56 protein-coding genes and 2 pseudogenes (2 of these 58 only partly in view) are annotated in these 56431 nt (G+C 62.4%); 25 read left to right on the top strand and 33 right to left on the bottom strand.

The window, feature by feature from the left end; translation table 11 throughout:
* The 4 genes in view from B5M41_RS21910 to B5M41_RS21895 are tightly spaced (at most 58 nt apart) and all read right to left on the bottom strand, a layout consistent with a single transcriptional unit that may run on beyond the window.
* Positions 1-1162, bottom strand: partial view of an acetolactate synthase catalytic subunit gene (locus B5M41_RS21910; RefSeq protein WP_134650591.1) — the 5' portion only. 536 nt of this gene lie to the left of the window's left edge; the window shows 1162 of its 1698 coding nt (coding positions 1-1162); its start codon is at positions 1160-1162; the stop codon falls past the left edge of the window.
* 58 nt (positions 1163-1220) lie between these two features.
* On the bottom strand, positions 1221-2432 hold the full coding sequence (locus B5M41_RS21905) for a CaiB/BaiF CoA transferase family protein (RefSeq protein WP_134650577.1): 1212 nt from the start codon (positions 2430-2432) through the stop codon (positions 1221-1223).
* 2 nt (positions 2433-2434) lie between these two features.
* Positions 2435-3235 (bottom strand): CoA-transferase subunit beta, encoded by an 801-nt coding sequence (locus tag B5M41_RS21900; RefSeq protein ID WP_134650576.1) that lies wholly within the window; start codon positions 3233-3235, stop codon positions 2435-2437.
* 3 nt (positions 3236-3238) lie between these two features.
* Positions 3239-4132, bottom strand: a complete 894-nt coding sequence (locus B5M41_RS21895; protein WP_167719268.1) for a CoA transferase subunit A — start codon at positions 4130-4132, stop codon at positions 3239-3241.
* A 128-nt stretch (positions 4133-4260) separates the two neighbouring features.
* Here B5M41_RS21895 and B5M41_RS21890 point away from each other — a divergent pair, with 128 nt between their 5' ends.
* Positions 4261-5052, top strand: a complete 792-nt coding sequence (locus B5M41_RS21890) for a shikimate dehydrogenase family protein (RefSeq protein ID WP_167719265.1) — start codon at positions 4261-4263, stop codon at positions 5050-5052.
* Between the two features lie 14 nt (positions 5053-5066).
* On the opposite strand, the gene B5M41_RS21885 is transcribed toward B5M41_RS21890, so the two are convergent.
* From B5M41_RS21885 to B5M41_RS21870, 4 genes are read right to left on the bottom strand one after another with little or no spacing between them, the layout of a single operon-like run.
* Positions 5067-5816, bottom strand: coding sequence for an ATP-binding cassette domain-containing protein (locus B5M41_RS21885; RefSeq protein ID WP_134650573.1), 750 nt, complete (start codon positions 5814-5816; stop codon positions 5067-5069).
* Between the two features lie 50 nt (positions 5817-5866).
* Positions 5867-6784: a substrate-binding domain-containing protein gene (locus tag B5M41_RS21880; RefSeq protein ID WP_167719259.1), complete on the bottom strand. Its 918-nt coding sequence runs from the start codon at positions 6782-6784 to the stop codon at positions 5867-5869.
* Between the two features lie 58 nt (positions 6785-6842).
* The gene (locus tag B5M41_RS21875; protein WP_134650571.1) at positions 6843-7850 is read right to left on the bottom strand and encodes an ABC transporter permease; all 1008 of its coding nucleotides are present in this window, start codon (positions 7848-7850) and stop codon (positions 6843-6845) included.
* Between the two features lie 10 nt (positions 7851-7860).
* Positions 7861-8784: a MaoC/PaaZ C-terminal domain-containing protein gene (locus B5M41_RS21870; RefSeq protein WP_167719257.1), complete on the bottom strand. Its 924-nt coding sequence runs from the start codon at positions 8782-8784 to the stop codon at positions 7861-7863.
* 249 nt (positions 8785-9033) lie between these two features.
* Between B5M41_RS21870 and B5M41_RS21865 the strand changes: the two genes are divergently transcribed.
* A complete protein-coding gene (locus tag B5M41_RS21865) occupies positions 9034-10131 on the top strand; it encodes a LacI family DNA-binding transcriptional regulator (RefSeq protein WP_167719254.1) in 1098 nt (365 codons plus the stop codon).
* Between the two features lie 12 nt (positions 10132-10143).
* The gene (locus B5M41_RS21860) at positions 10144-11322 is read left to right on the top strand and encodes a CaiB/BaiF CoA transferase family protein (RefSeq protein WP_134650568.1); all 1179 of its coding nucleotides are present in this window, start codon (positions 10144-10146) and stop codon (positions 11320-11322) included.
* An 8-nt stretch (positions 11323-11330) separates the two neighbouring features.
* On the opposite strand, the gene B5M41_RS21855 is transcribed toward B5M41_RS21860, so the two are convergent.
* Positions 11331-12386, bottom strand: a complete 1056-nt coding sequence (locus B5M41_RS21855; protein WP_167719251.1) for a LacI family DNA-binding transcriptional regulator — start codon at positions 12384-12386, stop codon at positions 11331-11333.
* Positions 12387-12576: 190 nt separating this feature from the next.
* Between B5M41_RS21855 and B5M41_RS21850 the strand changes: the two genes are divergently transcribed.
* The 6 genes from B5M41_RS21850 (at position 12577) to B5M41_RS21825 (ending at position 18554) form a co-directional block, all read left to right on the top strand.
* Positions 12577-13476, top strand: coding sequence for a CoA transferase subunit A (locus B5M41_RS21850; RefSeq protein ID WP_167719248.1), 900 nt, complete (start codon positions 12577-12579; stop codon positions 13474-13476).
* On the top strand, positions 13473-14297 hold the full coding sequence (locus B5M41_RS21845; protein ID WP_134650565.1) for a CoA-transferase: 825 nt from the start codon (positions 13473-13475) through the stop codon (positions 14295-14297). The genes B5M41_RS21850 and B5M41_RS21845 overlap by 4 nt, the downstream gene beginning before the upstream one ends.
* 26 nt (positions 14298-14323) lie before the next feature.
* Positions 14324-15316, top strand: a complete 993-nt coding sequence (locus tag B5M41_RS21840) for an ABC transporter permease (protein WP_134650564.1) — start codon at positions 14324-14326, stop codon at positions 15314-15316.
* A gap of 43 nt (positions 15317-15359) precedes the next feature.
* The gene (locus B5M41_RS21835) at positions 15360-16397 is read left to right on the top strand and encodes a substrate-binding domain-containing protein (RefSeq protein ID WP_134650563.1); all 1038 of its coding nucleotides are present in this window, start codon (positions 15360-15362) and stop codon (positions 16395-16397) included.
* A 69-nt stretch (positions 16398-16466) separates the two neighbouring features.
* Positions 16467-17285 (top strand): ATP-binding cassette domain-containing protein, encoded by an 819-nt coding sequence (locus B5M41_RS21830; RefSeq protein ID WP_167719245.1) that lies wholly within the window; start codon positions 16467-16469, stop codon positions 17283-17285.
* Between the two features lie 78 nt (positions 17286-17363).
* Entirely contained in the window at positions 17364-18554 is a 1191-nt protein-coding gene (locus B5M41_RS21825; RefSeq protein WP_134650561.1) for a CaiB/BaiF CoA transferase family protein, read from the top strand.
* Positions 18555-18656: 102 nt separating this feature from the next.
* Here the strand turns inward: B5M41_RS21825 and B5M41_RS21820 are convergent, their stop codons facing one another.
* Both B5M41_RS21820 and B5M41_RS21815 read right to left on the bottom strand, forming a co-directional pair.
* Complete coding sequence (locus tag B5M41_RS21820) at positions 18657-19958, bottom strand: MFS transporter (RefSeq protein WP_134650560.1); 1302 nt, start codon at positions 19956-19958, stop codon at positions 18657-18659.
* 16 nt (positions 19959-19974) lie between these two features.
* The gene (locus B5M41_RS21815) at positions 19975-20262 is read right to left on the bottom strand and encodes a metal-sensing transcriptional repressor (RefSeq protein WP_134650559.1); all 288 of its coding nucleotides are present in this window, start codon (positions 20260-20262) and stop codon (positions 19975-19977) included.
* Between the two features lie 152 nt (positions 20263-20414).
* Here B5M41_RS21815 and B5M41_RS21810 point away from each other — a divergent pair, with 152 nt between their 5' ends.
* From B5M41_RS21810 to argE, 12 genes are all read left to right on the top strand, one after another.
* The gene (locus B5M41_RS21810) at positions 20415-21329 is read left to right on the top strand and encodes a LysR family transcriptional regulator (protein ID WP_134650558.1); all 915 of its coding nucleotides are present in this window, start codon (positions 20415-20417) and stop codon (positions 21327-21329) included.
* 320 nt (positions 21330-21649) lie between these two features.
* Positions 21650-22549, top strand: coding sequence for a TRAP transporter substrate-binding protein (locus B5M41_RS21805; protein WP_160872488.1), 900 nt, complete (start codon positions 21650-21652; stop codon positions 22547-22549).
* Positions 22546-23352 carry a maleate cis-trans isomerase family protein gene (locus tag B5M41_RS21800; RefSeq protein WP_134650556.1) on the top strand — a complete coding sequence of 269 codons (807 nt, stop codon included), beginning with the start codon at positions 22546-22548 and terminating at the stop codon, positions 23350-23352. Before B5M41_RS21805 ends, B5M41_RS21800 begins: the two co-directional genes overlap by 4 nt.
* Entirely contained in the window at positions 23349-23867 is a 519-nt protein-coding gene (locus B5M41_RS21795) for a TRAP transporter small permease (protein WP_134650555.1), read from the top strand. The genes B5M41_RS21800 and B5M41_RS21795 overlap by 4 nt, the downstream gene beginning before the upstream one ends.
* Positions 23867-25147: a TRAP transporter large permease gene (locus tag B5M41_RS21790; RefSeq protein WP_134650554.1), complete on the top strand. Its 1281-nt coding sequence runs from the start codon at positions 23867-23869 to the stop codon at positions 25145-25147. The genes B5M41_RS21795 and B5M41_RS21790 overlap by 1 nt, the downstream gene beginning before the upstream one ends.
* A gap of 169 nt (positions 25148-25316) precedes the next feature.
* On the top strand, positions 25317-26567 hold the full coding sequence (locus B5M41_RS21785) for a flavin-containing monooxygenase (protein WP_134650553.1): 1251 nt from the start codon (positions 25317-25319) through the stop codon (positions 26565-26567).
* 62 nt (positions 26568-26629) lie between these two features.
* Complete coding sequence (locus B5M41_RS21780; protein WP_134650552.1) at positions 26630-27076, top strand: type II 3-dehydroquinate dehydratase; 447 nt, start codon at positions 26630-26632, stop codon at positions 27074-27076.
* A 68-nt stretch (positions 27077-27144) separates the two neighbouring features.
* Positions 27145-28164 (top strand): NAD(P)H-quinone oxidoreductase, encoded by a 1020-nt coding sequence (locus B5M41_RS21775; RefSeq protein WP_209020885.1) that lies wholly within the window; start codon positions 27145-27147, stop codon positions 28162-28164.
* Between the two features lie 11 nt (positions 28165-28175).
* Entirely contained in the window at positions 28176-28802 is a 627-nt protein-coding gene (locus B5M41_RS21770; protein WP_134650589.1) for a glutathione S-transferase, read from the top strand.
* A gap of 61 nt (positions 28803-28863) precedes the next feature.
* Complete coding sequence (locus tag B5M41_RS21765) at positions 28864-29277, top strand: RidA family protein (RefSeq protein ID WP_134650551.1); 414 nt, start codon at positions 28864-28866, stop codon at positions 29275-29277.
* A gap of 35 nt (positions 29278-29312) precedes the next feature.
* Positions 29313-29987 carry a DUF1028 domain-containing protein gene (locus B5M41_RS21760; RefSeq protein ID WP_134650550.1) on the top strand — a complete coding sequence of 225 codons (675 nt, stop codon included), beginning with the start codon at positions 29313-29315 and terminating at the stop codon, positions 29985-29987.
* A gap of 3 nt (positions 29988-29990) precedes the next feature.
* Positions 29991-31169: an acetylornithine deacetylase gene (gene argE / locus B5M41_RS21755; protein ID WP_134650549.1), complete on the top strand. Its 1179-nt coding sequence runs from the start codon at positions 29991-29993 to the stop codon at positions 31167-31169.
* Between the two features lie 47 nt (positions 31170-31216).
* Here the strand turns inward: argE and B5M41_RS21750 are convergent, their stop codons facing one another.
* Entirely contained in the window at positions 31217-32110 is an 894-nt protein-coding gene (locus tag B5M41_RS21750; protein WP_134650548.1) for a DMT family transporter, read from the bottom strand.
* A gap of 40 nt (positions 32111-32150) precedes the next feature.
* Positions 32151-32552, bottom strand: a complete 402-nt coding sequence (locus B5M41_RS21745; RefSeq protein ID WP_134650547.1) for a tautomerase family protein — start codon at positions 32550-32552, stop codon at positions 32151-32153.
* Positions 32553-32641: 89 nt separating this feature from the next.
* Between B5M41_RS21745 and B5M41_RS21740 the strand changes: the two genes are divergently transcribed.
* The 3 genes and pseudogenes from B5M41_RS21740 to B5M41_RS27175 all read left to right on the top strand — a co-directional run.
* On the top strand, positions 32642-33484 hold the full coding sequence (locus tag B5M41_RS21740; RefSeq protein ID WP_134650546.1) for a LysR family transcriptional regulator: 843 nt from the start codon (positions 32642-32644) through the stop codon (positions 33482-33484).
* Between the two features lie 203 nt (positions 33485-33687).
* Entirely contained in the window at positions 33688-33978 is a 291-nt protein-coding gene (locus B5M41_RS21735) for a hypothetical protein (protein WP_134650545.1), read from the top strand.
* Positions 33979-34043: 65 nt separating this feature from the next.
* Positions 34044-34283: pseudogene (locus B5M41_RS27175) on the top strand (hypothetical protein); the annotation flags it as partial.
* Here the strand turns inward: B5M41_RS27175 and B5M41_RS21725 are convergent.
* The 11 genes and pseudogenes from B5M41_RS21725 to B5M41_RS21675 all read right to left on the bottom strand — a co-directional run bounded on the left by B5M41_RS21725 (position 34204) and on the right by B5M41_RS21675 (position 45471).
* Positions 34204-34560: a cupin domain-containing protein gene (locus B5M41_RS21725; protein WP_134650543.1), complete on the bottom strand. Its 357-nt coding sequence runs from the start codon at positions 34558-34560 to the stop codon at positions 34204-34206. The pseudogene B5M41_RS27175 and the gene B5M41_RS21725 sit on opposite strands and share 80 nt — an antisense overlap.
* A 135-nt stretch (positions 34561-34695) precedes the next feature.
* Positions 34696-34803 (bottom strand): annotated as a pseudogene (locus B5M41_RS21720) (tartrate dehydrogenase); the annotation flags it as partial.
* A gap of 23 nt (positions 34804-34826) precedes the next feature.
* A complete protein-coding gene (locus tag B5M41_RS21715) occupies positions 34827-36296 on the bottom strand; it encodes an NAD-dependent succinate-semialdehyde dehydrogenase (RefSeq protein ID WP_134650542.1) in 1470 nt (489 codons plus the stop codon).
* A 51-nt stretch (positions 36297-36347) separates the two neighbouring features.
* Entirely contained in the window at positions 36348-37772 is a 1425-nt protein-coding gene (locus B5M41_RS21710) for an aldehyde dehydrogenase family protein (RefSeq protein WP_134650541.1), read from the bottom strand.
* 16 nt (positions 37773-37788) lie between these two features.
* Positions 37789-39483, bottom strand: a complete 1695-nt coding sequence (locus tag B5M41_RS21705) for a GMC family oxidoreductase (protein WP_134650540.1) — start codon at positions 39481-39483, stop codon at positions 37789-37791.
* A complete protein-coding gene (locus B5M41_RS21700; protein ID WP_134650539.1) occupies positions 39480-40277 on the bottom strand; it encodes an ABC transporter permease in 798 nt (265 codons plus the stop codon). The genes B5M41_RS21705 and B5M41_RS21700 overlap by 4 nt, the downstream gene beginning before the upstream one ends.
* A 3-nt stretch (positions 40278-40280) precedes the next feature.
* Positions 40281-41153, bottom strand: coding sequence for an ABC transporter permease (locus B5M41_RS21695; RefSeq protein ID WP_134650538.1), 873 nt, complete (start codon positions 41151-41153; stop codon positions 40281-40283).
* A gap of 25 nt (positions 41154-41178) precedes the next feature.
* Entirely contained in the window at positions 41179-42219 is a 1041-nt protein-coding gene (locus tag B5M41_RS21690; protein ID WP_134650537.1) for an ABC transporter substrate-binding protein, read from the bottom strand.
* A 60-nt stretch (positions 42220-42279) separates the two neighbouring features.
* Positions 42280-43578: an NAD(P)/FAD-dependent oxidoreductase gene (locus B5M41_RS21685; RefSeq protein ID WP_134650536.1), complete on the bottom strand. Its 1299-nt coding sequence runs from the start codon at positions 43576-43578 to the stop codon at positions 42280-42282.
* A 33-nt stretch (positions 43579-43611) separates the two neighbouring features.
* Positions 43612-44343 carry an HAD-IA family hydrolase gene (locus B5M41_RS21680; RefSeq protein ID WP_134650535.1) on the bottom strand — a complete coding sequence of 244 codons (732 nt, stop codon included), beginning with the start codon at positions 44341-44343 and terminating at the stop codon, positions 43612-43614.
* Between the two features lie 36 nt (positions 44344-44379).
* Complete coding sequence (locus B5M41_RS21675; RefSeq protein WP_134650534.1) at positions 44380-45471, bottom strand: ABC transporter ATP-binding protein; 1092 nt, start codon at positions 45469-45471, stop codon at positions 44380-44382.
* 233 nt (positions 45472-45704) lie between these two features.
* On the opposite strand from B5M41_RS21675, the gene B5M41_RS21670 reads away from it, so the two are divergent.
* Positions 45705-46652: a LysR family transcriptional regulator gene (locus B5M41_RS21670; RefSeq protein ID WP_134650533.1), complete on the top strand. Its 948-nt coding sequence runs from the start codon at positions 45705-45707 to the stop codon at positions 46650-46652.
* 161 nt (positions 46653-46813) lie between these two features.
* Here B5M41_RS21670 and B5M41_RS21665 read toward each other — a convergent pair whose 3' ends face one another.
* The 9 genes from B5M41_RS21665 to B5M41_RS21625 form a co-directional block, all read right to left on the bottom strand.
* Entirely contained in the window at positions 46814-48265 is a 1452-nt protein-coding gene (locus B5M41_RS21665; protein ID WP_134650532.1) for an NAD-dependent succinate-semialdehyde dehydrogenase, read from the bottom strand.
* A complete protein-coding gene (gene gabT, locus B5M41_RS21660; protein ID WP_134650531.1) occupies positions 48262-49566 on the bottom strand; it encodes a 4-aminobutyrate--2-oxoglutarate transaminase in 1305 nt (434 codons plus the stop codon). The genes B5M41_RS21665 and gabT overlap by 4 nt, the downstream gene beginning before the upstream one ends.
* A gap of 96 nt (positions 49567-49662) precedes the next feature.
* The gene (locus tag B5M41_RS21655) at positions 49663-49854 is read right to left on the bottom strand and encodes a hypothetical protein (protein WP_023513745.1); all 192 of its coding nucleotides are present in this window, start codon (positions 49852-49854) and stop codon (positions 49663-49665) included.
* Between the two features lie 3 nt (positions 49855-49857).
* On the bottom strand, positions 49858-51555 hold the full coding sequence (locus B5M41_RS21650; RefSeq protein WP_134650530.1) for a hydantoinase B/oxoprolinase family protein: 1698 nt from the start codon (positions 51553-51555) through the stop codon (positions 49858-49860).
* 11 nt (positions 51556-51566) lie between these two features.
* A complete protein-coding gene (locus tag B5M41_RS21645) occupies positions 51567-53597 on the bottom strand; it encodes a hydantoinase/oxoprolinase family protein (RefSeq protein ID WP_134650529.1) in 2031 nt (676 codons plus the stop codon).
* A 26-nt stretch (positions 53598-53623) separates the two neighbouring features.
* Positions 53624-54328, bottom strand: a complete 705-nt coding sequence (locus B5M41_RS21640) for a GntR family transcriptional regulator (protein WP_134650528.1) — start codon at positions 54326-54328, stop codon at positions 53624-53626.
* Positions 54321-55379, bottom strand: coding sequence for a branched-chain amino acid ABC transporter permease (locus tag B5M41_RS21635; protein WP_230640281.1), 1059 nt, complete (start codon positions 55377-55379; stop codon positions 54321-54323). Before B5M41_RS21635 ends, B5M41_RS21640 begins: the two co-directional genes overlap by 8 nt.
* Positions 55379-56293, bottom strand: coding sequence for a branched-chain amino acid ABC transporter permease (locus tag B5M41_RS21630; RefSeq protein ID WP_134650527.1), 915 nt, complete (start codon positions 56291-56293; stop codon positions 55379-55381). The genes B5M41_RS21635 and B5M41_RS21630 overlap by 1 nt, the downstream gene beginning before the upstream one ends.
* A gap of 12 nt (positions 56294-56305) precedes the next feature.
* On the bottom strand, positions 56306-56431 hold the final stretch of the coding sequence (locus B5M41_RS21625) for an ABC transporter ATP-binding protein (RefSeq protein ID WP_134650526.1). 630 nt of this gene lie beyond the right edge of the window; the window shows 126 of its 756 coding nt (coding positions 631-756); its start codon lies off the right edge, out of view; its stop codon occupies positions 56306-56308.

Below are 56431 nucleotides of genomic sequence, written 5' to 3'. Positions count from 1 at the left end.
TGAGCAGGCTGTCGAGATCCCGCATGAGGCGCTCGGGTCGGATTGGGCTTGCATTTGATGTCTCGACAGACTCCGCGTCCGCGCGCCCCTTGGTAAGGCCCTCGGAGATCGCCTTTTCAAGCGCCGGCCGAGCGGCTTTCCGCTTTGCGCCGTCTTCGCCCTCGAGTGCCACGGAAAGCGCCTTGATACCGAGCTTGGCGTCACCGACAAGGCGCAGCGCCTCGTAGTTGCGGCCGATCTCCTGCCCATCGATATCGAGATGGATATACTTGGCGTCCTTCGGAAACAACGACCAGCTGTCGGTACCGTTCTGGTTCGTCCGATTGCCGATCAGCATGATCACGTCGGCTTCCGTCACCAGTTCACGCAGGTGCTTTGTACGGCTACGCGTCGCCATAAAGTAGCCGACGATGCCAACGGACAGCGGATGCCCTTCATCGACGGCGCCCTTGCCCATGACGGTGGTCGCGACCGGGATCGAGAAATGCTCCTGGAGGGCGGCAAGCTCGCCGGCGGCGTCAGAGACGTGCACGCCGCCGCCGGCGATGATCAGCGGACGCTCCGCGGATGCCAGCAGCTTCGCGGCTTCGGCGACGCGGTCCGGATCCGGCCCGCTGCGATCGAGCGGAAAGCTGCCGAGAGACGCCATGCGGCTGTCGTTGCGGCTCTCCGCCGTCTCCACGAACATATCGATCGGGGCGATCAGAACGGCCGGTCCTGGGCGGCCGGATGCAGCCGCCGTGAACGCCATGTCGACATAATCATCGATGCGGTTGACGTCGGCGACGCGCCTGATCCATTTGGCCACGCCCTTGAAGAGATCGAGATGGTCGAGTTCCTGGAAGGCGTTCTTGTCGGCGAAGGGCCGCGCCACGTCCTGCACGATCGCGACGATCGGGATCGAGGCCTTGTAGGCTTCCGCAAGTCCCGGCACCAGCAGCGTCGCCGCCGGACCGTTCTGCGCTGTCACGACCGCCACCTTGTGCGAGATGCGCGCATAGGCATCCGCCATGACGGAGCCGGCATTCTCGGTGCGGTAGCCGATCTGCCTTATGCCGTAGTGCGGCGCCGCCAGGAAAAGCGCTGCCGGAATGGACTGGCCGAAGATGACCTCGACACCATGTCGCTTCAGTGCCTGCGCCATCACATGCGCGCCGCTCATATTACCCTTGCTCACGTTCTATCCTCCCTGAACCCTTTGGAAATGCGGATGAAGTCTGTCAGATGACCGTCGCCGCACGCAGCTTGCCGATGTCCTCGTCGGGCATTGACAGCCACTCGTGCAGCACTTGGTCGGAATGTTCGCCAAGCATCGGCGGCGGCAGCCGAACGGCCGTCGGCGTGGTGCCAAGGCCGACCGGCGGCCCCTGCATCGGCACCACACCAGCCTTGGGATGAACGATATCCACGATGTGTCCGGCCTCGCGCATGTACGGGTCGTTGGCGACCTCCTCGACGGTGCGGATGCGCGCGGAGGGAAGCTCCGCGGCACGCAAGGCTGCAAGCACCTCGTCCGCGTTGTGCGTGCCGATCCAATCGGCAGCGATCGCCTCGATCGCCTCCACGTTGACCATGCGGTTTTCAAGCGTCGCGAAACGCGGATCCTCCAACAGCTCGGGTCGGCCGATCATCTTCACGAAGCGCGGGAAATGGGCGTTGTTGCCGGCAACCATGTGGATCCACACGTCGTCCTTGGCGCGAAACGTATTGGCGGGCGCCGCATAGCGGTCGCGGTTCCCAGCCCGCGTCATGCGCCGACCGTTCACCAGGAATTCCGGGATCGCCGTCATCAGCATGGAGGTGGCACCGCCGATCAGGCTGACATCGACCACCTGCCCCTCGCCCGTCCTGGTACGGTGGTTGAGGGCAGCAAGAATGCCGATCGTCGCATGCAGCGCGGTCGCGTAATCGACGAGGAAGGTGCCGGCCATCATCGGCCCACCCTTCGGATCGCCCGTCAGGTCCATAAAACCGGTAATCGCCTGGGCGATGCCGTCGAAGCAGGGCTCCGCTGAAAGGCTGTTGTTCTGACCGAAGCCCGAAAGCCGTGCCATCACGAGCTTCGGATTGATCTTGTGCAGGTCCTCCCAGCCACAGCCCATCTTCTCCATCGTGCCGGGCCGGAAGTTCTCGACCAGCACATCCGCTTCCAGCACGAGACGGCGCAGCAGATCCTGCGCCTCCGGATTGCGGAAGTTGAGCGTCAGGCTGCGCTTGTTGCGGTTGAACATCATGAAATAGATGCTCTCGCCGGCAATGTACGGACCGAGCGAGCGGGTGTCGTCGCCGGCGTACGTGCGCTCGACCTTGACGACGTCAGCACCGAGATCGCCAAGAAGCATGGCGCAGTGGGGACCCGCGATGAACCTTGAGAGATCCAGCACTTTAATGCCGGATAGGGACGAGACCGTGGGGGATGAGGATGCTTGCATGGTCAGACTTTGAGCAGGATACGGTTGGGGTCGATGTCTTTGCGGATGCGGGCGAGCTCTTCCGCGGTCGGCGCCTCGGTTTCCGGAATCGTTTCGGGGACGAGCGGCACGAAGGACATGGCGGCCAGCACCTCGTCCTTCGTCACCCCCGGATGCAACGATCTCAGCCGCATTTCGCGGGTATCCTCGGCAAAATCGAAGATCGCCTTATCCGTTACGACCAGTGCGGGTCCGCCCTCGCCGAGCCCGGCCTCGCGCCGGCTGTTACCGCCGGACAGGTGGCCGGCGCTGGTGATGAAATCGACCTTCTCGACGAAGCTGCGCGCATCGAGGTCCATCAGCAGGATCGGCCGGCGCACGAAGGCGAAATGCTCGGGCTGTGCAAGGCTGCCGACAAGGCGGACCTTCGGCTTGCGATAGTCGCCAATCGCCGTGATGTTCATGTTCCCGTAGCGGTCGAGCTGGGCGGCCGAATTGAAGGACACGTCGAACTTGCGCCGCGCCAGCATGTCACATTTCACGCCGGTATCCGGCGGGCATGCAGCGGCGTGCCACTGCGTGAAGGCATCCTGCGTGAAGTGCTCGGGGATCACCGACAGATCCGGCTCCAGCAGGTTGCCCCAGTAGACGGCGGCACCCGGCGCATGCCCCATCTGCGCGAGACGCGCGGCCGCCAGCGGCATGCCGACAGCGAGCGTGAAAGCCCGGCCGTTCGTGCCGACGCCGACGAAGCAGAGATCGTCATCCTGAATCTGGCGGGCGAGATAGGCGGTGATCAGTTCATTGTTGGAATAGGTCGCCATGACTTATGCCCTCCCCTTGACGTTGAGCGCCGAGAGCGCGGAAAGACCCCCGCATTTCTCGATATAGGCCGCATGTTCGCGCAGCCCGTGGGCGAACTCATCGAGATAGGCCTTGACGCCATCAGCGGTCTTCGAACGGGCGATGTAGTCGCTCATATGCGCATCGTCTTCGTCGTAGAGCGTGTCGCAGGCGGCGGGATGCGCCCCGTAGGGCACCTCGACAATTGCCTCCACCCAGTTGCCGGGAATGTATGTCAGTGACGGCTGCTTCTTGATTTCATCGTGGGGCACGATCTTCTCGACCGTCACGATAAGACGCCTGGCGCCGGCCGCCATCGGCTGGTCCATGTCGTCCGTGTCGCGCACGACCGGCCACTGCACATTGCCGTATTTGTCGCCCGCATAGCCGTGGATGATCGTGAACTCGGGTTCGGCGGCAGCGATCGCCTGAAGCTTCTCGCCGGTGAAGGGGCAATCGAAGGTGCGGATCTGCTCGGGGTTCACCTTGGCGAGATCGGAGCCGAACAGCGTGCGGATCGGCAGGAAGGGCATGCCCTGGGCGGCCGCGCGCAGGCGCGCCACCATGGCCGTTTCGGAGAAGTCACGCACCTCGATTCGACCGCTTTCGACGGCACGGCGGAAGTTCGGCGCAAGCCCGTAGTTGAACAGGCCGACATAGATGCCTTCCCAGCGGCGGATCGCGTCGGCCGCGGCAAGCAGATCGATCGCCGTCGTGCCGGCCCAGCTCAGCACCGTGAGATCGCGCACTTTGTTGCGGATCAGCTGGCGCACGGCGGCATTGGGTTGACGGCGCAACAGGCTGCCGCCGATCATCACCGTCGAGCCCGACACGATCGGAGACAGAGCGTTCTCCAGGGTCGTCAATTTCTCTTTCAAAATGCAGTCCTCCCGATAGGTGCGATCGGGTATAAAAACGTTTCTGGAAAATGGCAACGAAAAACGTTTCTCGTTTTCTGTTTTTCTGTTACCCCGATATCCGTCGAAGTTTTAAGCGGAGGAACGACGTGAGCGACGAACACAGACTTTTTGGCCTTGTCGGCTATCCAATCACCTTCGTGCGCTCGCCTGGCATCCTGAATGCCTACCTTGCGCAACACGGCCTGCCCGGCCGCATGGTTCCCTTCGGCATCCGGCCGGAGGCGCTGGAAACGGCGCTTGCCGGGTTGCGCCACCTCGAAAACCTCCGGGGCTTCTTCGTCACCATGCCGTTCAAGGAGCGTATCCTGCCGCTTCTCGACAACCTGAGCGAAACGGCGCGTATTTCCGGTGCGGTCAATGTCGTTCGCCGGACGCCGGACGGGAAGTTCTCCGGCCACCAACTCGATGGTGCCGGTTTCGTCGGCGCGATGAACGAAGCGGGCGTTCGAATTGCTGGCGCCTCGGCCTATGTCGCCGGTGCCGGAGGCGTCAGCGCCGGCATATGCTGCGCGCTGGCCGAAGCCGGAATTGGCCGCATCGCCCTCGTCAACCGCAACCGCGACCGTGCGGAAAAGCTCGCGGACCGGCTGCGCGGTGCTTTTCCGAAAACGGTCTTCTGCGCGACGGACAGCCGGCCCGGCGAGGAGATCGACATCGTCATCAACGCCACCAGCCTCGGCATGTCCCCGGACGATCCGCTGCCAGTCGATCTTGCGGGCACATCGCGCGGCATCTTCGTCGGCGATGTGGTGAATGTGCCCCATATGACGCCTCTTTTGGAAACGGCCGAAGCGCGCGACTGCCGCACGCAGCATGGCAAAGCCATGTTCGGCCCGCAGATCGAGCTTGCGCTGCGCTTCTACGAAGACGGCTTGTAACCCTCTGATCGTGCTCAATGCGCAACCAGATTGCCGCCGGTGATGAGCTTGACGATATCGTCGGGATCGGTCTCCGCCTTCTTTCGCACCCCGGCCGTCTGGCCCTGCCGCAACACATGGATGCGGTCGCAGACCTCGAAGATGTGATGCAGGTTGTGGCTGATCAGGATGATCGAGAAGCCGCGCGAACGCAGGTCTTTGATCAGCGACAGGACCTTTTCCTGCTCGGGCACGCCGAGTGCCGCCGTCGGTTCGTCCAGGATGACGACCTTGCGGCCGAAGGCGACGGCGCGTGCGATAGCGACGCTCTGGCGCTGGCCCCCGGACATGCCCTTCACCGTGAACTGCGTCGACTGGATGTGAATGTTCAGCGATTTCAGCAGCGCCTTCGAGCGGCTGTGCATCTCCTCCGCCTTGAGGAATTTCGCCCCGAGAATGTTGCGAACGGACTCGCGTCCCGCGAAGATGTTTTCCGCAACATTGGAATCATCGAAGAGTGCCAGGTCCTGGTAGACCGTCTCTATGCCGAGCTGGCGGGCGTCCTCCGGCTTGCGCACCGTCACCTCGCGGCCCTCGAAAAAAATCTGGCCGCTATCGGCGGGTTGCGCGCCGGAGATGATCTTGATGAGGGTCGATTTTCCCGCGCCATTGTCCCCGGCCAGCGCGAGGACCTCGGATTCATGGAGTTCGAAATCGATGTCGGACAAGGCGCGAACAGCGCCGAACGACTTGCAGATCTTGTTCAGTTTCAGCAATGGGGTCATCACGCATATCCTCTGGGCGGTCGAGGGGCAGCCCCCTCGACCGCGACCGATTATTTGCAGTAGGTGTCGTGCGTTTCCTTGGTGATCATCGGCGTATCGAGGAAGGTCATCTTCTCGACCGTCTCACCGGCAAGCACCTTCATCGCAAGGTCGAGCGATTCCGGGAACATTGTGGGGTAATAGACCGAACCCGTCAGCCGGCCTGAGGCGACGCCCTCGCAACCCTCCTTCGCACCGTCCATGCCGACGGTGGCGACGCCTTCAAGACGCTGTTCCTCCAGCACTTGCGCCGCACCCATCGCCATCGTGTCATTGTGCGCGAAGACGGCCTTCACGTCGCGATGCGCGGTCACGGCGTCTTCCATCGCCGCCACGGCTTCCTGCAAACGGTAATGACCAACATAGGAGACGACCGTGATGCCCGGATGCTTGGCCATTTCCTCCTCGAAGCCCTGCTTGCGATCGACAGTCGCGGATGCTCCGGGCGTTCCTTCGAGCTGGATAACCTTGCCCTCCTCGCCGATCTTCTCAATGACGAAGCGGGCTGCGACGCGGCCCATCTCGATATTGTCGGACCCGATGAAGGCCGCGAAATCCGTTTCCGGCACGTCGAGCTTGCGGTCAAAGATGATCAGCGGGACGTTGGCGCGCTTGGCGGCATCGGCGATCGGTGCCAGTGCCTTGGAATCGTTCGGCGACAGGACGACTGCCGAGATATGACGGGTGATCAGGTCTTCGACGCCCGAAAGCTGGGTCGCGCTGTCACGGCGGCCATCGACGATCGTTAGCTTCACATCCGGATGCTCGGCGCCCCAATCCTTGGCCCGCTCGATACCGCCCACGCGGTAGGGATGCTCGAGGTTCGGCTGTGCAATGCCGATCTCAACCTGTTGCGCGCTTGCGGCAACCGGTGCGGCGAACACCGTGCCGGCCAGCATCGCGATACGAAACATCTGTCTGCAAGTCATGGTTTCCTCCCTATCGACTTGGTCCGGCGCGTGCCGGAATCTCATTGTGATTTCTGCATCACCTGCGTGCCCGGCTCTTTGCTTCCCGTCGGATGCTGAACATCACGGCCACGACAATGATCACGCCGCGCGCAAAGTCCTGCGCATAGGGCGAGACGGAGAGCAGGTTCAGGATGTTGTAGGTGAGCCCGATCACCATCAGCCCGACGAAGGTGAGCAGAATGCTGCCCACGCCGCCGACGAAGGGCGTGCCGCCGATGACAACAGCGGCAATGCCGGAAAGTTCGAAGAGCATGCCGCCTGTCGGCTCGCCGACACCGAGACGTCCGAGAAACAGCAGCCCCGCCATGGCTGCCAGCACGCCGTGCAGCGTGTAGACGCTGCGGATGACGCCTTCGACCTGGATGCCGGAGCGGTGCGCCCCAACCGGATTGTCGCCCACGAGGCAGACATGCCGGCCATAGACCGTGTATTTCAGCACCACGGCTGCCGTGATAAAGACGATCCCCGTCAGCAGCACCGGCATGGGGATCGGGCCGAGATAGCCGCGGCCGAAGGCGAAGACGAATTCTGGCGCCAGATCAGCCGTCAGAGTGCGCCCTTCGCTGAGAATAAGCGCAAGCCCGCGCGCGGCTGTCATCATGCCCAGGGTCGCAACAAAGGGCGGCACCTTGCCCCAGGTGATGAGAGCGCCGTTGATGTAGCCGCAGACAGCACCGACGAGGATCACCACAGCAATCATGCCGGCCGACCCGACGATGGGCGCAGCGAGCGCGCCGACCACCGTAGCGAGCGCGAGAACCGCTCCACCCGACAGATCGATGCCGCCGGAGATGATGACATATGTGAGGCCGATGGCGATCAGCCCAACCATAGTCCATTGCCGGAGCACATTGAAGATGTTGTCGACCGTCAGGAAATACGGCGACAGGAAAGTGGAGATGATGATGAGCGCGAGAAGGCCGGTCACCGCGATGTTGCGCAGCATCAGGTCCTTGGCTCCCGCCACGAGATTCCCTTTGGCGAACATGGGCGTTCTTTCGCTGAGATTGCGTCCGTCAGACATGTTTGGCTCCTCAGTCGCCGACCTTCGCCGATGCCCAGCCCGCAGCCGTCATCAGCCCATCCTGGTTGCGGGTCCATACTTCGAGCTCGAGGCGACCGTCGTCGGTACGACCGGTAACGACCCCGTGGGTCGTCAGCTCGTCGCCGGCGTAAACCGGCTGCAGATAGACGTTCTTCATCCACCCGGAGGAGAACCAGGCAGCCGGACCGAAGAAATCGGCCAGCATCTGCGACATCCAGCAGGTCGTCTGCACGCCCTGCGCGAGGCGGGCACGAAACCCGGCGGCGCTGGAGACGTTGTCGTCCGTGTGAATGTTGTGCCGATTGAAATGGATACCGGAGAATACCGCCATCTCGTCGTTGTGCGCGGTCTTCTTCAAGGAAGGGATCGGTGTGCCGGCGGCAATGTCCAGGCTTGCACGGGCAATGGGAGAAACGTTTTTGGAAATCACCCCGGAAACACGCCCCGTTGCGGGTGGCGAGCTGCCCTCGCCCATGCGGATTCCCTCCGGAATGCGCATGATCTCCGTCGACTTCTGCCGCACCAGCAGGCGGCCGCTCTCGTCATGCACGCTGACATCGAGGACGCAATAGCCCTTGCCGCGCCGCTCGTATTTGTCGACATATTCTCCGGTAAGCGTGACCTTCCCGCCGAAGGGCACCGGCGCATGATACCAGAGCTCCTCGGACTGGTGCAGGCCGACCACGGTGTTGGGATTGTACTTTGTCAAAAACAGCGCAACCCCGTCGCGAACCAGCGCTGCCGAGGGGACGATACGATAGCCGATCGCCGGATCGGCATTGGTATAGCAGTCGGAGTAGTCAGACAGCGAAAAGCACGCCGAGCGCAGATAATGCTCGTCCATCTCGATGACCTGCGGGCCGAATGTCTCGCCCACCTCGACGGATTCGAAGGTCGGATCCTTATATTGCATTGAGTTCCTCACCGATATCTTCGCCGGCCCTGCCGGCATACTCAAGACGGCCGCAGGCATGCAGCGACACGCGCCATGCGGGCGCATCACGGGACATGTCGTTTACCGGAAATCTTCTCCCAGCTCCGAGAGTTTCATATAAAAACGTTTCTGCAAACGTTTTTATTGGGCATACTGCAAAAACCATCAGCGGGAGGAGCAAGGATGGGGGAAAGACGGCGAACAAGACGCGGTATTACGATTGTCGATGTGGCGGACGCCCTGGGCGTCGCACCGTCGACTGTTTCGAACGCCCTGCATGACAAGGATATTGTCGCGCCGCGCACCAAGGCGCGCGTTCTCGCCATGGCGAGAGAGATGAACTACCAGGCGTCGGCTGCCGCGCGCGCGCTCGTGACGCGCCAGTCGTCGTCCGTCGGCGTCATCCTGCCCGATTTCGCCAATCCGGTCTTCAACGAGATCATCAGCGGCCTGAATGCCGTTCTCGTCCGGGCCGGTTACGCCACGCTTGTCGCCAGCACGTCGAACGACGGCCGGACATGCAAGGCGGCGATCCACGCTTTTGTGAAACGCGACGTCGATGCGATCGTCGTCATTTCCCAGAGCCTGGATGTCGACGAGACGGCGCAGCTCGCCGGATGCGGCCTGCCGGTAATTCTCGTGCACCGTACACCGGCCGACTGGCAGACGACGCATGCGCCGAGCTCCAGCTTCGACTATGTTGGCATGGACAATGCCGCCGGCGTGCGTGCGCTGGTCGAGCATCTCGCAGCGTTGGGCCACCGGCGCATCGGCTTCATTACCGGCCCGCTGCAATCGTCCGCCGCATGCGAACGCACGGATGGCTTCAGGCATGCGGTAGCGGCGCTGGGGCTCGATGAAGATCTGCGCCTCGTCACGGAAGGAAGCTATGACTTCATCTCCGGCATGCGCGGCGCGCGTGAGCTGCTTTCGCTGCCGCAGCGGCCGACGGCGGTCATCGCCGCCAATGACCTGATGGCATTCGGAACCATGGACGTCGCCCAGCAGATGGGCCTTGCCGTTCCGCAAAACCTTTCGATCGTCGGCGTGGACGATGTCTTCTTTTCCGCATTCCCGATGATCTCGCTAACGACCGCCCGCCAGCCGGCGATCGAGATCGGCGGAAGCGTGGGCGAACGTCTGCTGGAACGCTTTTCGAACGATGCGCTCTGCCCGATCGCTGTCACGCTTCCGGTCGAGGTTATCGTTCGCCATTCCACCGCACCCGTGCCCGTCATCGTCAACCCCGGAAGGCCGCTCTCGGTCGAGAGCCTTGAGGCGTACCTCGCGAGCCGTTGGAAACCGTCCACCATCATCGTTGCATAGACTGGAGCAGACATGACCTCTACCCCGCCGCTCGCCGGCCTTCGCGTTCTCGATCTTTCCCGCTTCATCGCTGGTCCCTTCTGCGCCATGCAGCTCGGCGATATGGGTGCCGACGTGGTGAAGGTCGAGAAGCGCGGTACCGGAGACGACACACGCCTCAACCAGCCGAAAATCGCCGGCGAGAGCACCTATTTCCTGTCGTTCAACCGCAACAAGCGCAGCGTCGATCTCGATTTCCGCGATCCGGTCGATCAGGAGACGCTACGCCGGCTCGCCGCCACGGCCGATGTCCTCATAGAGAACTTCCGCCCCGGCACGCTCGAAAAGATGGGCTGTGGCTGGGACGTGCTGTCGGCCATCAATCCCCGCCTGATCCTCGTGCGCATTTCCGGCTTCGGCCAGGATGGCCCCTTTGCCAATCGCGCCTGCTTCGATGTCATCGCCCAGGCCATGGGTGGCATCATGAATCTGACCGGTCAACCCGACGGGCCGCCCACCATGGCCGGCACCTTCATGGTCGATTACTCGACCGCCCTCTATGCCACGATCGGCACGCTCTGTGCACTGGAAGCCCGACGCCAGACCGGCAAGGGCCAAGTCGTCGAAACGAGCCTGCTGGAAACGAGCGCCAGCCTGCTGATGAGCGCCATTCCCGATTTCAAGCAGCTCGGCCAGTCGATGACGCGCATGGGCAGCCGGGACCGCTACACCGCTCCGGTCAACAGCTTCCAGTGCAGCGACGAAGAATGGGTCTACCTCTCCGCCGGCACCAATTCGCTTTTCCGCCGTTTCGTGGCGACCGCCGACCTCGCCCATCTTCTTGATGACCCGCGCTTTGCAACCGCCGATGCCCGCCTGGCAAACCAGGAGGCGATAGAGGCGATTGTCCAGCAGTGGGTAGGCCTGCATTCCTCTAGCGCCGTCGTAGAAGCAATGGAGAAGGCCGGCGTGCCCTGTGCCAAGGTCGCAGGTATCGGCGAGGTGACCGAAAATCCGCAATTGCGCTATCGCCGGCAGATCATCGATATCGACCATCCGACGGTCGGCACCTACACGACCCATGGCGTGACCGTGACGCTGCATGACACACCCGGCCGCATCGCCCGTCCGGCGCCCTTGCTCGGAGAACATACAGACGAAGTCCTCAAGGAGTGGCTGGTGGAAGCACCATCGACAAGGCAGGCGGGATGAAGGAAGCGCTATCCCTTCCGCACAGGCCCGGTCGTATGACGGATACGCAGCTCGGTCGGCAGAATGACCTTGCGCCCCGGCGCGTCCGGCGCGCCCAGCCTTTCGAGAAGCAGCTTGCCGGCCGCCCGCCCGAGGTGGCGCTTCGGCTGATTGACGGTGGTCAGTCCCTCGACCTTCAGGGCTTCGGTTTCCATCAGGCTGGAGTCGAACATGTCGTCGAAGCCGGTGACGGATATATCGGCGGGCGTGTTGAGCCCGATGCTGTGGAGGTAGCCGACGATACCGAGTGCGACGAAGTCGTTTGCCGCAAGGATCGCCGTCGGTCGCGGCGTCACGGCCATAAAGGCTTCTGCCGCCTTCGCACCGCTTTCCTTGTAATAGTTGCCAGCGAAGACCAACCGTTCGTCCACCTCCAGCCCGCACGCCGCCATGGAGACACGGAAATGGGCGAGGCGCTCGCGCGACGTGGAGGAATGCGACGGGCCGGAAACATAGGCGATGCGCTGGTGGCCGAGGCCGCGAAGATGAGTGAGCAGAAGCTCGATGCCTTGCTCGTTGTCCGGGCCGACATAGTCGACGCCCTCATAGGGCCGCCGGTTGACGAAGACGCAGGGCGGTCCATGCTCGAGCAGTTTCAAGGTCTCGTCCGCGAGCGTCTGCGACACCATGACGATGCCGTCCACCTGCCGGTCGAGCAGCGACCGCACGATCGCCACCTGCTTTTGCGGATCTTCGTCGGTATTGGACAGAAAGATCGTATGGCCGTCGCTGGAGACGATCTCGTCGATGCCCTTCACGATCTGCGGAAAGATCGGATTCGTTATATCGGCGATCAGCACGCCGACAGACGATGTGCGCTGCGTTCTGAGCGCCCGGGCGATCGTCGAAGTGCGATATCCAAGCCTGTCGGCCGTCTCCTGGATAAGCCGCCTGCGATCGAGATCGACGTAACCCTTGCCGGAAAGCGCGCGCGCCACCGTCGCGCGGGAAAGCCCACACTCCCTTGCGATGTCGATCAACGTCGGCCGTCTGGCCGAAGGAATTGGAACGACGCGTTCCACCATCAAGCGAACCTCTCCGCACAAATTCTGTGCAACTCCAATCACGCTTTGAGAAAGATGGCAACCGCGGCGGTTGACAAGCTCTCCAACTTGTGAGATCGATCCCATATGAGATCGATCTCACAGTAGTGTTTTTCGTTGTTGAGATCAATCCGGCACAGGGCCGTCGAGGAGGATGGCCAGGAGGAAATCCGTGGGACGAACGTCCAAACTGACCTCGCTGCAGGAAGCTGCGGCGATCGTGAAGGATGGCCAGCGCCTGACGCTCGGGGGCTTTGCGATCTATCAACGACCGATGGCCTTCGCGCGGGAACTCGTGCGCCAGGGCCGCCGTGACCTGACGATCGTGGGCGTCGTAAACGCCATCGAGGCGGACCTGCTGATCGGCGCGGGCTGTGTCTCGCGCATCGAGACATCCTATGTCGGTCTCGAAAAATTCGGCCTCGCCCGCAACTTCCGCCGTGCGGCGGAGGCAGGTACGCTCGATACGGTCGACTATCCGGAACTGATCGCGTGGGACCGCTTTCGCGCCAGCCAGGAGGGAATCCCCTTCTGGCCGTGCACCTTTCTCGGCGGCAGCGGCATCGTCGAGTACAACAAGGACATCGTCCCGTTCGATTGCCCCGTGACCGGCGCCAGGCTTTGGGCCGTCCCGCCGGCAGCACCTGATGTGGTCGTGGTGCACGCCGTCATGGGCGACGAATATGGCAACGTCGCCTTCCATGACCGCAAGATGCTGCCGCAAAGCGTCGACATCACGCATACGCGGTCTTGCGACACCATTATCGTGACCGTCGAAAAAATCGTTTCTGGAAGAGAAATGCGCAAGCGGCCCGACCTCGTCGAAATCCCTGCGCTGCGCACTACCCATATCGTTGAAGTGCCTTTCGGCGCGCATCCAACATCGCTGCTCGGTATTTACGACTGTGACGAGGACGCCTTCCGCGACTATGCGACAGCCTCCGGCACACCGGAGACGTTCGCGGACTATCTCGATAGCACTGTTCATCCACCGGGTGGTCATGCCGGCTATCTCGAAGCCCTTGGTGTCGAGCGCCTGCTTGCCCTTCGCAATGTGGAGCTCCCAGCATGAGCACCCTTCCCTATACGATCGAGGAACTGATCACCGTCGTGCTCGCCAAGAGCTTCAAGGACGGCGAAGTCGGCTTCACGGGCCTTGCGACCGGCGGCGCGGCGGCACTCTACATCACCGGTATCCCGCTTGCCGCGATGGAGTTCGCCCGTCAGACGCATGCCCCGAACCTGACGATTCTGCTTGCCGGCTGGTCGATAAACCCGGTTTTCTCTGAAATCCGCGAACTGCCCTCGGCGGAATTCGACAGCGGGCTTCAAAACCTGCCCTGCGAAGCGCAGATGGAGACCTATCCCGGCCCTTATGCGGTGCGCCGCGGCGACGTGGATTTCGGCTTCGGCTCGGGCGTCCAGGTCGATCGCGCCGGCAACATCAACAGCACCTGTGTCGGCGACTTCAACAAGCCGAAGGTTCGCCTCGTCGGCTCGATCCTGCTGCCTGAGCATATGACCTGCTTCCGCCGCGAATACATCATGATGCCGCACCATGAGGTGCGCAGCTTCGTCGAGAAGGTCGATTATGTTTCAGGCGTCGGCTATCCGGGCGGAGACGCGGGTCGCCAGGCGCTTGGCCTGACAATGGGCGGCCCGGAATGGATCGTCACGCCCAAATGCATCTTCGAATTCGACCGCGCCGCCGGCCAAGCCCGGCTGCGCAGCATCCACCCGGGTATAGACCCGCACGACGTCCTCAACTCGACCGGCTTTGCCATCGATACGGACGGCATTCCCACGACACAGGCCCCGACGACTGAGGAACTGGCGATCCTGCGGCGCAAGGTCGATCCACATCACGCCCTCATCCCACACGGCGGCGAATGACACTTTCTTGAGGAGCTGAGAACATCATGTCCAACGTCGAGATCGGTTCGAAGCCGGTGGCGAAATCGTCATCCACCACAAACCTGCGCACGGCCGGGCTGTTCCTTTTGAACTATAGCCACGTCATCACCTTCCTTGTCTTGGTGATCGCCGCGAGCATCGCCTCGCCGCACTTCCTGAATTCGACGAACATCCTGAATGTCGTGCGCGGCGCAAGCATGGTGGGCGTGGTCGCGATCGGCATGACCGTCGTCATCCTGTGCCGCGGCATCGACCTTTCCGCCGGCTCGCTGGTCGGCGTTGCGGCGGTGACGGCGGCTGCACTTGCCGGCAGCGGTTCGCCGATTGCCTGGGGCGTGGCCCTTGTGGTCACGACAGCGCTCGGCGTCGTCAACGGCGTCCTCATCACCAAGCTGAAGCTCCAGCCTTTCATCGCTACGCTGGCCATGATGATCTTCGCCCGCGGCTGCATCTATCTCTATTCGGATGGCGGCGACATCTATGCGCAAGGCGCTGACGCGGCCTTCCGTTGGCTCGGCTCCGGCTACATCTGGGTTGTACCGGTACCCGTCGTGCTCTTCGTCGCTCTCTGGGCAGCACTCGCCTACGTCATGAAACACACCCGCTGGGGCCGTCACGTCTATGCCGTCGGCGCAAACGAGGATGCCGCTCGCGTGTACGGTATCGGCGTCGATCGCATCAAGATCCAGGTCTACGCGCTGTCAGGCCTGCTTGCGGGCATTGCCGGGCTCATTCTCGTCAGCCGCGTCAGCGTCGCCGAGCCGAATGCGGGCAACCTGTTCGAGCTTGACGCGATCGCCGCAACGCTGATCGGCGGCACGTCCTTCGACGGCGGCGTTGGTGCCGTCACCGGGACCATACTCGGCGTGCTGATCCTCGCCATCATCACGAACCTGCTCAACCTGCTCGGCGTGTCCCCCTTCGTCCAGATGCTGGCGATGGGCGTAATCATCGTCGTTGCCGTCGTCATCAGCGACATGCGCAACCGACAGCGCTGAACATCTGATTTTTCTTCGAAGGTCTAATGAGGAGGAGACTCGAATGACCAAGATCCTGACGCTGAAAGACGCATTGGCATTGAACCGCCGCAGCCTGTTGAAAGCGGGCCTTGGCGCGGCCGTCCTCGGCACGTTCGGTGCTCCCTACGTGGTGACGAGCGCGCGTGCCGAGCAGCCACTCGCCGGCAAGAAGATCGGCTTCTCGCAGTCCTACGCAACCGACGAGTGGCTGAAGGCCCAGCGGCAGGATCTCTTGGCGCAAGCCGAAAAGCATGGCTTCGAAGTCAGCGTCACCGACGCACGGGAAAACCCCGCGCAGGAAATCCGCAACCTCGAAGACCTCGCCGTGCGCGGCGTCGATACGGTTGTGATGATCACCTACTACGCCGAGGCGGTACAGCCGGGCGTCCAGGCTCTCAACGACGCCGGAATCCCAATCATCGTCATGAGTTCGGCGCTCGCCGGCGACGGCCAGTTCAATGCACATCTCGCCGCCGATACGTTCGGCACGGCACGCTCCGCTGGCGAATATTATCTGAAGGCGCTGAACGGCAGCGGCAAGGTCGCGCAGATCGAAGGTAAGCCCGGTTCGCTTGTCAATCAGGCACGCGGCAAGGGTTGGCGTGAAATCGTCGACGCCAACAGCGGCATAGAAGTCGTGGCACAGGGCATCGCCAATTACAGCCGCACCGAGGCCCTGACGCTGATGCAGGACTTCTTGCAGGCCAACAAGGAGATCGATGCCGTCTACTGCCACAACGACAACATGGCCAAGGGCGCTCTCCAGGCCATCGAGGAAGCCGGCCGGGCCAAGGAGATGTGGCTGACCGGTTACGACGCCATCACGACAGAAACGTTCGAGATGATCGCGGCCGACCGCCTGCGTGGTTCGTTCCTCTACCCGACCTTCGGTGCGGAAGCGATTGAGGTCGCCGCCGCCATCCTTCAGCAGAAGGACGTCAAGAAGGAGATCGTCTTCGCCTCGCCGATGGTGACGAAGGAAAACCTGTCGCAGTTCTTCGATGCCGACAAGAAGCTGCGCATCGTTCCTCCCGTCGACATGGCCGCCCTCGGCCTGTGACCTTCCAGGATGTGGCGGGCGTACGATGAGGCTACGCCCGCGCATAACAAGACAATAGAGGATTTTCCTATGAGCGTTCGCCAAGAGATGCAGCCCGCGGGCGCGGGTAGTGCAGCCATCGCCGCCCCCCTCGTCTCGATCCGTGGCCTTACGAAGCAATATGGCGGCCATGTCGCCAACAGCAATATCGATCTCGACATCTTCCCCAACGAGGTGATGGCTCTCGTTGGGGACAATGGCGCGGGAAAATCCACCTTTATCAAGATGATTTCCGGCGTCGTCACACCAACGAGCGGCACGATCCGCATTGCAGGCGAGCCCGTTTTCATGACGGCACCTTCCATCGCCCGCGAAAAGGGCATCGAAACACTGCACCAGAACCTTGCGCTGGTCGATGTCTTCACGCCGCAGGAAAACATCTTCATGGGACGTGAGATCCAGCGCCGCGTACTCGGCGCCATTCCCTCGCTCGACCACGCGGAAATGCGCCGCCAGACCATCTCGCTCTTCGAGGAGCTCGGTCTCAAGACGCCGGACATGACGAAGATGGTGCGCGCGCTTTCCGGCGGCCAACGCCAGGCGATCGGCATCGCACGCCTTCTGCTCGACCGCAACGTGAAACTCATTATCATGGATGAGCCGATGGCCGCGCTCGGCGTGGAAGAATCCCGCCTCGTGCTGGAACTCATCGAGCGACTGCGCGACAAGGGCTACGCCGTCTTTATCATCAGCCACAATCTTGAGCACGTCTTTCAGATCGCCGATCGCATTGCCGTGCTGAAGACCGGCCGCATGGTGGGTACGGTGCGCCGTGCGGACGTCGAGCACGACGAGGTCGTCTCCATGATCGTCGGTGGGCGTATGCCGCAACGGCTCACCAGCCATTAGGCGCAAGAAGCGCGTGATCGATGACAACACCTCGCGGCAACGCGAGGCGCCGATTCTCGACTGACAAGGATCTTCAGTATGACGTCCCCGCTTCAGGGCATTAAGGTGCTCGACCTCACCCGCTTCATCGCCGGTCCGCACTGCGGCATGATCCTCGGCGATATGGGCGCCGATGTCGTCAAGGTCGAGAAGAAGGGATCGGGCGATGACAGCCGGCACTTCCCGCCGTTCCAGGGCGGAGAGAGCCTGTACGGAATGGCGCTGAACCGCAACAAGCGTTCGATGACGCTGAACTTCCGCGATCCGCGCGCGCAGGAGCTATTGCGCGATATGGTGAGGCAAGCCGACATCCTGCTCGAAAACTTTCGCCCTGGCACGATGGAGCAGATGGGCTGCGGCTGGAAAGAACTCAGCGCCATCAATCCCCGTCTTATCATGACGCGGCTATCCGGCTTCGGTCAGGACGGTCCCTATGCCCAGCGTCCGGGATTCGACGGCATCGCCCAGGCCATGAGCGGCCTCATGGGGTTGACGGGTTCACCCGACGGCCCGCCCTACCTCGCCGGAACCTTCTACATCGACTACATGACGGCCATGTATGGCGTGACGGCAACGCTCGGCGCGCTCAACGCCCGCCACTTGACCGGCAAGGGCCAGATGATCGACGTGTCCCTGCTCGACAGCGCCGTTTCCCTTCTGACGACGGCAATCCCGACGCAGTTGAACAAGGGCGAGACGTTGACCCGCACGGGCAACCGCGATCGCTACTCCTCTCCCGCCAACGTGTTCAAAACCGCATCAGGCGATTTTGTGCTCCTGTTATCGGGAACCAATCCGCTATTCCGACGGCTTGCCGATGCAATGGGACAGCCGGAGCTTGTCGTCGATCCCCGGTTTGCGACCGTTGACGCCCGCTTGCGGAACGCGGCTGCGATCGAAGGCATCGTTCAGGCATGGATGAGCACGCGGGATACGGACGAGGTCCTGGCGCTTATCGGCAACGCTGGTGTACCCTGCACCAAGGTCGCGACGATTGACGAGGTGGTCGAAAACGCGCAGCTGCGTCACCGCAACCAGATCGTTGAGATCGACCATCCGGTCGCCGGCAAGGTCTCGACCGCAGGGGTAACGATGAAGCTCTCCGACACCCCGCTTGAAATCCGCCGCCCCCCGCCGACGCTTGGACAACACACTGTCGATGTCCTCTCCGATTGGCTGTCGCTATCGAGTAGTCGCATCAGGGATCTGATGGATGATGCCATTGTTTAGATAATCGGTTCCTGAGCAGCCCGAGCCGAAATGACGACACCTCGGTTCAACGAGTTAAGCGGCGAAATTGCCTCCCACTCCGTCAAGCCGCGAGAGGATCAATCATGCGTGGTAGCAATCCTTGCGGATGGGATGCGCATGTTCATGACCGCCCGAGACCGCCTTTGCGCCGGCAAGGTGCGGATGGTCGGGGGCGAGATTGCGATGAACATGACGATCGTCTTCCTCCGACCCTGGCCAGAGCAGTGCTGCGATCGTGGCCCCAAGAGCGGTGATGATCGCAAGGCCGAGGTAGGTTGCCGGGATGCCGGCCGTTGCGCCGAACCAGCCCGCCAGCGGATAAGTGATCAGCCAGCATCCGTGAGACAGCGCGAACTGAGCTGCGAACAGGGCTGGCCGGTCTTCTGGCGCGGCGGACCGCCGCAATATCCGGCCTGACGGCGTCAGGACGAGAGAATATCCTACGCCGATGATGGCCCAGACGACGATCAGCCCGGCATAGGACGCCGTGAACAGGCCGACGAGAAGGGCTGCGACCAGCACCACCGTTCCGGTCAGCATCGCGGGGCGATCATCGATCTTCTTCAACAGGCCCGGCAACAGAAGCGCCGCCAGCATCGATCCCAGCCCGAAGGCCGCCAGGGCCATTGCGGTATAGCGTTCCCCGAGGCCCAATGTCCCCTGAACGAGCACGACCGTGTTGACAAAGACCATGGAGCCTCCTGCCGCGACAGCAAGATTGAGCGCAAACAGGCCACGCAGGCGGGGAACGGTCAGATAGAGGCGGATGCCGCGGGTCGTCCGGTCGTAGATGCTTCGCGGTTCACCCGGCTTCGGATCGGGCAACAGGACCGAGACGACGAGGCTGGCGGAGGCGAGGAAGCCGACAACGGTGCCGAGGTAGAGATTGTGGTAACTCATCAACGCTAAAAGAGCCGCTGCCAGAAGCGGACTGCCGACCTTTTCCAGATCGTAGGCCAGACGCGAGAGGGAGAGCGCGCTCGTATAATCGTCCTCGTCGGGCAAGACGTCGGGAATGGTCGCCTGGAAGGTTGGCGTGAAGGCGGCGGACGCGGCTTGGAGCAAGAAGATCAGGATATAGACCTGCCAGATGCCGGTGATGAAGGGCAAACAGAGCGCGACGGCGGCCCGGATGAGGTCCAGCGTCACCAGCATCGCCCTTCTCGGAAACTGCTCGGTAAACGCGGTCGCGATCGGGGCGACGACTACATTGGCGATCATCCTGATCGCCAGCGCCGTTCCGAGAACCACCCCTGCATTTCCGCCCGCCAGTTCGAACGCCTGCAGGCCGAGCGCGACGGTTGCCAACCCCGTGCCCAGCAAGGAGACGACCTGCGCAAGGAAGAGATGACGATAGGTGCGGTTCTTCAGGACGAAGAGCATGGCGGGCGACCGGTTTTCAGAGGTATTTGGTGATGGTCTTGAACTCGTCGATCGTCTGACGCTGTTCGCGTCCGAGAGCGCCGACGGCATTTTCCAGGCAGTGATCCAGGTGATCCTGGATCAAGGTTCGCTTCGCATTGGTGATCGCCTTTTCCACCGCATGAAGTTGCTGGGCGATGTCGAGGCATGGCTTACCAGCCTCGATCATGGTGACGACGCTTTTCAGGTGGCCTTCGGCCCGCTTGAGCCGCTTGACGATGTCGGGATGCGTATCGTGGCGATGTTCGTGTTCTTCCGTGCTCATAAGAAACTACCTATCCCCCTGGAGTGGATATGTCAACAGGCGTCACATAAGTAGCCTGAGAGATTGGCGCTCGTTTCAAGCTGGACCGTTGACCGGTCATTTCATAATATCGGCGAGCCTTGGCTTCCAACCCGACGGGATAGTATTCGCTTATGGACTTGTCGCTTCGGATCCTTCGCTACGTTGTCGAGACGGCCGATTGCGGCAGCATCACGGAAGCCGCCAGACGTATGAATGTCTCTCAACCGTCGATTTCAGCGGCGCTGGCGCAGATGGAGGCACAGCTTGGCATCCAGCTGTTCGTCCGGCACCATGCCCGTGGTGTAACGCTTTCGGCGGCGGGGCAACGTTTCGTCAATGATGCCCGCCTCCTTCTCAATCATGCTCGGGATTTCGCCCAGAACGCGCAGTCGCTGGGTGACGCCTTGCGTGGCGAAATCGTTGTGGGCAGCTTTCCAACACTCGCGATCCGTTTCATGCCGTCACTGCTGTCGGGCTTTTCGCGCCGCTATCCTGGAATTTCCGTCAAGCTCGAAGAAGGCGATCAGCAGGAAATGATCAGCCATCTGATCTCCGGACGGACGGAGTTGGCGCTGTCCTACCACTTTGCGGTTCCGGACGAGATCACGGGTGAGAAGCTTGCAGATTTGCCGCCTTACGCACTTGTCTCCGCCAATCATCCGCTCGCCGGTCGCAAGGACATCAGCCTCGCCGAGCTGGAGGACGAGCCATTCATCCTGCTGGACCTGCCGCATTCGCGCGACTACTTCTTCAGTCTATTCGAGATATGCGGGTTGAGCCCGCAAGTCGCCTTCAGGACCCGCTCCTCAGAATTGATCCGTGGCCTGGTGGGCCACAATCAGGGCTACTCGCTCCACAATGTCTTGCCGCGCACGACGGTCGGGTATGACGGCAGCAAGATCGCAATTCTCCCGATCTCGGAGCCACTACCACCTGCAACAGTAACTTTTCTGCGGCTGGCGCGTCATGAGTTCAGGCCCGCAGTGCAGGCGTTCGCCGACTACATGCGCAAGGCCTTCGCCACCGGTGGAATGTTCGCTCCCTGAGAAGCTTATTGTCAACGCAGCGATGCAATCGAGAAAGCTATTAAACCTGCCGTTCGAGATAGGAAAATCCTATGCTGGGGATCGAGGTGGGGTATGGGTCCCAACTATTCAACAGCAGCCCGAAAAGTAGCCGGAATAAAGCAACTTATTGCCTATTTTATAGTCATTCGCCGTCTTGAACTTTTCCTGTGCGATCCGGGATACTTGGTCACCAACAATAAGAGAGGGTGACCGACATGTCCGTAATGAGGAAAATGGGTTTTGCGTTCGGCGTTCTTGCCAGCGTAATTTCTGCCGATCTTGCAGCCGCTGAAACCAAAATGCGCTTGGCTGTGGAAACCACCAGCGGTGACCCGACCAATGTCATGCTCGCGACCTTTCGCGACGAGTTGAAGAAGACCACCGGCGATGCTTTCGCCATCGAATTTTTCGACGGCGGATCGCTTGGCGACGAAAATGCGCTTGCCGAACTCATCCGCGCCGGTGCGGTTGAAGTCATCCCGCTGGGATCGGACGGGGTGGCCGCACTCGACAGCAAGTTCTCGGTCTTCGACACGCCCTTCCTGTTCTCCGGCAAGGAGCAGGCACGCGCCATGCTCGACGGCGAACTCGGGCAGATCATGGCCAAATCCCTCAAGGAAAAAGCGAACCTCGAAGTCCTCGCCTTCGGCGAACTGGGCGTCCGCGTCATCACGAATTCAAAGCGCGAAATCAAGACACCGACAGATCTGAGCGGCCTCAAAATCCGCACGCCGAACAGCCCGACCCGCATCATGGCTTTCCAGACGCTCGGCGCTGCTCCCACCACGCTCGCTTTGGGCGAAGTCTACATGGGTCTGAAGCAAGGCGTCATCGACGGGCAGGAAAACCCGCTTTCGGTCGTTAAGGAATTCTCGCTCTTCGAAACGCAGCCCTACATTTCGCTCACCAACCACATCTACACTCCAATCACTCTGGTCATGAACGGCACGGCTTTCGACAGCCTTTCGGACGACCTGAAGGCAAAGGTGAAGGCCGCAGCCAAGGTCGGGGTCGACAAGACCCGCACCTTGTCCGACGACAGCGACGCCAACCTCGTCGCCGAATTCGAGAAGGCGGGTGTGACGGTCACGAAGCCCGACATCGCTGCCTTCCAGGCCGCCGCCGCTCCCGTTCGCATGAAAATTGCTGAGGTTGTCACGCCCGAATTCATGACACAGGTCGAGGAGACCCTTCGTTGACCGCTGCATCAAACCCGACTCCGGCGCAAGCCGGGGTCTACCCGCGCTTTCGCTACGACGGCTCGGGCAATCGCTCAAGGATCGGCCTGATCTACATCGCTTCCAGCGTGGTCATGGAAGAGGAAATGTGGGCCATGTCGGCGGAAGGCGTCTCGACCCACACCGCTCGTATCAAGCTTCCGAAGGTCACCGTCCAGGGCATCGAGGAAATGATGAACGCGCCGGAACTCGAAACGGCCGCGCGCATGGCTGGTGCAGCACCGATCGACGTTCTTCTCTTCGGCGGCACCAGCGCTTCCTTTCTACACGGCACCGCCTATGACAAGGCGCTGATCGAGAAGATCAAGGGCTGGGTACCAGGTCCGAAAATCACCACAGCATCTACGGCTACGCTTGCTGCACTGAAACGGGTGAAAGCCGGCAAGGTTGCGCTTGCTACACCCTATCTGCCGGAGATCCACGAACGGGCCATCCGCTTCCTGGAAGAAAACGGCCACTCCGTCGTCAAGAGCAACCACCTGAACATCTCGGACGACCACGCGCTAGCGGAAGTGCCGATCGAGCAAGTCTACGATCACGTATTATCCGTCGATCATCCTGACGCCACCGCGATTTTCGTATCCTGCACCAACTTTCGCACAGTCGGCGCAATCGAAGCGCTCGAGGAGCGGCTTGGCAAACCCGTGATCTCGGCCAACCAAGCCTCCTTCTGGCACTGCCTGGAATTGACAGGCGTCGCAGGCGCGCGCCCGGGCTATGGCCGATTGTTCGAGGGTTTTGTCTCGGAAGGAAGCGAACGATGAAAGACATCGACGCTCCGACCCCGAGCGAAATCCTGAGCGAGGACATAACGCGCCGCTCCAAGCTGCGCGACGGATTCCAGTGGTTCGTCGAGACCGCCGCAATCGTCCTGCTCGCCGTCCTCGTCGCGCTGGTGCTTGCCAATTCTCTTGGCCGCTACCTCTTTACAAAGCCCCTTCCCTGGACCGAGGAAATCGTGACCGCGCTTCTGATGTGGCTCGGCGCCCTTGGCATCACCATTGCCGGCTTGAAGAACGAACTGATCAGTTGCGCCATCTGGACGCAGAAACTGAGCGGCGCGTCCAAGCGCAGGCTTGCAGTCTTCCAGTCGATTTTCTCGCTTGTCGTGCTTGCATCCGTCGCCGTCCTTGCGTGGCAGTATCTCGGTATTTTCGGCAATGACCGATCACCGATCCTCGGTGTTTCCAAGTCGGTCGCCATTTCCGGAATCCTCGCAACCTGCGCTGGGCTCGGCATCGCGTCCACACTCAACATTTTCGAAAGGGAGAAGGACTGATGCTCGGTCTCGCGGCCCTGATACTTCTCGCGCTCTGCGTCTTCGTCCTGATCGGCCTGCCTATCGTGATTTCGCTGGCGGCGTCGGTCCTGCTGTTCCTGGCCTTCAGCGGCGGCTGGGCGTTGGCCCTTCCGCAACAGACGCTTGGCGGCGTCGGCGACTATATTCTCATCACCCTGCCGCTCTTCATTCTGGCTGGCGGCATCATGAATGCCACGGGGATAGCGGACAAGCTCTTCGACTTCGGCGTCGCCCTGGTCGGGTGGATGCGCGGCGGCCTCGCCCATGTCGACGTGATCGCCAGCGTGATGTTCGGCGGCATGATCGGCACGTCGGTCGCAGATCTTGCCGGCAGCGGCTCGGTCACGATCCCGAAGCTCAAGGCGCACGGTTATCCGGGCCCCTTCGCCTGCGCGGTCACCGCGACCTCCTCTGGCATCGGCGTTCTCATTCCGCCGAGCTCACCGATGATCCTCTATTCGGCGGTGACCGGCACCTCACTCGGCGCCCTTTTCCTGGCCGGCGTCATCCCCGGCCTGCTGATGGCCGTCGCGATGATGATCACCATCTCGATCCTCGCTCGCCGCAATGGCTGGAAGGCGATGGGAACCTTCGAATGGACGGAGGTCATCCGCACCGGCAAGCACGCGATCCTGCCGCTCGGCATGCCAGGTCTCATCCTCTTCGGCCTGATGTTCGGCGTGTTCACCGCAACCGAGGCCGGCGCCTTTGCCGTTGCCTACGCCCTGCTGCTGTCCACGGTGGTCTACCGGACGCTGACGCTCTCCAACATGCGCCGCGCATTGGTGGATTCCTGCATCCTGACGGGCGAAGTGCTGATGGTCGTCGGCTTCTCGACGGCGCTCGGCTGGGCGCTCTCGCAGGCGGGTGTTCCCGCGGCACTTGCCAACGGACTTCAAACCGTCTTCCCGTTCGAGAACACGACACTCAAGATTTTCGCGCTGCTTCTGATAGCCCTGATTGCCGGCATGGTGCTCGACCCTCTCATCCCCATGATCATGCCGGTTCTTCTACCATCCCTGATGATAATGGACGTGGATCTGGTGCATTTCGGCGTGCTCATGGTCACGACGGTCGTTATCGGGCAGGTCACCCCACCGGTCGCCATCGCGCTCCTGGTGGCGGCGAAGATCGGCAACGAGGATGTCATGAAGGTCGCCAAGGCGAACATGCCCTTCCTGATCGCCCTCTTTCTCTTCTTGATCCTGCTTGTGCTCGTCCCCTCATTATCGACGGCTCTTCCAGAAATCCTGAAGTAGATCAGACGCAGCAATCGACAAAGATCAAATCATCGCCCGGCCATCCCGGCCGGGCGGAGTGGAAAACGCGCGCTTTCAAACAGCGGGAGTCCGCTCGTTCCGCGCTTTTTCCCGTGCCACGTTTTCAGACCGGGCACCCGGTCGCACCGACCATTTTTAGGACATGACCATGACCATCGAAACTATCGACACTCTCGTCGTCGGCGCCGGCCAATCCGGGATCGCCATGAGCGAGCATCTCCGGGACTGCGGCGTTCCCCATATCGTCCTCGAACGCAACCGCGTCGCTGAGCAATGGCGCTCGGGCCGTTGGGATTCGCTTGTCGCGAATGGTCCCGCCTGGCACGACCGGTTCCCGAACCTCGAATTCGATGACATCCATCCCGACACTTTCCCGCCCAAGGAGCGGATGGCGCGCTATTTCGAGGACTACGCCAAGATGATCGAGGCGCCGATCCGCACCGGTGTCGAGGTCAAACGCGTCGAGCGCCTCAAGGGTCGTCCAGGCTTTCTCGTCACGACCTCGGCGGGACAGATCGAAGCACAGCGCGTCGTGGCAGCGACCGGTCCGTTTCAGGTGCCGCAATACCCGCGGATCGTACCGGAGGATGCAGGTATCGACCAACTTCACTCCTCCGCCTACAAGAACCCGGGTCAGCTTGCCGATGGCGCCGTTCTGGTCGTTGGCGGCGGCGCTTCCGGCTCGCAGATCGCCGAGGAGCTGCAACGCGCCGGACGTCAGGTCTATCTCTCGATCGGGGAGCACTATCGTCCGCCACGAGCGTACCGGCAACGCGACTATGTCTGGTGGCTGGGCGTGCTCGGCAAATGGGACGAGATCAAGATCATCGCGAAAAAGAAGCATGTCGCCTTTGCCGTCAGCGGTTACGACGGCGGCAAGACCATGGATTTTCGTCGCCTCGCGGCCATGGGCGTTACCGTGGTCGGAATGACCGAAACCTATGATGACGGCGTCCTGACAATCGCCGACGATCTCGCCGCCAACATCGCGGAAGGCGATCGCGCTTATCTAGAGGTACTTGCGGAAGCGGATGCCTATATCGACCGCACCGGCATCAACTTGCCGCCGGAACCGGAGGCGTGGGTTATCCCGACCGATCCGGATTGCATCGCCAAACCCATTCGCAGTCTCGATCTCGCTGCCACAGGTATCAAGACGATCATATGGGCGACCGGCTTCAAATTTGATTTCAGCTGGCTCGACGTCAATGCCTTTCACCCGGACGGCACGCCGTTCCACAAGCGCGGCATTTCGGCCGAACAGGGCATCTACTTCCTTGGCCTTCCCGAACTCACGAACCGTGCCTCCTCCTTCATCTACGGCTGCTGGTACGACGCAAAATACATCGCGACGCACATCGTGGTGCAGCGGAATTACGTTGCTTACGAAAAGGTTTAGCACACCGATTAATGCCGGACGGAACCACCGCCTGCCATTCCAACCAAGCGACAGGAAGAACCATGCCGCAGATCATGTTCATCAACGGGCCCAATGCCAATCTCTACGGACTCGACCCCGCCGGCACGTACGGCCTGCAGAGCTTTCCGCAGATCGAGGCGGCCTGCCGCGCAAAAGCGACGGAACTTGGCATGGCGCTCGATTTCCACCAATCGAACCACGAGGGGGTGATCATCGACTGGATCCAGCAAGCCCGGCAGAGCCACGACGGTCTGCTGATCAACGCGGCCGGGCTCACTTACACATCGATTGCGATCCTCGACGCGCTGCTCGCGTTCCCCGGCCCGATCCTCGAATGCCATATGAGCAATATCTGGAAGCGTGAGCCGTTTCGGCATCACTCCTTTATCTCGAAGGCCGCGACCGGTGTGATCGCCGGCCTTGGCGCCGATGGTTATCTGCTGGCGCTGACCGCGATGAAGCAACTGGTCGAGCAAAAGGCGGCCTGACGATTCTGCCGCCAGAAAATGCCAGCCGTTCCAGATTTGCCAGCCGTTCAGATTCGAAAGACGAGCCCATGTCCCTCTCGCCCTTGCCCCTCGACAAATCCATGACCGCCGTGATCGCCACGACCACGGGCGGCCCGGACGTCCTGACCGTGGTCGAGCGTCCTGTACCCCGCCCGCTGGCGGGTGAAGTGCTGATTTCGGTCGCAGCGGCCGGCGTCAACCGGCCCGATCTCATGCAGAGATCCGGCGCGCTTCCGGTGCCTGTCGGTCTCTCCGACATTTTGGGGCTTGAAGTCGCCGGGCGCATCGTTGGATGTGGGGACGCCGTCGACCCAGCTCTCGTGGGCACCGCCGTCATGGCGCTGGTCAAGGCTGGCGGCTACGCGACGCATGTCTGCGCGCGCGCCGACCAGTGCCTGGCGATCCCGACCGGACTGTCGCTCACGGAGGCCGCCGCCCTTCCGGAGGGATTGTTCACCATTTGGCATAATCTCTTCGACCGGGGCGCGTTGCGCTCCGGAGAGACGCTCCTGATCGAGGGCGGGGCATCCGGAATCGGCACGCTCGCCCTGCAACTCGCTCAAAGCGTCGGCGCAAAGGTCATAGCGACGGCCGGCGGACCCGAAAAATGTGCGCGGATCGCCGCGATGGGCGCGTGCGCCGTTGATTATCGCGAGCCCGGCCAGGACGAGGCGATCCACGCGCTTACAGGAGGCCGCGGCGTCGATGTGGTGCTCGACATCCTCGGCGGAGCGGCTGTCAACCGCCATCTCGCCATCATGGCGCCGGGTGGCCGGCATGTCGGCCTTTCCTTCATGACCGGTGCGGTGGCCCCGGTCGATCTGGGGCAGCTGATGCGCAAGGGCATCTGGATGACGTCCTCGACGATGCGGCCGAAATCCGACGCGGAAAAGGCTGCGATCGCACGAGATGTCACGCGCCATATCCTGCCGCTTCTCGGAGAAGGCCGCGTCCGCCCTGTCATCTGCGCCGTGCTGCCGCTTGCGCAGGCGGAAGAAGCTCACCGCCTGCTCGAGGGTGGCGGCAATTTCGGCAAGATCGTCCTCGAAATGCCGCTGGAGGCATGACCATGAACCGCATCTCGCTCTTCTGGGCGCCCGCCTCCCCCTTCGTGCGCAAGGTGATGGTCTGTGCTCACGAACTCGGCTTCGCAGACAGGATCGACATCCTAGAAAGCGCGGCAAACCCGGTTGAACGCGACGCCCGCATACAGGAATTCAATCCCCTGGCCAAAGTGCCTGCGGCCCGGACTTCAGACGGCACTGTCCTCTATGACAGCCGGGTTATCTGCGAATATCTGGACACGCTGAAGGCTTCGGAGAGCGGCCCTGAAGCCCTTCAACTCTTTCCCCCGGCGGGACCCAAGCGCTGGACGGCGCTTCGGCGCCAGGCCCTGGCCGATGGCCTCGTCGATGCGGCGCTTCTGGTGCGCTACGAAATAATGCTTCGCCCGGAAAACCTTCGCTGGCCCGCCTGGATCGAAAAGCAGAGCGAGAAGATCGTCGATGCAGTCGACGACATGCTGGGCGACCTGCCGGCGCCGGAGACCCTGGACATCGGCACGGTGAGCTATGCTTGCGCGCTCGGCTGGCTCGATTTCCGCTTCCCGGATATCGACTGGCGGTCCGGCCGCACGCCGCTCGCAGCATGGTACGCCAGCTATGAAGCCCGCCCGGCCATGATCGCGACGCAACCGCGATCCTGACCCCTATTCCCGGCAGCGAATCTCGCCGCCGGCCGACCTCAACGACAGAAAGGTGAGCCCCATGGCCCATATCCGCCACCGCAAATTCAACACCCGAGAAACTTACCCGGAACAGAAGCTCGACAACGATCTCGCACAGGCTGTCGTCGCGCGCGGCACCACGATCTTCCTGCGCGGCCAGTGCCCGCAGGACCTCGATACGGCAAAGAACATCGGGAGCCACGACCCCGTCGAGCAGACGCACAAGGTCATGCAGAACATCCGCCAATTGATCGAGGAATGCGGCGGCCGGATCGAGCATGTGACGAAACTCGTTGTCTATCTGACCGACGTCCGCCACCGCGAAGCGGTTTACCGCACGATGGGCGACTACATTCGCGGCGTAAACCCCGTCTGCACCGGTCTCGTCGTCGTGGCGCTCGCCCGCCCCGAATGGCTCGTCGAGATCGATGCCACGGCCGTCATTCCCGACTGAAACGAACGCCGGATCCGTCCGAAGGAGGCTTCACCATGACCTTTTCCATCGTCGGCCATTGCCCGGAAACCGGGATGTTCGGCCTCGCCATCTCTTCCTCCTCCCCTGCGGTAGCCGCGCGCTGTGCGCATGCGCGTGCCGGGGTCGGCGCCGTCTGCAGCCAGAACGTTACCGACCCCAGGCTCGGCCCGCGCACACTCGACCTGATTGAGCGTGGTGCAACGCCGACCGAGGCGCTGACGATCGTCGAGCGGACGGGTAGCCATATGGCCTGGAGGCAGGTTCTGGCCGTCGACGGGACGGGCGAAAGCGCGATCTTTTCCGGTCCCAATGTGCTGGGCCGATGGAGCGAGGCGAAGGATCGGAACGTCGCGGCGGCGGGCAATCTGCTCGCCCATGCCGGCGTGCCGCAAGCCATGATCGACAGTTTCCGCACGTCGTCCGGTCATCTTGGTGATCGCCTTGTCGGCGCGCTCGTGGCCGGACTAGCGGCTGGCGGCGAGGCCGGGCCGGTGCATTCGGCAGGTCTTCTCGTTGTCGACAAGCAGAGTTGGCCGCTTGCCGAACTGCGCATCGACTGGACGACGGCCTGCCCGATCAAGGCGCTCGTCGAGGCGTGGGCAGTCTACAGGCCGCAGATGGATGCATATGTCACGAGGGCGCTCGATCCTCGCAGTGCGCCCTCCTACGGCGTGCCCGGAGACGAATGACACATGTCGCCTGAAATACGCGACATCCTCTCGCGGCTGATCGCCTTCCCGACGGTCTCGCTGCAGTCGAACCTCGCCCTCCTCGATTATGTCGAGAGCCTGCTCGTTCCTTTAGGGATAACGGTCCGTCGCTTCGCACATCCGGATGGAACGCGGGCCAATCTCTGGGCAACGGTCGGCCCGGAGGTCGATGGCGGGGTCGTACTCTCCGGCCACAGCGACGTGGTCCCCGTAACCGGCCAGCGATGGACTTCCGACCCATTCGTTTTGCGCGAGGATGCGTGGCGCTGGTTTGGCCGGGGCGCCGTGGACATGAAGGGGTTCGTCGCCGTTGCGATCCACACCATGATGCAGGCCGCGAAGCGTGATTTGCAACGCCCTCTTCATCTCGCACTCTCCTATGACGAAGAGGTGGGCTGCCTCGGCGTGCGGGGAATGATCGACAGTCTTGCACGCGAGCCGCTTCGTCCCGCCTTCTGTATCGTCGGGGAGCCCACGGGCATGCGGCTCGCCACCGGTCACAAGGGCAAGACGGCGCTTCGCGCCTGCTGTACAGGCAGGGCCGGGCATTCAGCGCTGGCGCCCGACGCCTTGAATGCGCTGCACCTTGGTGCCGCCTTCGTGCAGCAACTGCAGGTGCGGCAGGCGGAACTCGCCTCGCGCGGGGCACGCGACGCGGCCTATTCGGTTCCCTACACGACGATCCATGCCGGTCTCATGCGCGGTGGAGAAGCGCTCAACATCGTTCCTGCGTCATGCGAGATCGATTTCGAGATACGCAACATCGCAGCCGACGACCCCCATGCGATTCTCGCGACGATCGTCGAAGATGCGGATGCCATTGCCATGCCCTATCGCGATCGCTTCGCGGAGGCGGCCATCCGTATCGACACGTTGTCGGGCTATCCCGGCCTCGACACACCTATCGACAGTCCAACGATCGCCTGTGTTTCGGCTCTTCTGGGCACCGGGTTGCCGACAATCAAGGTGGCGTATGGAACCGAAGGCGGGCTCTTTGCAAAAGGCCTCGACATTCCGACCTTGATCTGCGGTCCCGGAGATATGGATCAAGGACACAAGCCAGATGAGTTTGTCGCAATCTCGCAAATCGAGGCCTGTTTTCATTTTCAGATGCGGTTGTTAGGTCTTTTGGAGAAGGGTGGTCCTCTGTCTGCGGAGTAGCTCGTTCCAGCGCTTCGCATTGAGCGGCAGCTAAACCCAGGCTTAGCCTATTTCCAAAAGATCAGCGCCATTCCGGCCACGACGAGTGCTGCACCGGCCCAGGCACCCGATGCAGGCGCTTCCCGCGTCTTCAGCCAGAGCATCGGCAAGATGATCACAGGCGTCGTCGCAGACAGCGTCGAGACGATGCCGACCTTGCCGCCTGACAGCGCGAAAAGAAGGAGCGTCATACCGAAGGCCAAGGCGATGATACCCGTCATGGCCGTTTGGAGGAACACGCTCTTGGTCAGAGGGCCTTTGGGCAGAACCGCCTCGATGGGCAACTGAGTAAGCGCCGTCAGGCAGAGGGCGGCGACCGCGACGCGTAGCATCGAGGCAGCAACGGGATCGACCCCGCTCGCCATGACAGGCCTCGCGATCAGGGACCCAACCGCCTGGCTGAGCGCGGCCAGAATGCCGACGAGCACACCCAACCAAAGCGGTCCTTTCACGGTCTCCGATTCGTGCAGCTGCGCCTTGCGTTTGCCGAAGAGGATCGCGAGCAACACGCCGCAGAGCGTCAGGGCGATACCAACGACAGCAGCACCGGAAAGCTGTTCGCCGAGCACCAGCCAGCCGAGCAGCGCGGCCATAGGGGCGTTGAGGGCGAACAGGATTCCCGAGCGGCGCGCCCCCAGCCGGTTCAGGCAGGTAAAAAAAAGCGTGTCGCCGATAAAGATGCCGATGAAGCCGGACAGGAGGAGGAGCCACAGCATTTCGGTCTGCAGTTCCCGCCATGTGCCCGACGCCAGCACGTAGAGGCCGAGGAGAAAGGCGACGAAGAGCTGCCGCGTCCTGTTGAAAGCCAAGGCCCCGAGATGACCGGCTGGTCTCGCAGACAAAAGTCCCGTCAGCGCCCAGCAGGTTGCGGCGCCCACGGCTGCCAGTTCGTAAGTCGGCATGTCGCCCTCCCCTTTCTCACGGCATTCTTTGGCCTTGAGCTTATCCGTGCTTGCGCGCCCATCGCAGATTCTGGGTCAGACCGCCATAGCCATAGGCATCGCCATCGACAGCATGGACCAGGACATAGCTCGCCTCATGCACCGGGCCGACCAACGCATTCATCTCGTCGTATACGCGCTGGACCCACGCGGTCGTCTGGTCCTTGAGGTTGGTGTGCTCGGTGATCGAGACCTCGACATAGAAGGTTCCGAGCTTCAGGTCGGCGACGCTCGAGCCGGCAACGATCCAGTCATCGGATTCGGCGCTCTCGACGAGGACAGCAGTGACAGCAGGATCCTTATGCAGGATTTCGGCGGTAACGCGCGACAGCATAGCGGCAATGTCGTGCTTGGGATCGCGTTCGTCCCGGGGTTTCGTGTAGCGGGCTTTGATCATCGGCATCGGATCGTCTCCTTGTTGCCCGAAGACCTTGCGCAAGTTTCACCATAATGAGAAGATGCCCATAAATATTCCAGCCATAGTGATTTCATATGATTGACCTCGAAAGCGTCCGTCTGTTCATTCTCTCCGTCGAGCTTGGCAGCCTGACGAAAGCCGCCGAGGCGGCAGGAACCGTGCAGCCCGTCGTGAGCCAGAAGCTGAAGACGTTGGAGCAGCGTATCGGCAGGCGGCTGATCGACCGCACGCCGCGACACCTGCGGCTGACGGAGGACGGCAAGGTCTTCCTGCCGAAGGCGCGAGCACTGCTTGCCAAGCACGAGGAGGCGCTGACCTTCGGCGACGAAACACCTTTGCATTTCTCGCTCGCTGCCAGCGACCACGCGATCGGCGGACGCCTCTCGGCCGCCATAAAGGCAATTCGCTTGTCGCTTCCCGCGAACGCGGTGATCGATGTGAGCGTCGGCTTCTCGCTCGATGTGAAGGATACATTCGCGTCGGGGCATGCGGACGCCGCCATCATCCGGCGGAACGGCGGTGGTTCCGACGGCGAGATCCTGCGCTCGGACAGGCTCGGATGGCGAGCGGCACCCGGTTGGCGGCCGAGCTCGAACAGCGCCGTCCCGCTGGTGTCTCTCGGATCCGGATGCGGGGTTCGAGAAATCGCCGTGGCCGAGCTTCGAAGGGCCGGCGTGGCCTGGCGCGACGCCTTCAGCGCTGGCAGCTGCGCGGCGCTTCACGAGGGAATTCTTGCAGAGGCCGGCGTCGCACCGATGGGAGATATCTGCGCCCGTGGACTGCCCGACCGCGGTGCCGAGTTCGGCCTGCCGCCATTGCCGCCCTCAGAGATCGTCCTGCTTTCCCGGGCGCATACACCAGCCCATGCCTCCGCAATAAGGGCACTGGCCGCGGCCGTATCTGGCACCGCCGCCTAGGCTCAAGGGATGAGTGTGTCTCGCCCTCAGGCCGTGGATGGTTATGTAGAGATTACGCCGCCGACGCCGAACTCGTCGTGTTGGCCGAGTTCAATCTTCCCTGCTCGACACGGTCGGGCACCACGCCTACAGCGATAAAACCCCGCGGCCGGGGCTTGATGAGCTCGGTCTTTATCCGCACGTCTGTTCAGAGTGAGGCTAAAATGGAAGAGAGATACGATTTCATCAAAGATCTTGACGTGATAGAGCGCGAGGAGATTTTCATCGATATCGCCCGTGCCCTCGAGCAAACAGCGAGGGACGCTTTCATCGAAGGCTACGGTCAGTTCGCAGCAATGTCGACGAGCATGGCTGAAGCGATACGTATCAACGCCGACGAGCTCGCCCGTGATGATCTGCATAATTCCGAACGCGTATTGCAACAGGCAGCGGCGATGATTGCGAAGTTCAAGGCTGCGCATCCCTACCCGCTGGTGAGCAAATCCGTGCACTGATGAGGTCGAGCGTTTAATCGCCTTCGCCAGCCGCTCGATTTTTCTGCAAGCGTCGCGGACACCTCTTCGGTGCCTTCCTCGACGTGGTCGATCCGGAACCACTGCACACCGATCACCCGCTCTGGCGCCATGCACCCGTCGTCATCACGCCGGCATGTCGCTGCACAGCACCGACGAGGGGCCGGCGGGACTGGCCGAGCGCGGGCGTTGAACGCCTGCCTCCGATCACGGCGATACGATCACCCAGAGCTTGCGCACGGTCTCGATCGTTCGCCACGTACCGACGAAGCCGGGCCGCATGGTGAACGTATCGCCGGCGACGAAGCGGCGAGGCGCGTGGCCGTCTTCGGTTAGTTCCACGATACCGGAGAGGATGGTGCAATATTCCCAGGTTTCGCCCTTGATCGAGCGGGTCGCGCCAGGTGTGGCTTCCCAGATTCCCGAGCGGATACGGCCGTCATCGACATTATCCTGTTCCCAGGTTTTATAGGACGGGTCACCGTCGACCAGACGCTCTGGCAGGGCCTTGCTCTCGCGCGGCGTGCCGGGATTATCGAGCTGGAAGGCGATCAGGTTGGACATGGAATAAACCTTTCAGGCTATGTCAGGACAGCAGTTCGGCGATAGCCTTGCCGCAGGTCTGGGTGTCGGCGGCACCGCCTAGGTCGCGGGTGCGCAGCTTCGGCTCCCTCAGCACGGTCTCGATGGCGCGCATGAGCCGTGGCGGCGCGAAGCTGCTTCCAGCGCCCTGATGCCTTCCGGCATGACTTCCCGGCCGATACCGTCGCCGGCAATCACGGCGATATCGTAAATCCGTTCGCTCATCGTCCGTCTCCCGCCTTTATCAGTCAGATCGGCTGCGCCTTCAGGCCGCCGACGTGGAAGGCCTTGACCTCGAGATATTCTTCCATGCCGGCAGGGCCGCCCTCCCGGCCGAGGCCGGACTGCTTGACGCCGCCGAAGGGGGCCACTTCCATCGAGACGCTGCCGGTGTTGAGGCCGACCATGCCGAATTCCAGCGCCTCGCCGACACGCCAGGCGCGATGCAGGTTCTCGGTGAAGAAATACGCGGCAAGACCATAGGGCGTTCCATTGGCGATTTCGATCGCTTCCGCCTCGCTTTCGAAGCGAAACAGCGGCGCGACCGGACCGAAGGTCTCCTCGCTGGCGAGGCGCATGGCAGTGGTCGCTCCTGTCAGCACAGCCGGTGCGACATAGCGCTCTCCCATCGGCAGATCGTCTCGCGGCGTGATGTTTCTGGCGCCAAGCGCCATCGCATCATCGAGATGGGTGTTGATCTTTCCGACGGCTGCGGCATTGATCATCGGGCCGATCTGGGTGCCGTCATCCACACCAGGACCGACACGCATCGCCCGAACGCGTGCAGCGAGCTTTTCGGCGAAGGCATCGTAAATGCCGGCCTGGACGAGCAACCGGTTGGCACAGACACAGGTCTGGCCGCCGTTGCGAAACTTGGACACAATGGCGGCTTCCACCGCCGCATCGAGATCGGCGTCGTCAAAGACGATGAAGGGCGCATTGCCGCCGAGTTCGAGACTGAGCCGTTTCACCGTCGGAGCGCATTGTGCCATCAGCAGCGAACCGACGGCCGTCGAGCCGGTGAAGGATATCTTGCGGACATCGGGACTGGCGGTCAGCGTTGCACCGATGATTTTCGGCAGGCCGGTGACGATGTTGATGACGCCGGCAGGAATGCCGGCACGTTCTGCCAGCAGGCCCAGCGCAAGCGCCGAATAGGGCGTAAGGTCCGACGGCTTGATGACGACGGTGCAGCCGGCGGCCAGCGCCGGCGCGCATTTGCGCGTGATCATCGCATTGGGGAAGTTCCAGGGCGTGATAACGGCCGCGACGCCGACGGGCTCCTTGCTGACCAGGATGCGGCGGTCCATCGTCGGCGCCGGGATCGTCATGCCGTAGCTGCGGCGGGCCTCCTCGGCGAACCACTTAATGAAGGTCGCACCATAGAGGATTTCGCCCCGTGCCTCGGCCAGCGGCTTGCCCTGTTCCAAGGTCATGATCAGCGCCAGGTCGTCGGCATTTTCGATCAGCAGGTCATGCCAGCGGTCAAGAAGGCGCGCCCGCTCGGCGGCTGTCGTGAGCCGCCAGGTCCTGAAGGCCGCTGCCGCCGCGGCGATCGCGCGCTCCGTATCCTCGGCGCTGCAATCTGGCACCGTGCCGATCACCGCCCCGGTAGCCGGGTCGTCGACGGTCACCGTGGCACCGCCCGCGGCGCCGGTCCAGGCGCCGCCGATCAGCGCCTGCTGAATGAAAAGCGAGGGATCTTTGAGTTTAAGCATGTTATCACCTGTCTAATGCCGCTGCGACGTGTATCGCGGCGGCCGAGAGCATCAATCGCCGAAGCCGACGATCCCCTTGATTTCCGTGAATTCGTGGAGGCCGAACTTGCCGTATTCGCGGCCGTTGCCCGACTGCTTGTAGCCACCGAAGGGGGCGGCGCCATCCCAGGCAGAGTCGTTGAGGCGGACGACGCCCGTCCTCAGCCGACGGGCGAAGGCGCGCGCCTCTGCGGGCTCGCCCTGAACATAGGATGCCAGGCCATAGGGCGTGTCGTTGGCGATGTCGGCGGCCTCGTCCTCGCTGCCGTAGCCGAGGATGCACAGGACGGGGCCGAAAATCTCCTCACGGGCGATCGTCATGTCGTTCGTCACCCGGGCGAAAACCGTTGGTCGGACGTAATAGCCCGCACTGAGGTGCTCCGGGCGATCGGGACCACCGACCACCAGTTCCGCCCCCTCATCGATGCCCTTGCGGATGAGGCCCTGGATCTTGTCGAACTGCGCCTCGCTGACGACAGGGCCGATCTCGCTTGCCGGATCGCACGGTGCGCCGACACGGACCGCTCCGGCTGCCTGCCGGGCAATACCGATCGCCTCGTCCATGTCCTCCGCCGGCACCAGCAGTCGCGTCGGCGCATTGCAGGACTGGCCGGAATTGGCGAAGCACTTGTCCACGCCGGCGCGGACGGCCGCAGCGAGGTTGGCGCTTCTCAAGACGATATTGGGCGACTTGCCGCCCAATTCCTGATGGACACGCTTGACGGTCGGTGCCGCCGCGTGGGCGACCGAGACGCCCGCACGGGTCGAGCCGGTAAACGATACCATATCGATATCGGGATGGCTGGCGAGCATTGCACCGACGGTCGGGCCGTCGCCGTTCACCAGATTGAACACGCCCTTCGGTACACCGGCCTCGTGCAGGATTTCGGCGAAAAGGATGGCGTTGACGGGAGCGATTTCGGACGGCTTCAAAACCATGGTGCAGCCGGTGGCGAGCGCTGGTGCCACCTTGCAGGCGATTTGGTTCATCGGCCAGTTCCATGGCGTGATCATGCCAACCACGCCAACCGGCTCATGGACGATCCGCGTCGTGCCTTGCATATACTCGAAGGAAAACTCCCGCATCGCGCGGATGGTTTGAGCGAAATGGACAGCGCCGATACCCGCCTGCTCATCCCGTGCCATCCGGCGCGGCGCACCCATCTCGCGCGAAATCATGTCTCCGATCTCGTCGTTGCGCTGCTTCAGAAGGTCGAGAATGCGTTCCAGCAGAGCAAGACGTTCCTCGTGCTTCGTCAAGGAAAAACTCGCGAACGCGCGGCGGGCGGCAAGGATGGCCCGCTCGGTATCCGCCGCCGTCCCCATCGCAATCTCCGCAAAAGGTTGTTCGGTGGCGGGATCGATGACCGCGAGCCGCTGCCCGCCGATCGGGTCGACCCACGCGCCGTCGATGTAGAATTTCAAATATTTGTCCATTTCGTCTCCAATCGCTTCAGCGGCCGGCCAGGATAAAGTCGGCGACCCGCTCGGCAATCATGATCGTCGGGATGTTGGTATTGGCACGCGGGATGGACGGCATCAGCGACGCGTCGCAGACCCGCAGGCCCTCGACGCCGTAAACCCGGCCTGTGGGCGACGTCACCGCCATCGGATCGTCGGCCGGCCCCATGCGGCATGTCCCGGACGGATGCCATGTTCCGCCCACATGGCGCCGGACGAACTCCGTCAAGGCAGCGTCGTCCTCCAGCAGTCCCCGCATCGTCGTGCCGAGCGTGATCGCCGAATGCACCAGCGCCGTCCGCAGAGGCCCGGACACATCGAGAAGGGCGGACAGCAGACCGCGCTGCACCGCGTTCGCCGTTCCCGGTACGGCGACTTTCGCCACACGCGGGGAATAGCTTGAGGGGAAGATCGTACCTCTGTGGCCTTCCATCAACGGATCAGAGAGCACCTCGGCCCCCATGCGCAAGGCAAGCTTGAGGCGCTCAAGGTCCCGTTCGTCGCTCAGCATGCGAAAATCGACGTCGGGTTCGGCTTCGGGATCGGTGGAGGCGAGCCTCACGAAACCGCGCGAGTAGGACTTGTTGACCCAGAAGAACAGGCTGCCGAGGCGAAGCCCGACGGAATGCCAGCCGGACCGGGACAGGATGGCCGCATGCATGTCGCCGACAGGACTGTCGCCAAGGCCGGACGAAAAGCGCCAAATCGCCTGTTCGTGGTGTTCCGCCCTGTCGCGTACCCGCATATGCGGCGGCAGATAGGCGGCAACGGCGATGGACGGATGCTCCATCAGATTGGTCCCGACGCCTTCTCGCGCGGCAACCACGCCGGCACCGACGGATGCGAGATTGCCGGCAGGACCTATGCCGGACCGCATCAGCAAGGCGGGCGTATGGATCGCGCCGGCCGAAACGATCACCTCGGCGGCCCTTACCGTTTCCGAGGATGCGCCCGAAAGCGTGGCACCCGTCGCACGCCGCCCCTCGAACAGGATGCGCTGTGCCACGCTTTCGGTGATGATCCGCAGATTGGGCCGACTGCGCACGTCGGCCGTGAGATAGGCAAGCGAAGTCGGTAATCTTTCGCCCTTGTCGCTGACGGCGATCGCGCCGCGGAATGCGCCGTCCTCCCAGAGACCGTTCTGGTCCGGCCGGATCGGGTGGCCACGCCGGTCGAGCGTCTTCATGACGCGATCCACGAAGGGCGAAATCCGGTCGTCCGATATGCGGCGGATTGTCAGCGGTCCCTCCGTTCCGTGCAGGGGGCCGGTGAAATCCCTGTCGGTTTCGATCTTCAGGAAATAGGGCAGGCATTTTTCCCACGTCCAGCCATCCGCCCCCAGCGCCTGCCATTCGGCATAGTCGCCCGGCGCGCCGCGGTTGGCCATCAGGGCGTTGATCGCAGAACCGCCGCCCAGCAACCGCGCCTGCTCGTAGGTTCGTGACGGGCGGGGCGCCGAATTGGAGCGGGCATAGCCCATTAAGGCCGTCAGCGACGACCAGATATTGCGCGTGTCGAGATAGGCGCGGCCTGGATAGCGGCTGCGCACGTCGTCGGGAATGTCATCGGCCGAAATGTTGCGCCCGGCCTCGACCAGCACGACCGTTCGCCTCGGGTCGGCGGAGAGGCGTGCGGCCAGGACGCAGCCGGCCGAACCGCCACCCAGGATCAGATGATCGACGATCATGCCTCTCGCCCTTGAGAGCGTTCCGTATTGCGGGCAGCGAGCGCCGCAAGCATCAGCAGGATGAAGGAGATCGCCGTCAGCAACGAACTGATCGAGGCGATTGTCGGATCGATCTCGTCACGCAGTGCCGTGAACATGCGCTTGGTCAGGGTCTGGTTTTCGCCGCCGGAGATGAAGAGCGAAACCACGGTCTCGTCGATCGCCGAGATGAAGGCGAACAGCATGCCGGAGATGACGCTCGGCCGAATCTGCGGCAAAGTGACGGCGAAAAAAGTGCGCCAGCGGTTCATGCCGAGGCTTCGCGATACCATTTCCTGGGTGTGATCGAACTTGCGCAAACCGACCAGGACAGCCGTCACGACATAGGGCAGGCCGAGCATGACGTTGGCCAGGATGAGCCCGGTCATAGAGGCCAGCAGCCCGACTTGCGCATAGACGAGGAAGACGCCGACGGCTGTGATGACGATCGGGACGATCAGCGGCAGCAGCAACAGGGCCTGCAGGCTGCGGACCAGACGCGATTGCGTAAGGTTCAAGGCGTAGGCCGCGGCCGTTCCGAGGATTGTCGCGAGGATGGCGCTGACGACCGCGACGACCAAGCTCACGCGGGTCGCCTGCATCCAGGCCGCGCTGCCGAGATAGGCTTCATACCAGCGCAGCGACCATGACGGTGGCGGGAAGGCAAGGAAACGCGCGCCGGAGAACGACATGGGCAGGATGATCAGGATCGGAATGATCAGCCAAGCCAGGATGAGGGTCACGAAACCGTAAAGTAAAACTCTCGACAGGCTCATGCGTCACCTCGTTCCCATGATGCGTTCGAACGGTATCAACAGGCTGACAAGTCGGAAGATGAGGAACACGCAAACCATCAGCACGACGCTGATCGAAGAGGCGGCACCCCATTCGTTGTAGACTTCGATATTGCGCGAGACCAGCATCGAGACCATGTAGGTGCGCCCGCCGCCCAGCAGTTCCGGCGTGATGTAGAAGCCGAGCGTCAGCACGAACACCAGCACCATGCCGGCAATCATGCCCGGAAGCGACAAGGGCAGGAAAACGCGCAGGAAGACATGCAGCGGCGATCCGCCGAGACTGGCACCGGCCATGGTCAATTCGCCGGGGATCTTCTTCATCGTCGCATAGAGCGGCAGGACCATGAAGGGCAGCAGGATATGGATCGTCGCCATGACCGTGCCGAACTCGTTGTTGACCAGCTTGAGCGGAGCGTCGATCAGGCCCGAACCGGTCAGGGCCGAGTTGATGATACCGTTACGCTGAAGCAGGATCAGCCACGCATAGGCACGCACCAGCACCGACGTCCAGAACGGCAGCAGCACCATCGTCAGCACGACGATACTCCACCGTTGGGACAGTCCCGCCGCCACATAGGCGACGGGATAGCCGAGCAGAACCGTCATCGCCGTGACGATCGCGGCGATGCGAAAGGTTTGCAGGAAGGTCATCCAGTAGACCGGGTCCGTCAGGAATCGCTCGTAGTGCGCCAGCGTGAACCCACCGTCCTGCCGGACGGACTGCCAGGCCAGCCACAGGAGCGGCAAGACCAGCAGAACGACGACGACCAGCAAGGCGGGTGCAAGCAACATGATCATGAGCCTCCGCTCGCGCCGGTCATGCTGTTGCGACAGATCTTGTGTCGATCCTGCCATAAATGGACCCTCCAAAGGCCGACGGTTACTGCTGGATGAACGTCGCCCAGCGCTTCTGTGCCTCTTCGCCGGCCGGCGAGCTCCACCATTCGTCCGACACCAGGACCTGCAACTCGGCGTTCTCCGGCGAACTGGGCATTTCCGCCGCGCGCTCCGGCGAGATCTTGCCGGTCTTGTAAGCCTCAGGGTTGCCCGGACCGTAATCGATATAGGTCGGGAAATTCGCCTGGATTTCCGGCGTCAGCGCGGCATTGACGAATTTGACGGCGGTTTCGAGGTTCGGCGCGCCCTTGAGGATGCACAGCGACGTGTATTGCAGGAAGCCTTGATTGAAGGAGTAACCGATCGGTGCACCCTCCTTCACGACGGCTGCCACGCGGCCGTTCCACGCCATTTCCATGTCCACTTCGCCATCCGCCAGCAACTGTGCGGACTGCGCACCTGAAGTCCACCAAACCGCCACATGCGGCTTGATCTCCTCCAGCTTCTTGAAGGCGCGGTCGACATCGAGCGGATAGAGCTTGTCGGCCGGCACGCCATCGGCGAGCAACGCGGCTTCAAGTGTCGCCAGCGGATGGTTGCGCAGCGCGCGGGTGCCCGGGAACTTCTTGACGTCCCAGAAGTCGGCCCAGGTCTTGGGAGGATTGTCGCCGAACTTTTCCTTGTTGTAAGCGAGCACGCTCGAATAGAATTCGTAGGCGACAGAATACGGGCTCTTGTATTCAGCCGGCATCTTCTCTGCATTGGGGATCTTCGAGAAGTCGAGCTTCTCGATCATGCCCTGCTCGCCCCCGCGGATGCAGTCCTTCGGCGGGGTGTCGATCACGTCCCAGATGACCTTGCCGGATGCCGTTTGTGTCTTGAGCACCGGCCAGGCGTCGGGCGAGCTGTCCTGGTTGACGGTGATGCCGAGCAGTTCGGCGACCGGATCGAGGATCGCCTTGGTCTGGGCTTCCTGGTAGGCGCCGCCTTGGGACACGAAAGTGATCTGCTCGGCGGAAGCCATGCCGGCGGTGAAGATCGTCGCGCTTGCGGATAGCACGATCATAGAAAGTCTGTAATTCATAAGTCGTTCTCCTCTTTATAGACGGGCGTAACGCCGCTGATGGCATGCGACTTCCGGGTCTTAACGCCCGATTGCATCGAGGAACTGGTACCAGCCGGCGACAAGGCGGACGGCTGGCTTCCTGATGGGATAGAATGGCACGGGCTTGAGCGGCTCGGAGGTCAGGAGCCCGAGATCGGGCGCCTCGCCCGCAACCATGGCCGCGACGTAGCGGCCCATGTTCGATGCCAGCGCGACGCCTGTGCCGTTATAGCCGAGAGCATAGACCACGCGGTCGTCGAGCCGGCCCAGATGGGGAATGCTGTCCATGGTCATGGCGACGAGCCCCGACCAGCGGTGCGTGACCGAAACCGAACCAAGTTCGGGAAACTGCCGCACCATCGCCTTTTCCAGCGCTGCAAAAGCGCTCTCGGAATCGGCCGTGCCGAAGGCGCCGCGGCCGCCATACATCAGCCGGTCGCCGGCTCTACGGAACCAGCGCATCATGCGGCGCGTCTCGGTATAGCTGCGGCCCTGCGACAGCAGGAAAGAACCGGTCAAAGGCTCTGTCGCAATCATCGCCGAGCGGAAGGGAATGAGGGATTTCCGTACCGCGGATGTCGCCGGCGTCAGGTCGGAATAGGAATTGGTGGCGATCACCACCTGCCGCGCCGAGACTGTGCCGCCCGGCGTTTCGAGCACGACGCCGTCCCGATCGCGCCGCATCCCCGTGACCGCCGACTTCTCGTGAATAGCGATCCCCTCAGCCTTCAGGCCGGCCGCCAATCCGAGCACGAAGTTCAACGGATGAATGATGCCGCCATGGGTGTTCAGCATGCCGCCGACGAAATCGCGCGAGCCGGTCTCCGCCTCCATCTCCTCGGGAGACAGGATTGTGCAGGCATGGTCGCCGAGAGATCCTCGTAACCACTCGACTTCCTTCTTGAGGCCGTCGAGCGAGATCTCGTTATGGGCGCAGCGCAGCGACCCTGTCGGGCGGTAGTCGGCGTCGGCGATGCCGTAGTCCGACACCAGTTCGCCGACATGGTCGATCGCCTCGATGCCGAGATCGTGCATGCGCCTCGCCGTTTCGAGACCATAGCGTGAAGCGATATCGGAAAAGGCCAGCCGGAATTTTCCGGATACGACGCCGCCATTGCGGCCGCTGGCGCCCCAGCCGATCTGGCTCGCCTCCAGCACCACCGCGGAAAGGCCGCGGCGGGCAAGGTAGCGCGCAGTCGACAGCCCCGTATAGCCGCCGCCGATAATGGCGACGTCGAACCGATGACCGCCCGACAGCCGATCGAAGGCGGGCCGGTGCGAAGCCGTCTCCTGCCATAGGGACTGGATGTCGGGAAAGGGAGGACGGGGGGCGGTCATCGGTCTTGCTCGTTCTCGATCCGGTTTGTCTAATCAGGCTGCCGTCGCCGCCTTCACGCCGGCCGCAAGTTCCGCGTCGACCGCATCTGCCAGTTGTCCGAGGCTCGCGAAGTGGAAGTCTGGCTTGGTAACCACCTTCGGCACCGGCGTGCCGCCGAAACCCTGCTGGCCCTGGCGACGCTCGATCCAGCAGGTCGTGTAGCCGAGTTCGCGGGCGACACCGATATCGTGATGCTGGCTCTGCGCGACATGCAGGATTTCCGACTGCTTGAAGCCGAAGGCCGACTGGCGACCCTTGTTGTAGGCGAAGAACTGCGGATTGGGCTTGGCGCAACCGGTTTCGTCACAAGTGATGCTGTCGTGGAACGGGTTGCCGAGCGTATCGGAATAGGCCGAAAACGCGGTCCGGTCGGCATTTGTCATGGCGACGAGACGGAAATTCTTGCGCAGGCGCGCCAGAGCCTCGACGGAATCGGCGAAGGCCGGCCAGCGCAGCACAGCGAGCTGGAAGGCTTCCGCCGTGGCGTCGTCATTCTTGTAGCCGTTCTCCGCAGCGAGCGAGAGATAAACGTCCTTCATCGCGAAGGAGGAGCGACCATAGAACTTGTCGCGGCCGCGCTTGTAGGGCTCGAAGATCTCGTCGTCGCTTGCCTTGGCAGCCTTGTCACCGCCCAGCGCGCGCACGGCATTGAGCACGCCGCTTTCGAAATCGATCAAAGTACCGACCACGTCGAAGGTCATGACTTTGAATTGTGTTAATTGCATAATCTTCATCCTTGTTGACCGTAGTGAATGGATCCGTCAGCCCGCTTCGGGAACGATGACCGTGTCTTCCGGGTGGAGCGCGAGGGTTATCGCCTCGCCCGGCGATTTCATCAGCGCGCGGCCGGCATGATTGCTGGGAAGCCTGAAGCTCATTTCGCCGCCGTCATCGAGCTTCACGAAAACCCGAATGCTTTCGCCCTGGTAGAGCGTGTCTGTGACCGTGCCGGAGAGCCTGTTGCTGGCTTCTGGCTCCGAACCGTCGGCCACGACGAGCTTTTCGGAATGGACCACGAGATGCAGGTTCGACCCGGCCGGCATGGGATGCGCCGTCTTCAGCGCCTGCTGGCCAAGGCGCACGACGCTGTCGCTTTCGCGCTGAACCGGCAGCAAGGTCGCCTCCCCGATGAAGCGGGCGACGAAGGTATTCGCGGGGTGATCGTGCAGGCGCTCGGGCGTATCGACTTGCACCAGTTTACCCCTGTTCATGATCGCCACTCGGTCGCTCATCGTCAGTGCCTCCCGCTGGTCGTGGGTGACATAGATGATCGTGGAGCCGAGCCTCTTGTGCAGGCGCTTTAGTTCGATCTGCATGTTTTCACGCAGCTGCTTGTCGAGCGCCGAGAGCGGCTCGTCCATCAGGATCAGGCCCGGCTCGAAGATCATGGCGCGTGCAAGGGCAACACGCTGACGCTGGCCTCCCGAAAGCTCGTGGATCTTCCGGTTTTCGTAGCCCGTCAATTCGACCATCTCGAGCGCCGACGCCAACCTGTCCGGCCATGTCGCCTTTGGCAGGCGGCGTGCCCGCAGCGGGAAGGTGATGTTCTCGCCCACACTCATATGTGGAAACAGGGCGTAGTTCTGGAAGACGATGCCAATCTCACGCTTGTGCGGCGGCTCAAATGTAATATCGCGATTACCCAGCCAGATGGAGCCCGCACTTGGCTGGACGAAACCACCCAGGATGCCGAGAAGCGTCGTCTTGCCGGAACCGGACGGGCCGAGAATGGAGACGAACTCGCCCTGGGCGACATCGAGGCTTACATCATCGAGTGCGCGAAAGGGCCCGTAGGACTTCGTCGCCTGCCTGATGGAAACGCCGACGCGCGCTCTTTCTTGTTGATCAATCATATGATTCCACTGCACAATTCTACCTCGTTCGGCATAAGGCCGCACTATGGTAGCTGGTTCTTGCGGAAACAGAAATGGAGAGGTGGTTCGGCGCATCTGGCATCCGAACCGGCATCAATCCATGACGTTCCCCTTGTCATCTGGAAGGTCTTTTGCCTTCGTTACCGATCAACAGACCAAACAAGATCGCTTGGCGCAATTGAAAAAATATTGGAAGGGTGTTACATCATGTAATGACGTTTCTTCGCCGCTCCCTGCCATCGATGAATGGCCTCTTCACGTTCGAGGCCGCTGCGCGCAGCGGTAGCTTCTCTCGCGCGGCTGAAGAGCTGAACGTGACGCCGGCCGCGGTCAGCCGAATGATGTCGCGGCTCGAGGAACATCTTGGTACGGCATTGTTTCTTCGCCAGCCCGGCGGCGTGACGCTGACGGAAGCGGGCTCTTTGCTGTTCGATGCGATCGGCCGCGGCTTCGCCGGCATCGAAAGCGCATTGCGCGAGATCGAGGATCGCCGGACGGGTATCGAAACGGTGTCACTTTCGGTTTCGACAGGCTTCACCACCCATTGGATGATGCCGCGAATGGCGGAGTTCAAGAAGGAATTTCCCGCTGTCGATCTGAGATTCCAGCTCGTGATGGGCGCGCTGTCAGGTTCGGTGAATGATGTCGACCTTGGCATGCGCTTTGTCGACGGACCAGACGGCAGGCATGAAGCTGCCTTCGTCATGCCAGAAATCCTGCTGCCGATCTGCAGTCCCGACTACATGAAAAGCCACGTCATATCCGGTGGAGACGTCAGCCGCGTTCCGGATACGACCATCAACCTCAGCGACGCACAGCCGGATTGGTCAAAGCTGTTCACACCGGCCAATGGTCGTGAAACGCACAATTCGATGATTTTTTCGGATTACGCCATTGTCGTTCAAGCAGCGCTTCTGGGTCAGGGCGTCGCGCTCGGCTGGCTCAATGTCGTGGCGCACTGGCTGCGGAACCGCACGCTGGTGCCGGCCCGCGAGCAACTCATGGTAACCGGTCGCCGCTGCCATCTCGTCCGCTTGCGCGACAAGCCCTTCCGCCCCATAGTCGGCCAGGTCCGCGACTGGTTGATTGCAGAATTGACTGAGGACGTCAGAGCCGTGGGAGAGCTATATCCGTCCTTGAATATCGACATCAGGAAGTAAACAGTGTGACCGATTTGCGGATATCAGGTAGTCGATCCGCTCTTTGGTTTCGACTTCGGCCATGGTTCTGTGGGAAGCTGAAGCATTGTCTTCTCCATTCCGACAAAAATACATCGCAATCACGGAGCCGGAGTATATGAAAGGTGTAGCCAAATGTGCGATCAACCCCTCAAGCCGCCGAAACACGCGTATTTCAACTCGACATATTCATCAATGCCGTATTTGGAACCTTCGCGACCAAAGCCGCTCTCCTTGATCCCGCCAAACGGCGCAAGCTCCGTCGAAATCAGCCCTTCGTTGATGCCGACCATACCGAATTGAAGCTCTTCGAGCACATGCCAGATACGGCTGATGTCGCGCGCGTAGAAATAGGCCATCAGGCCATAGCGCGTGTCGTTGGCGAGGCGGATGACCTCGGCTTCGTCCTTGAAGCGGAAGACCGGAGCGACCGGGCCAAAAGCCTCTTCATGCGCCAGCCGCATCGAGGCCTGCATGCCGCTCAGCACCGTCGGCTCGAACCATGTGCCGCCGAGTGCATGCGGCTTGCCACCGGTCTCGACATGGGCGCCTTGCCCCACGGCGTCACCGATCAGTTCCGCCACTTTCGCAACGGCTTTGGCATTGATCAGCGGGCCCTGCACCACCTCAGACGCGGCACCGTCTCCAACCTTCAGCTTGGCAACCTCTTGCGTCAGCTTCGCCACGAAGGCGTCGTGGATGCCGTCCTGCACATAGATGCGGTTGGTGCAGACACAGGTCTGGCCGGAATTGCGGAACTTCGAAGCGATAGCGCCGGCGACGGCGAGGTCGAGGTCCGCGTCGTCGAAGACAATGAACGGCGCATTGCCGCCGAGCTCCAGAGAGAGCTTTTTCAGCGTATCAGCGCATTGCCGCATCAGAAGCTTACCGACGGCGGTTGAACCGGTGAAGGAGAGTTTGCGGATGACCGGATGCTCACAGAGCAGACGGCCGATGCCGGCCGCGTCCTTCGACGGCACGATGTTGAGCACGCCGGCCGGGATGCCGGCCTGCCGGGCAAGCTCCGCCATCGCCAACGCCGTCAACGGCGTCTCCTCGGAGGGTTTGACGACCATGGTGCAGCCGGCGGCGAGTGCTGCGGCGGCCTTTCGGGCGATCATCGCCAGCGGAAAGTTCCACGGCGTGATGGCGGCGCAGACACCGATGGGCTGTTTCAGCACGATGAAACGCCGGTCGCGGCCAGCGGACGGGATAACGTCTCCATAGACGCGTTTGGCCTCTTCGGAAAACCAGTCGACAAAGGAGGCGCCGAACGCCACCTCGCCGCGCGCCTCGTAAAGCGGCTTGCCCTGCTCGGCGGTGATCAGGCGGGCAAGGTCTTCCGCGTGCGCCGTGATCAGGTCGAACCACGCACGCAGCAGCTTTGCCCGTTCCTTGGCCGGCCGCGCCCGCCAGTCGGTTAGCGCGCGCTCGGCGGCACGGATCGCCCGCTCGACGTCGGTGGCGGCAAGATCGGCGACGCGGGCGAGAACCTCCCCCGTCGCCGGATTGCGCACCTCGAAGGTCGCGCCCGTATCCGACCCGGCCCAACCGCCGTCGATGAAAGCCTGGTCGTGAAGCAGCGCAAGCGTCATTGCCCGGCCTCCACCTTTTCCAGGGCCGCCCGCAGGCTGTCCTTCAGGATGGCGATCCCTTCGTCGAGGTGGTCGAAAGGGATTGTCAGTGGCGTCAGCACACGCACGACATTGCCATGCACACCGCAGGAGAGCAGCAGCAGGCCCTTTTCGGCGGCGGTGTGCGTGATTGCCCTGACCAGTTCCGGCCAGGGCTGGCGCGTCTCGCGGTCACGCACGAACTCGATCGCCACCATCGCACCGAGACCGCGCACTTCACCTATGCAGGCGAATTCGTTGCCTTCCTGCCACTCCTCGAAGGTCGATTTCAACCGGCTGCCGACCTCGTTGGCGCGATCGATCAGCTTTTCGTGCTCGATGATCTCCATGACGGCGAGCGATGCCGCGCAGGAGAGCGGATTGCCGGCAAAGGTCGAGCCGACGCCGCCCATCGGGATCTTGTCCATGATATCGGCGCGGCCGGTGACGGCAGCGATCGGGAAGCCTCCACCCAGCCCCTTGGCCATGGTGACGATATCGGCGGCGACGCCGGCATGTTCCATTGCGAACATTTTTCCCGTGCGGGCGAAACCTGTCTGGATCTCGTCGGCGATCAGCAGGATGCCGTGTTTGTCGCAGATCTCGCGCAGCGCGCGCAGGAAGGTGACGGGCGCGGGATAGAAACCGCCCTCGCCCTGCACCGGCTCGACGAAAATGCCGGCGACGCGGGTCGGGTCGACCTCGGAACGGAAGAAGCGGTCGAGCGCGGTCAACGATTCCTGTTCGGAGATGCCGTGATAGGGGATCGGGAATGGCAGGTGGAAGACGTCCGGCACCAGCGGGCCGAAACCGGCCTTGTAGGGCGTGGTCTTGCCGGTCAGCGTCATCGCCATCAGCGTGCGACCGTGGAAGGCGCCGGAAAAGGCGACGAAGGCCGAGCGGCCGGTCGCAGCGCGGGCGATCTTGGCGGCGTTTTCGATAGCTTCAGCGCCGGTGGAGACGAGGAATGTCTTCTTCGGGAAGTCACCAGGCACCAGGTCGTTCAGTTTCTCGCAGACCGTGACATAGTCGATATAGGGCGTGGTCTGGAACGAGGTGTGCGTGACCTTGTCGAGCTGATTGCGCACGCGCTCGACCACCTTCGGATGGCGGTGGCCCGTGTTGTTGACGGCGATGCCGGCGGCAAAATCGATGTAGCGCTTGCCTTCGACGTCCCACAGTTCGGCGTTTTCCGCCTTCTCGATATAGACGTCGAGATGTTTCGACAGGCCAGCCGGAATAGCGGCAGCGCGCCGCGCCGTGAAGGCAGCGTTCGTGGACATGGATGTCTCCTTGGACAGTTTGTTATGGCGCGGCGCTATCGCGGCGCTTCAAGTTGGCCGGCCCCACCCTCACAGACGGGGCCGGCGCATCAATTCCTAGACGGCGGCCTTGGCGCGGCGGGCGTCCCGGGCAAGCTTCCAGTCAACGCATTCCTCGGAGCAATAAATGCTCCCGTCATGCACCTTCTTGCGGGCGGAATCCTCGGCCGAGGCCTCGTAGATCAGCACGCCGCAATTGGCGCATTTCGTGTAGCTTTCGATGTAAAGCCCGTTCAGCGAAAACTTCATGGTTCAGGCCTCCTGATAGCCGTAGTGTTTCTGGGCAGCCGCCTTGGAGACGTAACCCTCGCGGACATCCTCTGCGACCGCTGCCGGATCGCGCTTTGCCGGTTCGCCATAGCCGCCACCGCCGGGGGTGACGAGCCGCACGCGGTCGCCGCGGCGGATGGAGACGTTGGAGTAGCGGCTGGTCGAGGCCTTGCCGTAGGCCTCGCGCATCGTCTGCCAGTCCTCGCGGCCATTCTTCATGACCAGCGTCGCGCCGACGCCGCCTTCCGTGCCGCCATTAAGACCCCAGGGGGCGAGCAGGTGACGGTCGGTCATCTGCGAGCAGATGATCTCGTCGTTGAGGCACAGCATCTGTTTGGTGTAGCCGACGCCACCACGGAACTCGCCGGCACCGCCGGCATCGACGTTGAATGCAAGGCTTTCGATACGCCAGGGGAAGCGCGTCTCGTAGACTTCGACCGGCGTGATGCGGCAATTGCCGTTGATCGAATCGACGCCGTCATTGCCGTCCGCAAAGGCACGACCGCCCCAGCCGACCGCTTCGAGATCGTAGCAGGCGAAATATTCGCCCGTATCCGCATCGACGCCGCCGAAGACGAAGTTGCAGTGCGTCGCCCCTTCCGCCGCCATGACGCGGTTCGGAATGGCCGGCGCCATGGCGCCAAGGATCGTGCCGACGATGCGCGGATGCGTCTCGGTGTTGCCGCCGACTTCCGGGGCCGGGAAATCGACGTTGACGATGGTGCCGGGCGGCGCCATCACGCGGATCGGCCGGAAGCAGCCGGAATTGCGCGGGATCGTCGGGTCGGTCATGTGCAGCACGGCATTGTAGGCGGCCGAGGTGGCCACGCCGAGCGTCGCGTTGATCGGGCCGGAGGCCTGCGGCGAGGAACCGTGGTAATCGACGATGATCTCGCCGCCGCGCTTGTGCACTTCCACGGCGACCGTATAGGTGCGCTCGGCGTCGATGCCGTCGCTCTCGATCGTATCCGAGAAGGCGTAAATGCCGTCCGGGATCGCTTCCAGCTCGGCGCGCATGCGGCGTTCCGAATAGAGCAGCAGGTCGTTGACGGTCTCCTTGATCTTCTCCTTGCCGTATTTCTTGTAGATCTGCGTCATCTGCTTTTCGCCGAGATCGACGGCGGCGATGAGCGCGCGAAGGTCGCCATAGTTGACGCGTGGCGTGCGCACGTTGGCGAGAAGCAGCTTCCAGACCTCGATATTGTCCTTTCCGCGCTTCTTGATCTTCACCGGCGGAATGCGGAGCCCCTCCTGGAAGATTTCCGTCGCCTCTCCGCAGAAGCCGCCCGGCGCCATGCCACCGACTTCGGCGATATGGCCGATCGCCACCGCAAAGCCCATGATCTCGCCATCGACGAAGATCGGCTTGAAGAAAGTGTGCTCCGGCGTGTGCAGGCCGCCGCGATAGGGGTCGTTGTGGAGAATGACGTCGCCTTCCTCGATCTCGTCGATCGGGATTTCCTTGAGGCACGACTTGACGAGCAGCGGCATGCCGCCGATCTGCGCCGGGCAATAGTCGGCGACGGCGATCATGTCGCCATTCATGTCCGCGAGGCCGCAGGTGAAATCGAGCGCCTCGTTGAAGATCGTCGAATAGGACGTCTTCATCAGCACGATCCCCATCTCCTTGCAGAGCGAAACCATGCTGGATTCCAGGATGTTCATCGTAACGAAGTCCATGACGGTACTCCTCAGGCCGAAATGATCAGATTGCCGAGACGATCGACGCGGAGCGTCTGTTTCGGCTGCAGGATGGTGACGGATGCGTTTTCTTCAATAATGGCAGGACCCGATACGGTCTGCCCCTGCTTGAACGTTCCGCGATCGTAAGTCTTCACGTCATGCCAGCCGTCCTCGAAGCGCACCTTGCGGCTGCCGGAGGCGGCAGGCGTGCCCTCGCCCTTTTCGAGTTCGCGCATCTGCGGCTTTTCGGAAACGGCAACGGCGACGACCTTGAGATTGACCGTCTCGATGGTTTCGCCGGGAATGGAGAAGCCGAAGCGGTTCTGGTGTTCCTCGTGGAAACGCTCCCACAGGTTCGCAATGGTCTCCTCGGTGAACTGGTTGGCGGGGAAGCTCAATTCCAGCTCGTGGTTCTGGCCGAAGTAACGCGCCTCGATGGAACGGTAGATCTCCACCTTCTGCTGGTAGCCCTGGGAGACCAACTCGGCGATGGCGCCATCCACCAGTTCCGTCATCGCCGCCGTGGCACGCGCACCGTCGAAATATTTCGAGATCTGCTGCACGGTGCGATGCCGGTCGACGCGCGCATCCGTCATGATGAAGCCGAAGGCGGAGAACTGGCCGGGATAATTCGGCACGATGCCCTGCGGAATGCCGGAAATATCCATGAGGTCGCAGATATGCACCGGACCCGCCCCGCCCGAGGCGACGAGCGAGAAGTCGCGCGGATCGAGGCCGCGCTGGAGCAGGACGGCGCGCAGCGCGCCGAGCATATTGTTGTTGGCGATCTGCACCATGGCGAAGGCCGCCGCATCGACTTCAAGGCCGAGTTGGTCGGCGATCTTCTTGACCGCGCGGTGCGCCGCCTCGGCGTCGAGCTTCATCTTGCCGCCGAGAAAGTATTCGGGGTTGATGCGGCCGAGCACGACGTTTGCGTCCGTCACGGTGGCGTTCTCGCCGCCGCGGCCATAGCAGGCGGGGCCAGGCGCTGCACCCGCAGACTGCGGGCCCATACGCAGCATGCCGCCCTTGTCGATCCAGGCAATCGAGCCGCCGCCGGCGCCGATCGTGTGGATGTCGATCATCGGGATCTGGATCGGCAGGCCCCATTCGATCTCGAAATTCGTCGTCACATGTTCCACGCCGTCGACGACGGTCGAGCAATCGGTCGAGGTGCCGCCCATGTCGAAGGTGACGAGGTTCTTGATGCCGGTCAGCTCGGAAAGGACGCGGGTGGCGACGACGGCGCCGGTCGGGCCGGACAGCGTCATCTGCACCGGCGCTTCGGCAGCCCCCTTCAGCGTCGATTCACCACCATTCGACTTGATCACGCCGATCCGGTCACCGATGCCGATGGCGTCGAGGCGCTTCTGCATGCGGTGGAAATTGTCGGAGACGATGGGTTTCAGATAGGCGTCCGCGATGGTGGTCGAGGCGCGGTCGTATTCCTTCCACTTCGGCAGGACCTCGTAGGAAATCGAGATCGGCATGCCGGGCAGTTCTTCGGCGAGGATGTCGCGGATGCGTTGCTCGTGGCTCGGATCGATATAGGAGAACAGAGTGCAGATGGCGATGGCCTCAATCGTGCCGTCTGCCTTGATGGTGGCGGCAAGCGCGCGCACGGCCTCTTCGTCAAGCGCTGTGACCAGCTCGCCCTTGGCGCTGAAGCGGCCGCCGATCTCATAGGTGTCAGCGCGCTTCATCAGCGGCTTGGTCTTGATCCAGGTAATATCATAGTGGCTGCGGCGGTCGCCGCGCTGGATGAAGGGAACATCGCGGAAGCCGGTGGTCGTGACATAGGCGACCTTGGCACCGCGGCGCGTGAGCAACGCGTTCGTTGCGATCGTCGTGCCGAGACGGATCTTGTCGACGCTGCCGACGTCGTCCACCTGTCCGAGACCCTGGAGCACGCCTTCGATCGGTTCGGAGGGCGTCGTCAGGTTCTTCCAGTTCTCGATGGTGCCGGTCGCCGCATCGTAGGAAACGAAGTCGGTGAACGTTCCCCCAATATCGATGCCGATGATTTTTCTGTCAGGCATTGTTCCCTCTTTTCTCATGGATAGGGTCAGGACGAGCGGGGTTTTTCCCGTTCGTAAGCTTCAAGCAGGTGGCGCCAGGAATCGCGGATGTGATCGCGGATGGCATCCATCGCCTTTTCGCAATTGCGGGTGCGCAACGCCTCGACGACCGGCCAGTGATCGACGGCGGCCGCCATCTGGCTTTCGAACTGGCGCTCGGCCATGGTGATCAGCATCTGCACTTCCGCCTGGATGTTCGTGAAGGCGTGCAGCGTCTGGCGGTTCTTCGAGAGCTTGCAGATCTCCAGATGGAAGGCGAGGTCGTTCTCGACGAGGACGATCTCGTCATTGGCGTTGGCGGCCGCGACCATGGCATCGACGAAACCGGCAATGCGGTCGACATCGGCATCCGTCATCTGCGGCAGCGCCTGCTCCACCGCGAAACGCTCGACCACCACGCGGAAGGAAAAGATCTCGTCGATGTCGCTGCGCAGGAAGGTGCGCACGAAGGTGCCCTTGCGTGGTACGGCAACAAGCAGGCCGCGCTCTTCCAGCCGGCGGATCGCCTCGCGGATGGGATTGCGGCTGATGCCGAGCTGGCGGGCAAGTTCCGCCTCGTTGATGCGCTGGCCCGGCTGGAGCCGGCCGAAGATCAATTCGCGCACGAGAAAGGTCGAAACCTGGTCGGACAGCATCCGGTGGTCGATGATGCCAACCGGTTCGTCTGTATTGAAGAGGAGGTTGCTAGCCATTGATGAGCCCTTTCTCGCGTTGTTCCTGCCCCGGCAGGGTCATTTCCCGCCCTGCCATGATTCCGTCTTTGCGGAAGACCAGTATCAACAGCATAAAGGCCGCGATGATAAGCTCCTGCGTGCCCGCCGGCAGCGACCACTGCTCGCCGCCGATCGAAATCCCGCCTTCGAGACGACGGAAGATATCGACCATCGCGGTGATGACGACGACGCCGACCACCGCCCCGGCAAGACTTCCCATGCCGCCGACGATGAGCATGGCAAGCGCCAGGAAGGTGAAACTCAGGAAGAAACTGTTGATCGAGACAGTCCCGAGATAATGAGCCTGCAACACCCCGCCGAGGCCGACCATGAAGCCGGACAGCGTGAACGCGATCAGCCGCGACCAGTAGAGCGAGATGCCCGATGCGGCCGCCGCGACCTCGTCTTCGCGCGTCGCCCGGATCGCCAGGCCGAAAGCGGAGACCTGGTAGAGATAGGCGATGACGATGGCGAAAACAGCGCAGCCGAGCGCCAGCCAGGCCGTGACATAGGTCGGCAGGCCGACGATCGACGCCGAGCCCATCGTGACGCTGTCCCAGTTGGAATAGACGACGTTGAGGATGAACAGAACGGCGAGCGTGGAGATCGAGGCTGCCAGGCCGGTGAGCCGCATGATGACGAGGCCCGTGAGGAAGGCGGCACCGCCAGCGAGCAGCACCGAGACCACGGCGGACGGCAGCAGCGGAATGCTCTGGTCGCGCAGGAACGGCGGCAGGCCGGACATGGTGATCGGCTTCAGCATCTCGCAGCAGGTCTGCCAGGCCGAGGCGTAGGCGGCGATCGCCATGAAGGTGGCATGGCCGAAGGAGATGATGCCGGAATTGCCGACGAAGACATAGAGCCCGACGACGATGACGATGCTGATCAGCATCTCGATGACGGTGCGCTGGATGGAGAGGCCGCCGAACTGGCCTGTCACCACCACGATGATCGCGAGCGGTATGACGAGGGCGAGCACCGGAAACCAGAAGCGGCCGATCGTTGCGAAGGACATGGTATCGCTCTTCATTATACGCGCTCCTTCGCGGCGCTGGTGACGATCAGGCCCTGCGGGCGCACGAGGAGGATCAGGATGACCATCATGAACACGCCGGCGTCGCGGAAGGGGCGCAGATCGGCTGGCAGGTAGGTTTGCAGCAGCACGCTGGCGACACCCACGAGGAAGCCGCCAAGTGCCGCGCCCGGCAGCGAACCCATGCCGCCGATGACGGTGGCGAAGAAGGCGTAGACGACGGGCATAAGCCCCATGCGCAGGTCGAGCGTGCCCGTCTGGATCGTCAGGAGCAGCGAGACCGCGCCGCCGAGCAGGCCGGAAATGGCGAAGGCAAGTGCGATCACCCGGTTTGCCGGCATGCCGAGCAGGCGGGCCATCTGGAAATTCTCCGCCGCCGCCCGCATCTGGATGCCGAGCGGCGTCTTCTTGAGGAAGAGCACCAGGGCGACGAGCAGGCCGGCGGTGACGACCATGGTGAGGAGTTGCACGCCCGGAACCCGCACGCCGCCGATCTCCACCGCATTCGCCAGCCCCTGCCCGATGCCGACCGATTTCGGCCGGCCGGTATGGATGAGCATGACGAGGTTCTGCAGGAAATAGCTGACGGCGAAGGAGGAGATGAGCAGCGTCGAGGGATTGGAATTGCGCAGCGGCCGGAAGGCGACACGCTCCGTCAGAAGCGCCAGGGCCATGACGACGACGAGCACGCCGCCGATCATCAGGGCCGAGGGCAGCGCACCGAGCAGCAGGGGCGGCGTAACGCTGACGGTCGGAACCACCAGCGCATAGGCTCCAATGGTGATGTAGTCGGCCTGGGCGAAATTGACGAGCCGCATGACGCCGAAGACGAGGCCGATCGCCAGCGCGACGAGGGCATAGAGGCTGCCCAGCGCGATGGCATCGACGAGAACTTGAACGATGTTGGCCATGGCGTCCGGTTCCTAGATCGCAAGGGTGCTGTCGGCCGCCTTTTCGCCCAGATAGGCGCGGCGGACGGCGGGGTTTTTCTGGATATCCTGGGGCGAGCCCTCGGCAAGGCTCTGGCCGCCATCGAGCACGTGGATGCG

This window comes from Shinella sumterensis, from assembly GCF_004514425.2.
Lineage (GTDB): Bacteria > Pseudomonadota > Alphaproteobacteria > Rhizobiales > Rhizobiaceae > Shinella > Shinella sumterensis.
Note: the sequence above shows the minus strand (reverse complement) of the source record. Positions and strands in the feature narration are given on the sequence as shown.

Bases quoted from the DNA above. Each gene is read 5' to 3' on its own strand.
- B5M41_RS21710 (WP_134650541.1), bottom strand. From the start codon at position 37,772: ATGGACAAATATTTGAAATTCTACATCGACGGCGCGTGGGTCGACCCG.
- B5M41_RS21820 (WP_134650560.1), bottom strand. From the start codon at position 19,958: ATGCTCTTCGTCCTGAAGAACCGCACCTATCGTCATCTCTTCCTTGCG.
- B5M41_RS21740 (WP_134650546.1), top strand. From the start codon at position 32,642: ATGATTGACCTCGAAAGCGTCCGTCTGTTCATTCTCTCCGTCGAGCTT.
- B5M41_RS21675 (WP_134650534.1), bottom strand. From the start codon at position 45,471: ATGATTGATCAACAAGAAAGAGCGCGCGTCGGCGTTTCCATCAGGCAG.
- B5M41_RS21715 (WP_134650542.1), bottom strand. From the start codon at position 36,296: ATGCTTAAACTCAAAGATCCCTCGCTTTTCATTCAGCAGGCGCTGATC.
- B5M41_RS21735 (WP_134650545.1), top strand. From the start codon at position 33,688: ATGGAAGAGAGATACGATTTCATCAAAGATCTTGACGTGATAGAGCGC.
- B5M41_RS21630 (WP_134650527.1), bottom strand. From the start codon at position 56,293: ATGGCCAACATCGTTCAAGTTCTCGTCGATGCCATCGCGCTGGGCAGC.
- B5M41_RS21690 (WP_134650537.1), bottom strand. From the start codon at position 42,219: ATGAATTACAGACTTTCTATGATCGTGCTATCCGCAAGCGCGACGATC.
- B5M41_RS21860 (WP_134650568.1), top strand. From the start codon at position 10,144: ATGACCTCTACCCCGCCGCTCGCCGGCCTTCGCGTTCTCGATCTTTCC.
- argE (WP_134650549.1), top strand. From the start codon at position 29,991: ATGTCGCCTGAAATACGCGACATCCTCTCGCGGCTGATCGCCTTCCCG.
- B5M41_RS21830 (WP_167719245.1), top strand. From the start codon at position 16,467: ATGAGCGTTCGCCAAGAGATGCAGCCCGCGGGCGCGGGTAGTGCAGCC.
- B5M41_RS21805 (WP_160872488.1), top strand. From the start codon at position 21,650: ATGCGCTTGGCTGTGGAAACCACCAGCGGTGACCCGACCAATGTCATG.
- gabT (WP_134650531.1), bottom strand. From the start codon at position 49,566: ATGTCCACGAACGCTGCCTTCACGGCGCGGCGCGCTGCCGCTATTCCG.
- B5M41_RS21905 (WP_134650577.1), bottom strand. From the start codon at position 2,432: ATGCAAGCATCCTCATCCCCCACGGTCTCGTCCCTATCCGGCATTAAA.
- B5M41_RS21665 (WP_134650532.1), bottom strand. From the start codon at position 48,265: ATGACGCTTGCGCTGCTTCACGACCAGGCTTTCATCGACGGCGGTTGG.
- B5M41_RS21875 (WP_134650571.1), bottom strand. From the start codon at position 7,850: ATGTCTGACGGACGCAATCTCAGCGAAAGAACGCCCATGTTCGCCAAA.
- B5M41_RS21900 (WP_134650576.1), bottom strand. From the start codon at position 3,235: ATGGCGACCTATTCCAACAATGAACTGATCACCGCCTATCTCGCCCGC.
- B5M41_RS21825 (WP_134650561.1), top strand. From the start codon at position 17,364: ATGACGTCCCCGCTTCAGGGCATTAAGGTGCTCGACCTCACCCGCTTC.
- B5M41_RS21685 (WP_134650536.1), bottom strand. From the start codon at position 43,578: ATGACCGCCCCCCGTCCTCCCTTTCCCGACATCCAGTCCCTATGGCAG.
- B5M41_RS21680 (WP_134650535.1), bottom strand. From the start codon at position 44,343: ATGCAATTAACACAATTCAAAGTCATGACCTTCGACGTGGTCGGTACT.
- B5M41_RS21640 (WP_134650528.1), bottom strand. From the start codon at position 54,328: ATGGCTAGCAACCTCCTCTTCAATACAGACGAACCGGTTGGCATCATC.
- B5M41_RS21760 (WP_134650550.1), top strand. From the start codon at position 29,313: ATGACCTTTTCCATCGTCGGCCATTGCCCGGAAACCGGGATGTTCGGC.
- B5M41_RS21700 (WP_134650539.1), bottom strand. From the start codon at position 40,277: ATGAGCCTGTCGAGAGTTTTACTTTACGGTTTCGTGACCCTCATCCTG.
- B5M41_RS21855 (WP_167719251.1), bottom strand. From the start codon at position 12,386: ATGGTGGAACGCGTCGTTCCAATTCCTTCGGCCAGACGGCCGACGTTG.
- B5M41_RS21635 (WP_230640281.1), bottom strand. From the start codon at position 55,379: ATGAAGAGCGATACCATGTCCTTCGCAACGATCGGCCGCTTCTGGTTT.
- B5M41_RS21845 (WP_134650565.1), top strand. From the start codon at position 13,473: ATGAGCACCCTTCCCTATACGATCGAGGAACTGATCACCGTCGTGCTC.
- B5M41_RS21750 (WP_134650548.1), bottom strand. From the start codon at position 32,110: ATGCCGACTTACGAACTGGCAGCCGTGGGCGCCGCAACCTGCTGGGCG.
- B5M41_RS21670 (WP_134650533.1), top strand. From the start codon at position 45,705: ATGACGTTTCTTCGCCGCTCCCTGCCATCGATGAATGGCCTCTTCACG.
- B5M41_RS21765 (WP_134650551.1), top strand. From the start codon at position 28,864: ATGGCCCATATCCGCCACCGCAAATTCAACACCCGAGAAACTTACCCG.
- B5M41_RS21885 (WP_134650573.1), bottom strand. From the start codon at position 5,816: ATGACCCCATTGCTGAAACTGAACAAGATCTGCAAGTCGTTCGGCGCT.
- B5M41_RS21705 (WP_134650540.1), bottom strand. From the start codon at position 39,483: ATGATCGTCGATCATCTGATCCTGGGTGGCGGTTCGGCCGGCTGCGTC.
- B5M41_RS21795 (WP_134650555.1), top strand. From the start codon at position 23,349: ATGAAAGACATCGACGCTCCGACCCCGAGCGAAATCCTGAGCGAGGAC.
- B5M41_RS21650 (WP_134650530.1), bottom strand. From the start codon at position 51,555: ATGGACTTCGTTACGATGAACATCCTGGAATCCAGCATGGTTTCGCTC.
- B5M41_RS21645 (WP_134650529.1), bottom strand. From the start codon at position 53,597: ATGCCTGACAGAAAAATCATCGGCATCGATATTGGGGGAACGTTCACC.
- B5M41_RS21785 (WP_134650553.1), top strand. From the start codon at position 25,317: ATGACCATCGAAACTATCGACACTCTCGTCGTCGGCGCCGGCCAATCC.
- B5M41_RS21655 (WP_023513745.1), bottom strand. From the start codon at position 49,854: ATGAAGTTTTCGCTGAACGGGCTTTACATCGAAAGCTACACGAAATGC.
- B5M41_RS21725 (WP_134650543.1), bottom strand. From the start codon at position 34,560: ATGTCCAACCTGATCGCCTTCCAGCTCGATAATCCCGGCACGCCGCGC.
- B5M41_RS21780 (WP_134650552.1), top strand. From the start codon at position 26,630: ATGCCGCAGATCATGTTCATCAACGGGCCCAATGCCAATCTCTACGGA.
- B5M41_RS21835 (WP_134650563.1), top strand. From the start codon at position 15,360: ATGACCAAGATCCTGACGCTGAAAGACGCATTGGCATTGAACCGCCGC.
- B5M41_RS21790 (WP_134650554.1), top strand. From the start codon at position 23,867: ATGCTCGGTCTCGCGGCCCTGATACTTCTCGCGCTCTGCGTCTTCGTC.
- B5M41_RS21810 (WP_134650558.1), top strand. From the start codon at position 20,415: ATGGACTTGTCGCTTCGGATCCTTCGCTACGTTGTCGAGACGGCCGAT.
- B5M41_RS21695 (WP_134650538.1), bottom strand. From the start codon at position 41,153: ATGGCAGGATCGACACAAGATCTGTCGCAACAGCATGACCGGCGCGAG.
- B5M41_RS21745 (WP_134650547.1), bottom strand. From the start codon at position 32,552: ATGCCGATGATCAAAGCCCGCTACACGAAACCCCGGGACGAACGCGAT.
- B5M41_RS21815 (WP_134650559.1), bottom strand. From the start codon at position 20,262: ATGAGCACGGAAGAACACGAACATCGCCACGATACGCATCCCGACATC.
- B5M41_RS21870 (WP_167719257.1), bottom strand. From the start codon at position 8,784: ATGCAATATAAGGATCCGACCTTCGAATCCGTCGAGGTGGGCGAGACA.
- B5M41_RS21840 (WP_134650564.1), top strand. From the start codon at position 14,324: ATGTCCAACGTCGAGATCGGTTCGAAGCCGGTGGCGAAATCGTCATCC.
- B5M41_RS21775 (WP_209020885.1), top strand. From the start codon at position 27,145: ATGTCCCTCTCGCCCTTGCCCCTCGACAAATCCATGACCGCCGTGATC.
- B5M41_RS21880 (WP_167719259.1), bottom strand. From the start codon at position 6,784: ATGACTTGCAGACAGATGTTTCGTATCGCGATGCTGGCCGGCACGGTG.